General features: G+C 65.1%; 62 protein-coding genes (2 of these 62 running past the window's edge). 31 read left to right on the top strand and 31 right to left on the bottom strand.

The features are described 5' to 3' along the window. Positions 1-835, top strand: partial view of an LTA synthase family protein gene (locus PTT45_RS15460; RefSeq protein WP_273814426.1) — the 3' portion only. 1370 nt of this gene lie to the left of the window's left edge; the window shows 835 of its 2205 coding nt (coding positions 1371-2205); the start codon falls outside the window, past its left edge; it ends in the stop codon at positions 833-835. Between the two features lie 156 nt (positions 836-991). Here the strand turns inward: PTT45_RS15460 and PTT45_RS15455 are convergent, their stop codons facing one another. Then, complete coding sequence (locus PTT45_RS15455) at positions 992-2131, bottom strand: PQQ-dependent sugar dehydrogenase (protein ID WP_273814423.1); 1140 nt, start codon at positions 2129-2131, stop codon at positions 992-994. Between the two features lie 101 nt (positions 2132-2232). Between PTT45_RS15455 and PTT45_RS15450 the strand changes: the two genes are divergently transcribed. Then, positions 2233-2955, top strand: a complete 723-nt coding sequence (locus PTT45_RS15450; protein WP_273814422.1) for an rRNA pseudouridine synthase — start codon at positions 2233-2235, stop codon at positions 2953-2955. On the opposite strand, the gene PTT45_RS15445 is transcribed toward PTT45_RS15450, so the two are convergent. Next, complete coding sequence (locus tag PTT45_RS15445) at positions 2956-3681, bottom strand: substrate-binding periplasmic protein (RefSeq protein WP_273814421.1); 726 nt, start codon at positions 3679-3681, stop codon at positions 2956-2958. 146 nt (positions 3682-3827) lie between these two features. Here PTT45_RS15445 and PTT45_RS15440 point away from each other — a divergent pair, with 146 nt between their 5' ends. Further along, on the top strand, positions 3828-4805 hold the full coding sequence (locus PTT45_RS15440; protein ID WP_273814420.1) for a zinc-dependent alcohol dehydrogenase family protein: 978 nt from the start codon (positions 3828-3830) through the stop codon (positions 4803-4805). Positions 4806-4850: 45 nt separating this feature from the next. Here PTT45_RS15440 and PTT45_RS15435 read toward each other — a convergent pair whose 3' ends face one another. Beyond that, on the bottom strand, positions 4851-6188 hold the full coding sequence (locus PTT45_RS15435) for a DEAD/DEAH box helicase (RefSeq protein WP_273814419.1): 1338 nt from the start codon (positions 6186-6188) through the stop codon (positions 4851-4853). Positions 6189-6343: 155 nt separating this feature from the next. Here PTT45_RS15435 and PTT45_RS15430 point away from each other — a divergent pair, with 155 nt between their 5' ends. The 7 genes from PTT45_RS15430 to PTT45_RS15400 all read left to right on the top strand — a co-directional run bounded on the left by PTT45_RS15430 (position 6344) and on the right by PTT45_RS15400 (position 13991). Next, complete coding sequence (locus PTT45_RS15430; RefSeq protein ID WP_273814418.1) at positions 6344-7534, top strand: GGDEF domain-containing protein; 1191 nt, start codon at positions 6344-6346, stop codon at positions 7532-7534. A gap of 101 nt (positions 7535-7635) precedes the next feature. Beyond that, complete coding sequence (locus PTT45_RS15425) at positions 7636-8289, top strand: 7-cyano-7-deazaguanine/7-aminomethyl-7-deazaguanine transporter (RefSeq protein ID WP_273814416.1); 654 nt, start codon at positions 7636-7638, stop codon at positions 8287-8289. 112 nt (positions 8290-8401) lie between these two features. Next, on the top strand, positions 8402-9604 hold the full coding sequence (locus PTT45_RS15420; protein WP_273814414.1) for an efflux RND transporter periplasmic adaptor subunit: 1203 nt from the start codon (positions 8402-8404) through the stop codon (positions 9602-9604). A gap of 1 nt (position 9605) precedes the next feature. Beyond that, positions 9606-11552, top strand: a complete 1947-nt coding sequence (locus PTT45_RS15415; RefSeq protein ID WP_273814412.1) for a MacB family efflux pump subunit — start codon at positions 9606-9608, stop codon at positions 11550-11552. A gap of 4 nt (positions 11553-11556) precedes the next feature. Next, entirely contained in the window at positions 11557-12948 is a 1392-nt protein-coding gene (locus PTT45_RS15410) for an efflux transporter outer membrane subunit (protein WP_273814411.1), read from the top strand. Between the two features lie 85 nt (positions 12949-13033). Continuing rightward, on the top strand, positions 13034-13432 hold the full coding sequence (locus tag PTT45_RS15405) for an anti-virulence regulator CigR family protein (RefSeq protein WP_273814409.1): 399 nt from the start codon (positions 13034-13036) through the stop codon (positions 13430-13432). Between the two features lie 19 nt (positions 13433-13451). Then, positions 13452-13991 carry a dihydrofolate reductase family protein gene (locus PTT45_RS15400; RefSeq protein WP_273814407.1) on the top strand — a complete coding sequence of 180 codons (540 nt, stop codon included), beginning with the start codon at positions 13452-13454 and terminating at the stop codon, positions 13989-13991. Here the strand turns inward: PTT45_RS15400 and rarD are convergent. After that, complete coding sequence (gene rarD, locus PTT45_RS15395; RefSeq protein ID WP_273814406.1) at positions 13988-14884, bottom strand: EamA family transporter RarD; 897 nt, start codon at positions 14882-14884, stop codon at positions 13988-13990. The genes PTT45_RS15400 and rarD overlap by 4 nt on opposite strands. Before the next feature lie 179 nt (positions 14885-15063). Here rarD and PTT45_RS15390 point away from each other — a divergent pair, with 179 nt between their 5' ends. Together PTT45_RS15390 and PTT45_RS15385 are read left to right on the top strand one after the other, a co-directional pair. Next, complete coding sequence (locus tag PTT45_RS15390) at positions 15064-15909, top strand: helix-turn-helix domain-containing protein (protein ID WP_273814404.1); 846 nt, start codon at positions 15064-15066, stop codon at positions 15907-15909. Positions 15910-15978: 69 nt separating this feature from the next. After that, the gene (locus PTT45_RS15385) at positions 15979-16605 is read left to right on the top strand and encodes a LysE family translocator (RefSeq protein WP_273814403.1); all 627 of its coding nucleotides are present in this window, start codon (positions 15979-15981) and stop codon (positions 16603-16605) included. Positions 16606-16717: 112 nt separating this feature from the next. Here PTT45_RS15385 and PTT45_RS15380 read toward each other — a convergent pair whose 3' ends face one another. Next, a complete protein-coding gene (locus tag PTT45_RS15380; RefSeq protein ID WP_273814401.1) occupies positions 16718-17317 on the bottom strand; it encodes an FMN-dependent NADH-azoreductase in 600 nt (199 codons plus the stop codon). A gap of 130 nt (positions 17318-17447) precedes the next feature. Further along, positions 17448-17762: a 3-phosphoglycerate kinase gene (locus PTT45_RS15375; RefSeq protein ID WP_273814400.1), complete on the bottom strand. Its 315-nt coding sequence runs from the start codon at positions 17760-17762 to the stop codon at positions 17448-17450. A 49-nt stretch (positions 17763-17811) separates the two neighbouring features. On the opposite strand from PTT45_RS15375, the gene PTT45_RS15370 reads away from it, so the two are divergent. The 3 genes from PTT45_RS15370 to PTT45_RS15360 are packed head-to-tail and all read left to right on the top strand — an operon-like array spanning position 17812 to position 20124. After that, complete coding sequence (locus PTT45_RS15370) at positions 17812-18738, top strand: LysR family transcriptional regulator (RefSeq protein WP_273814398.1); 927 nt, start codon at positions 17812-17814, stop codon at positions 18736-18738. A 10-nt stretch (positions 18739-18748) separates the two neighbouring features. Continuing rightward, entirely contained in the window at positions 18749-19576 is an 828-nt protein-coding gene (locus tag PTT45_RS15365) for an alpha/beta fold hydrolase (protein ID WP_273814397.1), read from the top strand. After that, positions 19570-20124, top strand: a complete 555-nt coding sequence (locus tag PTT45_RS15360) for a peptidylprolyl isomerase (protein ID WP_273814396.1) — start codon at positions 19570-19572, stop codon at positions 20122-20124. The genes PTT45_RS15365 and PTT45_RS15360 overlap by 7 nt, the downstream gene beginning before the upstream one ends. A gap of 46 nt (positions 20125-20170) precedes the next feature. On the opposite strand, the gene PTT45_RS15355 is transcribed toward PTT45_RS15360, so the two are convergent. From PTT45_RS15355 to PTT45_RS15310, 10 genes are all read right to left on the bottom strand, one after another. Then, a complete protein-coding gene (locus PTT45_RS15355; protein WP_273814395.1) occupies positions 20171-20494 on the bottom strand; it encodes a low molecular weight protein tyrosine phosphatase family protein in 324 nt (107 codons plus the stop codon). 1 nt (position 20495) lies between these two features. Beyond that, positions 20496-21626 carry a GNAT family N-acetyltransferase gene (locus tag PTT45_RS15350; protein ID WP_273814393.1) on the bottom strand — a complete coding sequence of 377 codons (1131 nt, stop codon included), beginning with the start codon at positions 21624-21626 and terminating at the stop codon, positions 20496-20498. An 86-nt stretch (positions 21627-21712) separates the two neighbouring features. Then, positions 21713-23020 (bottom strand): OprO/OprP family phosphate-selective porin, encoded by a 1308-nt coding sequence (locus PTT45_RS15345; protein ID WP_273814392.1) that lies wholly within the window; start codon positions 23018-23020, stop codon positions 21713-21715. A 180-nt stretch (positions 23021-23200) separates the two neighbouring features. Further along, a complete protein-coding gene (locus PTT45_RS15340) occupies positions 23201-23797 on the bottom strand; it encodes an HvfX family Cu-binding RiPP maturation protein (RefSeq protein ID WP_273814391.1) in 597 nt (198 codons plus the stop codon). A gap of 36 nt (positions 23798-23833) precedes the next feature. Next, complete coding sequence (locus PTT45_RS15335) at positions 23834-24535, bottom strand: HvfC family RiPP maturation protein (protein WP_273814390.1); 702 nt, start codon at positions 24533-24535, stop codon at positions 23834-23836. Further along, the gene (locus PTT45_RS15330) at positions 24532-25359 is read right to left on the bottom strand and encodes an HvfB family MNIO-type RiPP peptide maturase (protein WP_273814388.1); all 828 of its coding nucleotides are present in this window, start codon (positions 25357-25359) and stop codon (positions 24532-24534) included. The genes PTT45_RS15335 and PTT45_RS15330 overlap by 4 nt, the downstream gene beginning before the upstream one ends. Positions 25360-25371: 12 nt before the next feature. After that, positions 25372-25680 (bottom strand): HvfA family oxazolone/thioamide-modified RiPP metallophore, encoded by a 309-nt coding sequence (locus PTT45_RS15325; RefSeq protein WP_273814387.1) that lies wholly within the window; start codon positions 25678-25680, stop codon positions 25372-25374. A 107-nt stretch (positions 25681-25787) separates the two neighbouring features. Next, complete coding sequence (locus PTT45_RS15320; protein ID WP_273814385.1) at positions 25788-26018, bottom strand: anti-sigma factor family protein; 231 nt, start codon at positions 26016-26018, stop codon at positions 25788-25790. After that, a complete protein-coding gene (locus PTT45_RS15315) occupies positions 26012-26620 on the bottom strand; it encodes an RNA polymerase sigma factor (RefSeq protein ID WP_273814383.1) in 609 nt (202 codons plus the stop codon). Before PTT45_RS15315 ends, PTT45_RS15320 begins: the two co-directional genes overlap by 7 nt. A gap of 10 nt (positions 26621-26630) precedes the next feature. Next, entirely contained in the window at positions 26631-27755 is a 1125-nt protein-coding gene (locus tag PTT45_RS15310; protein ID WP_273814382.1) for a beta-ketoacyl-ACP synthase III, read from the bottom strand. A 372-nt stretch (positions 27756-28127) separates the two neighbouring features. On the opposite strand from PTT45_RS15310, the gene PTT45_RS15305 reads away from it, so the two are divergent. After that, complete coding sequence (locus PTT45_RS15305; RefSeq protein ID WP_273814380.1) at positions 28128-28766, top strand: LysE family translocator; 639 nt, start codon at positions 28128-28130, stop codon at positions 28764-28766. A 42-nt stretch (positions 28767-28808) separates the two neighbouring features. Here the strand turns inward: PTT45_RS15305 and PTT45_RS15300 are convergent, their stop codons facing one another. Beyond that, positions 28809-29774, bottom strand: a complete 966-nt coding sequence (locus PTT45_RS15300; RefSeq protein ID WP_273814378.1) for a lipin/Ned1/Smp2 family protein — start codon at positions 29772-29774, stop codon at positions 28809-28811. A 235-nt stretch (positions 29775-30009) separates the two neighbouring features. On the opposite strand from PTT45_RS15300, the gene PTT45_RS15295 reads away from it, so the two are divergent. Further along, positions 30010-30621 carry a LysE family translocator gene (locus PTT45_RS15295; protein WP_273814377.1) on the top strand — a complete coding sequence of 204 codons (612 nt, stop codon included), beginning with the start codon at positions 30010-30012 and terminating at the stop codon, positions 30619-30621. 3 nt (positions 30622-30624) lie between these two features. On the opposite strand, the gene PTT45_RS15290 is transcribed toward PTT45_RS15295, so the two are convergent. Together PTT45_RS15290 and PTT45_RS15285 are read right to left on the bottom strand one after the other, a co-directional pair. Further along, positions 30625-30858, bottom strand: a complete 234-nt coding sequence (locus PTT45_RS15290; RefSeq protein ID WP_273814376.1) for a hypothetical protein — start codon at positions 30856-30858, stop codon at positions 30625-30627. A 45-nt stretch (positions 30859-30903) separates the two neighbouring features. After that, positions 30904-31347, bottom strand: coding sequence for a carboxymuconolactone decarboxylase family protein (locus PTT45_RS15285; protein ID WP_273814622.1), 444 nt, complete (start codon positions 31345-31347; stop codon positions 30904-30906). Positions 31348-31464: 117 nt separating this feature from the next. Between PTT45_RS15285 and PTT45_RS15280 the strand changes: the two genes are divergently transcribed. The 3 genes from PTT45_RS15280 (at position 31465) to PTT45_RS15270 (ending at position 34274) form a co-directional block, all read left to right on the top strand. After that, complete coding sequence (locus PTT45_RS15280; RefSeq protein ID WP_273814375.1) at positions 31465-32379, top strand: LysR family transcriptional regulator; 915 nt, start codon at positions 31465-31467, stop codon at positions 32377-32379. 85 nt (positions 32380-32464) lie between these two features. Then, positions 32465-33190, top strand: a complete 726-nt coding sequence (locus PTT45_RS15275) for a substrate-binding periplasmic protein (RefSeq protein ID WP_273814373.1) — start codon at positions 32465-32467, stop codon at positions 33188-33190. A 58-nt stretch (positions 33191-33248) separates the two neighbouring features. Beyond that, positions 33249-34274 (top strand): hypothetical protein, encoded by a 1026-nt coding sequence (locus PTT45_RS15270; RefSeq protein ID WP_273814372.1) that lies wholly within the window; start codon positions 33249-33251, stop codon positions 34272-34274. Here the strand turns inward: PTT45_RS15270 and PTT45_RS15265 are convergent, their stop codons facing one another. Together PTT45_RS15265 and PTT45_RS15260 are read right to left on the bottom strand one after the other, a co-directional pair. Beyond that, on the bottom strand, positions 34275-34577 hold the full coding sequence (locus PTT45_RS15265; protein WP_273814371.1) for a hypothetical protein: 303 nt from the start codon (positions 34575-34577) through the stop codon (positions 34275-34277). 65 nt (positions 34578-34642) lie between these two features. After that, positions 34643-35080, bottom strand: a complete 438-nt coding sequence (locus PTT45_RS15260) for a 3-isopropylmalate dehydratase (RefSeq protein WP_273814370.1) — start codon at positions 35078-35080, stop codon at positions 34643-34645. A gap of 138 nt (positions 35081-35218) precedes the next feature. Between PTT45_RS15260 and PTT45_RS15255 the strand changes: the two genes are divergently transcribed. After that, positions 35219-35575 carry a hypothetical protein gene (locus PTT45_RS15255; RefSeq protein WP_273814369.1) on the top strand — a complete coding sequence of 119 codons (357 nt, stop codon included), beginning with the start codon at positions 35219-35221 and terminating at the stop codon, positions 35573-35575. A gap of 63 nt (positions 35576-35638) precedes the next feature. Here the strand turns inward: PTT45_RS15255 and PTT45_RS15250 are convergent, their stop codons facing one another. From PTT45_RS15250 to PTT45_RS15235, 4 genes are all read right to left on the bottom strand, one after another. Next, complete coding sequence (locus tag PTT45_RS15250; protein WP_273814367.1) at positions 35639-36730, bottom strand: extracellular solute-binding protein; 1092 nt, start codon at positions 36728-36730, stop codon at positions 35639-35641. A 9-nt stretch (positions 36731-36739) separates the two neighbouring features. Then, positions 36740-37849 (bottom strand): agmatine deiminase, encoded by a 1110-nt coding sequence (gene aguA, locus PTT45_RS15245; protein ID WP_273814365.1) that lies wholly within the window; start codon positions 37847-37849, stop codon positions 36740-36742. A gap of 97 nt (positions 37850-37946) precedes the next feature. Beyond that, a complete protein-coding gene (locus PTT45_RS15240) occupies positions 37947-38834 on the bottom strand; it encodes a LysR substrate-binding domain-containing protein (protein ID WP_273814364.1) in 888 nt (295 codons plus the stop codon). A gap of 63 nt (positions 38835-38897) precedes the next feature. Further along, positions 38898-39848, bottom strand: coding sequence for a GlxA family transcriptional regulator (locus PTT45_RS15235; RefSeq protein ID WP_273814363.1), 951 nt, complete (start codon positions 39846-39848; stop codon positions 38898-38900). Positions 39849-39979: 131 nt separating this feature from the next. On the opposite strand from PTT45_RS15235, the gene PTT45_RS15230 reads away from it, so the two are divergent. Together PTT45_RS15230 and PTT45_RS15225 are read left to right on the top strand one after the other, a co-directional pair. Next, positions 39980-40606, top strand: a complete 627-nt coding sequence (locus PTT45_RS15230) for a cysteine hydrolase family protein (protein WP_273814361.1) — start codon at positions 39980-39982, stop codon at positions 40604-40606. Between the two features lie 195 nt (positions 40607-40801). Then, positions 40802-41074 (top strand): DUF2790 domain-containing protein, encoded by a 273-nt coding sequence (locus tag PTT45_RS15225; RefSeq protein WP_273814359.1) that lies wholly within the window; start codon positions 40802-40804, stop codon positions 41072-41074. A gap of 63 nt (positions 41075-41137) precedes the next feature. Here the strand turns inward: PTT45_RS15225 and PTT45_RS15220 are convergent, their stop codons facing one another. Then, complete coding sequence (locus tag PTT45_RS15220) at positions 41138-41575, bottom strand: HIT family protein (RefSeq protein ID WP_273814358.1); 438 nt, start codon at positions 41573-41575, stop codon at positions 41138-41140. A 171-nt stretch (positions 41576-41746) separates the two neighbouring features. Between PTT45_RS15220 and PTT45_RS15215 the strand changes: the two genes are divergently transcribed. The 4 genes from PTT45_RS15215 (at position 41747) to PTT45_RS15200 (ending at position 45941) form a co-directional block, all read left to right on the top strand. Further along, entirely contained in the window at positions 41747-42451 is a 705-nt protein-coding gene (locus tag PTT45_RS15215; RefSeq protein WP_273814356.1) for a glutathione S-transferase N-terminal domain-containing protein, read from the top strand. A 140-nt stretch (positions 42452-42591) separates the two neighbouring features. Beyond that, positions 42592-43779 (top strand): MFS transporter, encoded by a 1188-nt coding sequence (locus PTT45_RS15210; protein ID WP_273814355.1) that lies wholly within the window; start codon positions 42592-42594, stop codon positions 43777-43779. A 70-nt stretch (positions 43780-43849) separates the two neighbouring features. Next, entirely contained in the window at positions 43850-44416 is a 567-nt protein-coding gene (locus PTT45_RS15205; protein ID WP_273814354.1) for a hypothetical protein, read from the top strand. Positions 44417-44498: 82 nt separating this feature from the next. Continuing rightward, positions 44499-45941, top strand: coding sequence for a SulP family inorganic anion transporter (locus PTT45_RS15200; protein ID WP_273814353.1), 1443 nt, complete (start codon positions 44499-44501; stop codon positions 45939-45941). Between the two features lie 28 nt (positions 45942-45969). Here PTT45_RS15200 and PTT45_RS15195 read toward each other — a convergent pair whose 3' ends face one another. From PTT45_RS15195 to PTT45_RS15175, 5 genes are all read right to left on the bottom strand, one after another. After that, positions 45970-46146, bottom strand: coding sequence for a hypothetical protein (locus PTT45_RS15195; RefSeq protein ID WP_273814352.1), 177 nt, complete (start codon positions 46144-46146; stop codon positions 45970-45972). A gap of 76 nt (positions 46147-46222) precedes the next feature. Continuing rightward, complete coding sequence (locus PTT45_RS15190) at positions 46223-46885, bottom strand: TIGR04211 family SH3 domain-containing protein (protein ID WP_273814351.1); 663 nt, start codon at positions 46883-46885, stop codon at positions 46223-46225. A 230-nt stretch (positions 46886-47115) separates the two neighbouring features. Further along, positions 47116-47268 (bottom strand): hypothetical protein, encoded by a 153-nt coding sequence (locus tag PTT45_RS15185; protein WP_273814350.1) that lies wholly within the window; start codon positions 47266-47268, stop codon positions 47116-47118. Positions 47269-47486: 218 nt separating this feature from the next. After that, positions 47487-48230, bottom strand: coding sequence for an SDR family NAD(P)-dependent oxidoreductase (locus PTT45_RS15180; RefSeq protein ID WP_273814348.1), 744 nt, complete (start codon positions 48228-48230; stop codon positions 47487-47489). Between the two features lie 66 nt (positions 48231-48296). After that, the gene (locus tag PTT45_RS15175; RefSeq protein ID WP_273814347.1) at positions 48297-48644 is read right to left on the bottom strand and encodes a hypothetical protein; all 348 of its coding nucleotides are present in this window, start codon (positions 48642-48644) and stop codon (positions 48297-48299) included. A gap of 418 nt (positions 48645-49062) precedes the next feature. Here PTT45_RS15175 and PTT45_RS15170 point away from each other — a divergent pair, with 418 nt between their 5' ends. From PTT45_RS15170 to PTT45_RS15155, 4 genes are all read left to right on the top strand, one after another. Then, the gene (locus PTT45_RS15170) at positions 49063-51408 is read left to right on the top strand and encodes a diguanylate cyclase (RefSeq protein ID WP_273814345.1); all 2346 of its coding nucleotides are present in this window, start codon (positions 49063-49065) and stop codon (positions 51406-51408) included. A 189-nt stretch (positions 51409-51597) separates the two neighbouring features. Continuing rightward, the gene (locus PTT45_RS15165) at positions 51598-51813 is read left to right on the top strand and encodes a VF530 family protein (RefSeq protein ID WP_273814344.1); all 216 of its coding nucleotides are present in this window, start codon (positions 51598-51600) and stop codon (positions 51811-51813) included. Positions 51814-51899: 86 nt separating this feature from the next. Beyond that, complete coding sequence (locus PTT45_RS15160; RefSeq protein ID WP_273814343.1) at positions 51900-52787, top strand: alpha/beta fold hydrolase; 888 nt, start codon at positions 51900-51902, stop codon at positions 52785-52787. 106 nt (positions 52788-52893) lie between these two features. Further along, positions 52894-53724, top strand: partial view of an AraC family transcriptional regulator gene (locus PTT45_RS15155; protein WP_273814341.1) — the 5' portion only. The gene runs 6 nt beyond the window's last position; the window shows 831 of its 837 coding nt (coding positions 1-831); the start codon lies at positions 52894-52896; the stop codon falls past the right edge of the window.

Below are 53724 nucleotides of genomic sequence, written 5' to 3'. Positions count from 1 at the left end.
GGAGAACGTGCGTCTGGCCTCGGCCTGGGGCTTCAACCTGGTGCTGTCGCCGGATGCCGACAAGCTGCCCAAGGTGAAGTCGGGCGTGTACGGCCACGTCGACCTGACCGCCTCGGTGCTCGACTACTTCGACCTGCCGGTACCCGACAACATCGCCGGCCGCTCGCTGTTCCGTGACTACAGCACGCCGCGCGAGATCATGTCCTACACCAACGGCCTGCTGCGCCAGCACGACGGCAAGGTGTTCACCGAGTGCAACTTCCAACAGGTCTGCCGTCGTTACGAGAGCAGCGGCTTCATCGCCGACCATGCCAAGTACCTGGGCCGCGTCAGCGGGCGCCAGGCGCGCCTGGTCAGCCAGCGTGCCGCCCTCCTCGACCAGTCCATCACCGGCGGGCAGATCGGTCAGCGCTACCAGTTCGCCAACCGCGAGCGCATCGACCTCAAGCCCGAATCGCGTGACGACTGGGCGGACAACCTGATCGGCGCCCAGTACCTGGAAATGCCCAAGGGCACCCGCACCCGCGTGACCCTGAAGATCGAGGCCGTGCGCCTGGACCGCAACGGCGCTGCGCTGCGCCTGCTGACCAAGGAGTTCGACCGCAACAACGAACTGCCCATCCCGACGCTGCCGGCGCTCAAACGTGGCGAGAGCGTCGAGCTGAGCTTCGACTTCGACAACCCGGAGACGCGCAAAGCCTTCTCCTTCCACCTGCTCGGCGAAGGCCGTGGCGCCATCCGCATCAGCGACTTCAGCGTGGTCACCGAGCCATTGCCGCCGGAGCTGGTGGCCAACCAGGAAGTCGATTCGGCGATGGAGGCTGCGGCCCACTAAGAGCCTGTTGCGGATCTTTTGAGCTAGAGCCAGGCAAGGCGAAATTGGGCGAGGGCGCGGAGTTTACGTGCTGTAAATTAGCAAGCCCGAGCCAATTTCAACGCGGCATGGCCGACGATCAAGAGATCCGAGACAGGTTCTAAGCAGGCCGCCGCCCTACTTGATCAAACCCAGGCGGATCAGCTTGCCGTCCGCCGCATCGGTCAGCAGGTACAGATAACCATCGGGGCCCTGGCGCACGTCGCGGATGCGCCAGTCCTTGCCTTTCAGTAGGCGCTCCTCATGCACCACCTGATCGCCGTCCAGCCGCAGGCGAATCAGCGACTGATCAGCCAGCGCGCCGATGAACAGGCTGTTCTGCCAGGTCGGGAAGCGCTCGGCTGAGTAGAAGGCCATGCCGGAAATCGCCGGCGACTTCTCCCACACATGGTGCGGCGCCTCGGTGCCGGCTACCTGCTCGCCTTCCGCCTCGGGGATCGGCAGGAAGCTGTAATTGACCCCGTGGGTCGCCTTGGGCCAGCCGTAGTTCAAGCCCTGGCGCGGGATATTGATCTCGTCGCCACCGCGCGGGCCGTGCTCATGCAGCCAGAGATCGCCGCTCCAGGGATTGAGCGCCAAGCCCTGGGGGTTGCGATGGCCATAGGACCAGATTTCCGGACGCACGCCCTCGCGGCCGATGAAAGGGTTGTCCGGCGGTACGCCACCACCCGGCAGCAGCCGCACCAGCTTGCCCTGCAGCTTGTCCAGCTCCTGCGCGGTGGCGCGCTGGTTGTTCTCGCCCAGCGTGACGAACAGCTGCCCTTGGCGATCAAAGGCCAGCCGCGAGCCGAAATGGATGCCCTCGGACAGCTTGGGCTGCTGGCGGAAGATCACCTGGAAGTTCTCCAGGCCGCTCATGTCCTCCTTCAGGCGGCCGTAGCCCACGGCGGTACCAGCCCGCTCGCCCTCCGCATCGGCCTCGGCGTAGCTGAGGTAGACCAATCGATCCGTGGCGAAGCCCGGCGACAACACCACGTCGAGCAGCCCGCCCTGGCCCCGCGCATACACCGCCGGCACGCCGCCCAGCGGCGCACTCAGCTGCCCCTGATCATTCAGCCAGCGCAGCCGCCCCGGCCGCTCGGTGATCAGGCTGCCCTGCCCCTGTGGCAGGAACGCCACAGCCCAGGGATGCTCCAGGCCGCCAGCCACCTCGGTCAGCTGCAGTTCGCCAAGCTCGCTGCGCTCGGCGTCAGCCTCGGCAAGCGGTGCCAACGCCAGCAACGCGCTCGCGCTCAGGGATGCCAGTATCTGTCTCATGCCAGTCCTCCTTTTTCGCTGGCTACTCTTGTAGCGCAATCCCGGCATCCGCCCCAGGCCGGGTACAATGCCTTTCATTTCCTGATGTGACACTCGCCGCCATGACCGAAGCCGAACGCCTTTCCAAGCGCCTGATCCAGCTCACCTCCTGCTCGCGGCGCGAGGCCGAGCTGTATATCGAGGGGGGCTGGGTCACGGTGGACGGCCAGGTGATCGAAGAGCCGCAGCACCCGGTCTCGAACGAGCAGATCGTGCTGCTGCCCGGCGCCAAGGCCGAGACCCAGCCGCCGATCACCCTGCTGCTGCACAAGCCGGTCGGCCTGGGTTGCGGCATGGGCGCCAACTCCACCCAGCAACTGCTCAGCCACGACCACCACTGGAGCGAAGACGCCAGTGGCATCCGCCCGCTGCACCGCCATCTGCGCCGCCTGGAGCTGCTCACCCCGCTGGAAACCGACGCCAGCGGCCTGCTGGTGTTCAGCCAGAGCCACGCGGTGCAGCGTCTGTTCAAGGAAAAGGGCGCTGAACTGGAGCAGGAGTACCTGGTGGACGTGGCCGGCAGCCTCGATGAAAAGGGCCTCAAGCGCCTGTCCTTCGGCCTCAGCTACAAGGGCGTGACCATCCCGCCATGCAAGGTCAGCTGGCAGAGCGAGACGCGCCTGCGCTTCGCCATCAAGGCGGTGCAACCGGGTCAGCTGCGCTACATGTGCGAGAGCGTCGGCCTGCAGGTGCTGGGTATCCGCCGACTGCGCTTCGGCCGCACCGGCTTGGCCAAGGTGCCGGCCGGCCAGTGGCGCTACCTGGGACTCCACGAGAAGTTCTGATCAGTAGTCGGCGTAGCGCCGCTCGATCTCCAGGTACTCGCCACTGGCACGGATCGCCGCCAAACCGCGATTGAAACGCTCACGCTGTTCCTGCAAACGGAAGCCCACGCTGTAGGCGGTTGGCGGGAACAGCATGTACTGGGTAACCGCCTGGCCGGTGTCGACCTGCTCGCCGACCTCGCGATTGAAGTAGCGCATGATCCGCGGATCACCCACCACCACATCGACCCGACCGCTGTAGAGCAGGCGATTACGATTGATCTGCTGCGCCTCCTCGCGGTAGTGCGGATTGGCCTCGGCCATGGCCTGGAACTCGGGCCCTAGCAGGTGCCGCGCGCGCTGGAAGGTGCTGATGGAGTAGCGCCCCAGGTCGGCAATGCTGTTGATGCGGTAGCCCCGCGTGGACAACGCCAGGGCGACGTTCTGGCAATGGATATAGGGCTCGGAGTAGAAGGCGTCGACGCCGCTGAAGGCATTGGTGGTGGCGATGCCATCCAGCTCGCCGCGGGTGATGGCCAGGTGCAGGCGCTCCATCGGCGCATAGCGCACCGCCACCTCCTGGCCGGTGGCTCGCACCGCGGCAACCACTATCTCGTACTCCAGCCCGCGGCTCAGTCCCTCGAACACATAGGGCGGCTTGTGCGTGCCGAAACCGATGCGCAACGGCTCCGCCATCACGGCCGGCGCCATCAACAGCCACAACCACGGCCACACGCGAGCAGGCATAGGGTTCCCCTTGATCGTCTTCCTAGCATAGGGGCTGACGGGTAACCGGCGCCATCAGCCAAGCGTATGCCGGCCGATTCATCGCGCCACGGTCGCTTGCAGCTAGACTCTGCCGTTCAACTGCCCGTGGTCCAAGGAGAACCGCCATGCTCAAAGCCGAATACCAACACCGCGGCAAGGTCCCGCAGGACGTGATCGAAGCGGTCAAGCTGGAACTGCCGCCGCTGGCCGCTGGCCAGGCACTGATCAAAGTGCTGGCCGCGCCAATCAACCCCTCCGACGTACTCACCCTGACCGGCGAATACGGCATGCTGCCACCGCTGCCAGCCGTCGGCGGCAACGAGGGCGTTGGCCGCGTCGAGCAACTGGGTGAAGGCGTCAGTAACGTCAAGGTCGGCCAGACCGTGCTGCTGCCAGTCGGTTGCGGTACCTGGGTGACCCACCTGAACGCCCCTGCCGCCAAGCTGATCCCGCTGCCGGACGCCGATCCGCAGCAGCTGGCGATGATGACCATCAACCCGCCGACCGCCTCCCTGCTGCTCAGCCAGTTCGTCGATCTGCAGCCGGGCAACTGGGTGATCCAGAACGCCGCCAACTCCGGCGTCGGCGGCTACCTGATCCAGCTGGCCAAGCTGCGCGGCTTCAAGACCATCAACGTGGTGCGCCGTGAGGCGGCCGTGGCCGGTCTGAAGGCCGAAGGCGGCGACGTGGTGCTGGTCGACGGCCCCGACCTGCACAAGCGCGTGCGCGAAGCCACCGGCGGCGCCAACGTGATGCTCGGCATCGACGCAGTCGGCGGCAAGGCCACCGACCATGTCGCGGCCTGCCTGAGCGAGGGCGGCACCCTGGTGAACTACGGCCTGATGAGCGGCGAGCCGTGCCAGGTGTCGGCTTCCTCCTTCGTCTTCCGCGACGTGACCCTGCGCGGCTTCTGGCTGGCCAAGTGGTTCCAGAAGGCCACTCCGGCCGAGCAGATGAAGGTGTTCGGCGAGCTGACCCAGCTGATCGCCAGCGGCAAGCTCAAGGCGCGCATCGCCGCGACCTACAACGTCAGCCAGATCAAGGAAGCGATCGCCGCGGCCGCCAGCGGCGAGCGCGACGGCAAGATCCTGATCGTGCCCTGATCGCTACAGGCATGAAAAAGGGGCCCCTCGGGGCCCCTTTTCGTTTCACTCCGCAGAAGGCTTCTTGCGCTTCAGCGGGGCCAGGCCGTCCTGGCTGACCAGCCCAGACGCCGGCTTGGGCGCATTCGGGCGGCGCTTGGGCGCGGTCTTGCTGGCCGACTTCTTGGCACCGTCCTTCTTGTCGGTCTTTTTCTTCTTCACGCCGACGGCCTTGCCGGATGCCTTGACGTTCTTCGGCCCCTGGTAGCTGCCCTTCAACTCCGCGATGGTGCGGCGTTCGAAGCGCTGCTTGAGGTAGCGCTCGATGCTCGACATCAGGTTCCAGTCGTTGTGGCAGATCAGCGACACCGCCAGGCCATCGGCGCCGGCGCGACCGGTACGGCCGATGCGGTGCACGTACTCGTCGCCGGAACGCGGCATGTCAAAGTTGATCACCAGGTCCAGGCCCTCGATATCCAGGCCGCGGGCCGCCACGTCGGTGGCCACCAGCACCTTGGAGCCGCCCTGCTTGAGCCGGTCGATGGCCAGCTTGCGGTCCTTCTGGTCCTTGTCGCCGTGCAGCACGAAGGCCTTGTAGTCCGCAGCTACCAGACGGCCGTACAGGCGGTCGGCTTGCACCCGGGTATTGGTGAAGACGATGGCCTTGCGGTAGGTCTCGTTGGTCAGCAGCCAGTGCACCAGGCGCTCTTTGTGCCCCGGGTCGTCGGCAGTGATGATCTGCTGGATGGTGGTCTCGCTCAGCTGATCGACGCTGTTGAGCTTGAGGTGCACCGGCTCGCGCAGCACCTTGGCGATCATCTCGCGCAGCACCTTGCCGCCGCCGGTGGCGGAGAACAGCAGGGTCTGCTGGCGGTTGGCGCATTCCTTGGTGATGCGCTCGATGTCCTCGGCGAAGCCCATGTCGAGCATGCGGTCCGCCTCGTCCAGCACCAGCACCTCGACACCATTGAGCTTCAGGCTGCCGGCGTTGAGGTGCTCCATCAGGCGGCCCGGGGTGGCGATCAGCAGGTCCGGCTGGCGGCGCAGCATGGCCGCCTGTTCCTTGAAGTCCTCACCGCCGGTGACCAGCGCCGATTTGATGAAGGTGAACTGGGAGAAGCGCTCGGCTTCCTTGAGGATCTGCTGGGCCAGCTCGCGGGTCGGCAGCAGGATCAGCGAGCGCACGTCGGTGCGCTGCTTCGAGGTGGCATCGCCGAGCAGGCGATTGAACAACGGCAGGAGGAAGGCCGCAGTCTTGCCGCTGCCGGTCTGCGCCGTCACCCGCAGGTCACGCCCTTCCAGCGCCGGCGGGATGGCCACCAGCTGCACCGGCGTCGGCTCGGTGAAGTTCAGCTCGGCGACGGCCTTGAGCAGGCGTTCATGCAGGGCGAATTGGGAGAACACGGGAGACACCTCGAAACATACGAAAACAGCTGCATAGGTTACCGTTTGCGCGCGTCCTCCGCACGGTGCAGTCCGTCGAACAGCAAAAAACGCTGTGGCTGCGGGCCTCTCCAGCCCCATACTGTGGCACTTGGCCACTTAATCAGAGTTCTTGGATGTCTCTGCCAGCCTCCCTGCTGATCGCTTCCCGCCCTCGCCCCGCGCGCATCAGCGCCGAGCAACAGCCCGCCTTCCGGGCCTACGTCAAGAATCACTACCGTGGCTTTCTGCTGGCGATCAACCTGATCGCGATGATCGCCTACGACCTCTACGTGTTCGCCGACGCCTTGCTGATCCCGGACATGGCGCTCGAATCGCTGCTGCTGCGCGGTGGCCTCAGCCTAGTCGGCCTGGTCAACATCTACCTGGTGTTCCGCTACAGCCGCAGCGTGCTGCTGATGGACATGCTGATGCCGATCCACGACATCATCTCCACCATCGCCTGGTTCGAGCTGCTCAAACGCAGCGAATCGCCCGACGTGGCGAGTTTCCTGTTCGCCTCGGTGGTCTTCGTGCTGCTCGCCAACCTTGGCGTGCGCTACTCGTTCCGCGGCATCCTGGCCTGCTCGCTGGTGATCTCGGCGATCACCCTGGGCAACGTTTGGCTGCTCTATGGCGGCGACAGCAAGGCGGTGCTGATCTACGTCCTGGTGTTCCTGCCGGTGGCCCTGTTCAGCCTGTTCATCAGCTGGACCAACATCCGCAGCGTGAAGCGCGCCTTCCTCGCCGACCAGGAGGAACGCCAGCAGCGCGCCGAACTGGCCACCCTGACCCTGCAGCTGCAGGAGCTGGCACACACCGACCCGCTGACCCTGACCGGCAACCGCCGCGCCTTCGACCACGCCATGCAGCTCAGCTGGCAGCAGATGCAGCAGGGCGGCCGCCCGTTCGCCCTGCTGCTGGTGGATATCGACTACTTCAAGCCCTACAACGACCACTACGGCCACCAGGCCGGCGACACCTGCCTGCGCCAGGTCGCCGAATCCATGCTGGCGGCGATGCGCAGCGGCCAGGCCAAGCTGTACCGCTATGGCGGCGAAGAGTTCGCCATCCTTCTCGATGGCTGCCGGCGCAGCGAGCTGCAGCGCATCGCCGAGCGCCTGCGCCAGCAGGTCGAGGGCCTGGGCCTGGCGCACCAGCACCGCGTGGACCGCCTCGGCCACATCACCATCAGCATCGGCGCCGTGCTAGCCAGCCCGGCCCAGGGCGAGATCGAACAGCTGCTCAAGGGCTGCGACGAGCTGCTCTACCGGGCTAAGCAGGAAGGCCGCAACCGCGTGTGCATGGAGTCGACCGGAGACGAGTGATCGTTTTTTGCACATTTCTGACTCCAAGGTTAGAATGCGCGCCGCTCGCCATCCCGGCCGGCATGGGTTCCCTAACCCCATTCACTAAAAAGGTCTGCATCATGCCGCCACTCGCCGCATCCAATCCGCGCTTCGCCCTGCCGGCGCTGATCGCTTTCCACATCGCCATCATCATCGCCAGCAACTACCTGGTGCAGCTGCCGATCACCCTGTTCGGCTGGCACACCACCTGGGGCGCCTTCAGTTTCCCGTTCATCTTCCTGGCCACCGACCTGACCGTGCGTCTGCTCGGCAAGACGCCGGCACGCAAGGTGATCGCCCGAGTGATGATCCCGGCCCTGCTTGCCTCCTACGTGGTCTCGGTGCTGTTCCAGGAAGGCGCCTTCCGCGGCCTGTCCGCGCTCGGCGACTACAACGAATTCGTCCTGCGCATCTCGGTCGCCAGCTTCCTCGCCTACGTGCTCGGCCAGTTGCTCGACATCCAGGTGTTCGACCGCCTGCGCCAGCTGCCACAGTGGTGGATCGCGCCGACCGCCTCGACCATCATCGGCAACCTGCTGGACACCTTCGCGTTCTTCTCGGTGGCCTTCTGGCGCAGCGACAACCCGTTCATGGCCGAGCACTGGGTGGAGATCGCCACGGTGGATTACGGGGTCAAGCTGGCCGTCAGCCTGATGCTCTTCGTGCCGCTCTACGGCCTGCTGCTGAATGCCCTGCTGCGCATGCTCGGCGGTCGTCGCGACGCTCTGGTCTGAGGCTTTGGCGGCTGCCCCTGGCAGCTTTACCCATTCCTGACACTTCGCTTACCCCCCCTTAGCAGAGCGCTTTCTATAGTGGCGGACATCCAAATCCGCCCTGTAGAAATCGATGTCCAGACGTCCGCGCTACCTCATCCCCGCCCTCGCCGTCACCGCAGTCCTGCTCGGTGGCTACGCCCTCAAGACCTGGCTGCAACCCGGCCAGGGCAGCAATGGCCTGCTCACCGCCGAGGTGCGTGGCGCCGACATCGAACAGCGGGTGATCGCCACCGGCACCCTGGAGGCCTACAAGCAGGTCAGCGTCGGCGCCCAGGTGTCCGGGCAGATCACCAAGCTGCACGTGGACTTCGGTGACCAGGTCAAGCAGGGCGAGCTGATCGCCGAGATCGACTCGCTGACCCAGCAGAACGACCTGGCCAATGCCAAGGCCGCACTGGCCAATGTCAAGGCGCAGCGCGCCGTGCAGGCCGCCAGCCTGAAGAAGGCGCAGCTGGCCTTCAGCCGGCAGAAGACCATGCTGGCGCAGAACGCCAGCTCGCGTGAGGACTACGAGAGCGCCGAGGCCGACCTCAACACCGCCAAGGCCCAGGTCGCCGCACTCGACGCGCAGATCCAGCAGGCGCAGATCCAGGTCTCCACCGCCGAGGTCGACCTCGGCTACACCCAGATCACCGCGCCCATCGACGGCACCGTGGTCGGCGTGGTGGTCAAGGAAGGCCAGACAGTGAACTCCGCCCAGTCGGCGCCGACCCTGGTCAAGCTGGCCCAGCTCGACCAGATGACCGTACGCGCCGAAATCTCCGAGGCCGACGTGGTGCGGGTCAAGCCCGGCCTGCCGGTGTACTTCACCATCCTCGGCGAGCCCGGCAAGCGCTACAGCGCCACCCTGCGCATGGTCGAGCCGGCACCGGATTCGATCAACGACAGCGACAGCTCCTCCAGCTCGTCGTCCAGCACCACCTCCACCGACACCGCCATCTACTACATGGGCGTGTTCGACGTGCCCAACCCGGACGGCAAGCTGCGCATTTCCATGACCACCGAGGTCAGCATCGTCCTCGACTCCGCCAGCGATACCCCGAGCATCCCGGTCTCGGCCCTGGGCAGCGCCAACCGCGACGGCAGCTACACCGTGCAGGTGCTCGGCCGTGGCGGCAAGGTCGAGGAGCGGCAGATCCGCACCGGCCTGGAAGACTCGATCAATGCCCAGGTCGTCGACGGCCTGGCGCTGGGCGACAAGGTCGTGCTCGGCGACGCCGCCGCCGGCTCCAGCACCACCCTGCGCATGCGCGGCCCGGGCATGAGGCTGTGACATGGCACTGCTAGAACTGCGCGGCCTGCGCCGCGAATTCCCGGCCGGCGAGCAGACCGTCGCCGTACTCAAGGACGTCGACCTGGCCGTCGAACAGGGCGAGATGGTTGCCATCATCGGCGCCTCCGGCTCGGGAAAATCGACCCTGATGAACATCCTCGGCTGCCTCGACCGGCCGAGCGCCGGCACCTACCGCATCGCCGGCCGCGAGACCGGGCAGCTGAATGCGGACGAGCTGGCCGAACTGCGCCGCGAATACTTCGGCTTCATCTTCCAGCGCTACCACCTGCTCGGCGACCTCGACGCTGTGGGCAACGTGGAAGTGCCGGCGATCTACTCCGGCAAGGACGCGGCCAGCCGCCACCAGCGCGCCGAAGCCCTGCTGCAGCGCCTGGGCCTGGGCGAGCGCCTGGGCCATCGCCCCAGCCAGCTTTCCGGCGGCCAGCAGCAGCGGGTGTCGATCGCCCGCGCGCTGATGAACGGCGGCCAGGTGATCCTCGCCGACGAACCCACCGGCGCGCTGGACAGCCACAGCGGCGAGGAGATGCTCAAGCTGCTGCGCGAGCTGCACGCCGCCGGGCACACAGTGATCATCGTCACCCACGACATGAAGGTGGCGGAAACCGCCGACCGCATCATCGAGATCAGCGATGGCCAGATCATCGCCGACCGCCGCCTGCGCAACGCTGCAGACGACACGCGCGCGCTCGAGGAGCCGGCGCAGGCCCGGGAGGCCAACGCCCTGCGCGCCAGCTTCGGCCAGTTCCGCGAAGCCTTGCGCATGGCCCTGCTGGCCATGTTCTCGCACAAGCTGCGCACCTTCCTGACCATGCTCGGCATCATCATCGGCATCGCCTCGGTGGTCTCGGTGGTCGCGCTCGGCCAGGGCTCGCAGCAGAAGATCATGGAGAACATCAGCGCCATCGGCACCAACACCATCGACATCTTCCCCGGCAGCGGCTTCGGCGACCGCCGCTCGGCGCGCATCCAGACCCTGGTGCCAGCCGACGCCGATGCGCTGGCCGGGCAGACCTTCGTCGACAGTGTCACGCCGTCGGTATCCAGCTCCGGCACCCTGCGCTACCGCGACCAGGCGCTGACCGTCTCCACCAGCGGCGTCGGCGAGCAGTTCTTCCGCGCCAAGGGCTACACCTTCGCCCAGGGCCGCGCGTTCGACGCCAAGGCGGTGCGCGAGTCGGCGCAGGACGCGGTGATCGACGACAACAGCTACAAGAAGCTGTTTGCCGGCAAGCCAGCGCTCGGCGAGGTGATCCTGCTGGGCAACGTGCCGGTGCGCATCGTCGGCGTGCTCAACCCGATCCAGAGCAACTTCGGCGGCAGCGACCAGCTGCGCGTGTACCTGCCCTACACCGCGGTGATGAACCGCATGCTCGGCCAGTCGTACCTGGAGAGCATCACCGTACGGGTCGACGACAGCGTGTCCAGCGACGCCGCCGAGCAGGGCATCATCCGCCTGCTCAAGCGCCGTCACGGGGTGCAGGACTTCTTCGTGATGAACACCGACACCATCCGCCAGACCATCGAGAAGACCAGCCAGACCATGACCCTGCTGATCTCGGCCATCGCCCTGATCTCGCTGCTGGTCGGCGGCATCGGCGTGATGAACATCATGCTGGTGTCGGTCACCGAGCGTACCCGCGAGATCGGCGTACGCATGGCGGTGGGCGCGCGGCAGAGCGACATCCTGCGTCAGTTCCTCATCGAGGCAGTGCTGGTGTGCCTGATCGGCGGCACCCTCGGCGTGCTCTCGGCGCTGGCCTTCGGCGCGGTGTTCAGCCACTTCACCAGCGAGTTCAGCCTGGTGTTCTCGGCCGGTTCCATCGTCGCCGCCTTCCTCTGCTCCACCGTCATCGGCCTGGTGTTCGGCTTCCTGCCGGCCCGCAACGCCGCCCGTCTCGACCCTGTCGACGCCCTGTCCCGGGAGTAAGCAAGTGAACCGTTTTCCCGCAACACCCCTCCTCCTGGCCCTGGCGATCACCCTCGGCGGCTGCGGCTCGCTGATCGAAACGCCCTACCAGCAACCCGCCGTGCAGGTACCGGCCGACTGGCAGCAGCAGGCCGAACGCCAGGCCGGCAGCCAGGCCGACTGGTGGAAGGCCTTCGGCGATGCCCAGCTCGATAGCCTGGTGGAACAGGCGCTGGCGAAGAACAACGACCTCGGCAGCGCCCTGCTCAATATCCGCCGCGCCCGCCTGCAGGCCGGCCTGGCCCGCGAGGCGCAGTGGCCACAGCCCTCCGCCGGCTTCGACGCCGGACGCAGCCGCGACCTCGGCGGTGGTGGCAGTACCTCGCACAGCTACGCGCTGAGCGGCTCGGTGGGCTGGGAGGCCGACCTGTGGAACCGCCTCGGCAGCGCCACCGAGGCTGCCGAGCTGGAGGCCCTGGCCACCGAGCAGGACTACGCCGCCACGCGCCTGTCGCTGATCGGCACCGTCGCCACCCTGTATTGGCAGATCGCCTATCTCAACGAGCGCCTCGCCGCGGCCAACGCCAGCATCGACTATGCGCGGCAGACCCTGGCCCTGGTGCAGGTGCAGTACAACGCCGGGCAGGCCTCCTCGCTGGAGCTGGCCGAGGCACAGCAGAGCCTGGAGAGCCAGTTGGCCGCCGAAGTCGACCTGCGCCAGCAGCGCGTGGAGCAGCGCAACGCCCTGGCGGTGCTGTTCGACGGCGTCGCACCGGTAGAAATGGAAGAACCGCAGAGCCTGCTGCACAGCACCCTGCCGGCCGTAGATGCCGGCCTGCCCGCCGCGCTGTTGGGACAGCGACCGGACCTGCGCGCCGCCGAACTGCGCCTGCGCAGCAACCTGAAGAGCGTCGACGCCACACGTGCCAGCTACTACCCGGACCTCAGCCTGACCGGAACGCTGGGCTACTCCAGCACCGCATTGGGCGAGCTGCTGAAGAACCCGGTCGGCGCCCTGGGTGCCGGCCTCACCCTACCCTTCCTGCAGTACCGGCAGATGCAGCTAGACATCGACGTGTCGAAGACAGACTACGAGCTGGCCGTGACCAGCTTCCGCCAGACCCTGTACGAGGCCCTGGCAGATGTGGAAAACAACCTCGCCGGCCGCCGCCATTACGCCGAGCAGGAAGGCATGCGCAGCCGCGCCCTGGATGCGGCGCAGGAGGCCGAGCGCATCTATCGCATCCGCTACCAGTCCGGCGCCGAGACGCTGCAGTCGTGGCTGACCGCCCAGGAAACCCGGCGCAGCGCCGAGATCACCCTGTCGGAGAACCACCTCAACCAGCTACTCAACTACATCAACCTGAGCCAGGCACTGGGCGGCAGCTCGCCCACCGCAGGCACGCCCCAGGCCTGATCGATGCAGGCGGGCGGCAGGCAAGCGCAACGGGAACTACAACTAGCTGAGCGGCTCCAAACTCGTACAGTCTCAGGAGTTGACCATGCGCATCCTGCCTCTCGCCCTCGCCGGTCTGCTGATCCTGCCCGCGCACTCGCTGAGTGCCGCGCCCAAGCACGACAAGCACGACAAACATGGCGGCGACCCGGACGTCACCGTCGACCTGCGTGGACCGAGCATCGATATCGGCAGGGTGCGCGTGGTACTCGGCGAGAACCGCAACCTGATCGGCCCGGCGGACTCGCTGCCGCCGGGCATCCGCAAGAACCTGGCGCGCGGCAAGCCGCTGCCGCCGGGCATCGCCAAGCGCTTCGACAACCGCCTGCTCGGCCAGCTACCGCATTACGACGGCTACGAATGGCGCCAGGTCGGTACCGACGTGGTGCTGGTCGCCCTGGCCAGCGGCCTGATCTACGAAATCATCGATAACGTGCTCGACTGACAGCCACTGCGGGGGGCCGATGAAACCAGCATTGATCTACAACGTCGCCGCCAGCCTGGACGGCTACATTGCCCGCCCGGATGGCCTGGAAGACTGGCAGTACGGCCCCGAGCCATCAGGCGACGAGCACGGCTACACGCGCTTCTACGACGGCATCGACGGCCTGCTGATGGGCCGCGCCACCTATGACGTGATCAGGCACCAGGGCGGCGCCTGGCCCTATGCCGGCAAGCCCTGCGTGGTGCTCGCGCGCAATCCGCTGGAGCACCCGCCAACGGATGTCGAAGGCCGCCACTGCACCCCGGCCGAGGCCCTCGATGAGCTTGCCGCCCGCGGCTGCCAACGGATCTGGCTGGTCGGCGGCGGCACCCTGGCCGGCAACTGCCTGGCCGCCGGCCTGCTCGACGAGCTGGTGGTCAGCCTCATCCCCTACCTGCTGGGCGCCGGCGTACCGCTGTTCGCCACGGGCCTGGAACGGCGCCTGCTGCTATGCGGGCAACACCGTTTCAGCAACGGCGTGATGCAGCTGCATTACCGAGTCCTCGCAGAGGACGCCTAGCTCTGCCGCCGCGCCTGCTTGCGCAGCAGGCGCGCGCTGTCCCAGCCGGTGAGCAGTACCGCCAGCCAGATCGGCGCATAGGTCCACAGCTGTTGCGGGGCGAAGCTCTCGCCGAGGAACAGCACCACCACGCCGAACAGCAGTACCGGCTCCACGTAGCTGAGAATGCCGAACAGCCCCAGCGGCAGCAGGCGGCTGGCCGCCATCATGGCGCCGAACGCCAGGGCGCTGAGCAGGCCCAGGCCCGGCAACAGCCACCACAGCTGCGGCGCCTGGGTGAACACCGCCACCGGGCCGTAGGCATGGATCAGCCAGATGGCCAGCGGCGCCAGCACCAACATCTCCAGCACGAAGCCGGACAGGGCATCCAGCTTCATCCAGCGGCGCAGCATGAAGTACGGCGGGTAGCCCAACGCGGCGACCAGGGTGATCCAGGAGAAGGCGCGGGTCAGCCACAGCTCATGGGCCACGCCGACCAGCGCGCAAGCCACAGCGATGCTTTGCAGCGGGCGCAGGCGCTCGCCGTAGAACAACCGGCCGGCCAGAACCATGGCCAGCGGCAGCAGGAAGTAACCGAGCGAGACGTCGAGCATGCGCCCGGCCAACGGTGCCCAGACGAACAGGTACCACTGCACGCCCATCAGCGCCGCCGCCACCGGCAGCGCCAGCAACAACAAGGGCTCGCGGCTCAGGCGCTGGAAGGCGGCGCCGAGTACGCCCCACTGGCGCGCCAGGGCCACCAGCAACAGTACCGCCGGAATCGACCAGAGGATGCGCTGGGCGAATACCTGCAGGCCATCCAGCGGCGCCAGCTCGCGCACATAGCCGGGAATCAGGACGAACATCACCGACGCCGCCACCGACAGCGCCACACCACGACCCGACAACTGCACTTTCGCCTCCGACCCACCGATTCAAGGTGCGCTATGGCAGCACATGCCGTTCAATATTTCAAACACAGAAAGCAGAAATACTGGCCATACACTTCATCCCCGACCGCCGTCACGCTTCTGCGCACCGCCGAAAACACCTTAGACTCGCAGCCCCGTGCCAGCCCATCGGCGAGTCCAGCGTGCCTTACCCTTCCGAGCCATCGCCACCGCCAGCCGCCACAACGCTCGAGGAGTTCTGGCGTGACCCGGCCCTGCCGCAGGTGGAGAGCCGCCGCGCCTGCCACAGCCGTGCCTGCTACAAGCCACACAGCCACCCGACGTTCTCCATCGGCGCGGTAGACGAGGGGCGCAGCCTGTTCAGCGGCGCCGGCGACCAGCCCGTGGCCCTGCACCCCGGCATGCTGGTACTGGTGCCGGCGGAGCGCGTGCACTCCTGCAACCCGGCGAGCGGGACGGCCTGGAGCTACCAGATGCTGCACCTGGATGCCGCCTGGCTGCACGCGCTGCGCCATGAGTCGGCGCTGGGCTCGGTGGCGGCCGACGAACCCGTGCGGATAGTCGATGAGCCCGCGCTCTATGCGCGCTTCTGTCAGCTCAACGCCCTGCTCTTCTCCGACGCCGCCGCAGTGGACAAGGAGGCCGCGCTGATCGAGTTCATCGGTGACTGCGACGCCAGGCCGGCTCGTGGCATCGAGGTGCCCGGCCCCGACGCCGCTCAGGCTGAACGCCTGCAGCCGGCGTTCGAGCGGCTGCAGCGCTCGCCGGCCGCCGATGTCCCGCTGCACGAACTGGCGCAGCTGAGCGAGATGAGCCGCTACCAGTTGATCCGCACCTTCCGCGCCGCCACCGGCATGACGCCGCATGCCTGGCAGCTCAACCTGTGCATCAACCTGGCCAAGGAGCAGCTGCTGGCCGGCGCGAGCCTGGCGGATGTGGCCTACGGCCTGGGCTTCGCCGACCAGGCGCACTTCCAACGGGTGTTCAAGGCATACACCGGCATCACTCCCGGACGCTTCCGCGTCTAGGCCTGCAATTTTCTTCAATACCCGGCAGGGCCCCGGCTGACACGCTGCGAAAAATTCGAGCGAGTCGCCATGCAACAGTTTCTCTTCATCGCCGCCGCGCACTTCCTGGCGTTGCTGTCTCCCGGTCCCGACTTCTTCCTTATCGCGCGCACCTCGCTGGCTGCCGGCTGGCGGGTGGCCAGCGGTGCCTGCCTGGGCATCGCGCTGGCCAACGCGCTATTCATCGTCGCCGCCTTCGCCGGCACGGCGGCGCTGCAGCCCGGCAGCGAGCTGTTCGTAGCCCTGCAGCTGGCCGGCTGCGCCTACTTGCTGTACCTCGGCGTGCTGTTTCTGCGCCATGCCGGCAGCACGCCACTCGCCGTCGCCGCCACCAGCACGGCACCGCAGATCGACGCCTGGTGGCGCGCCGCAGGCATGGGTTTTCTGTCCGGCATCCTCAATCCGAAGAACGCACTGTTCTACGTCAGCCTGGCGGCGATGCTGACGCCGCCGCACACCAGCGCGTTCTGGAAGACCCTGTACGGCGTCTGGATGTTCGCCGTGGTACTGCTGTGGGATGTGCTGGTGGCGCTGCTGATCGGCAACCAGGCCGTGCTGGCACGCTTCACCCGCGCCCTGCCGTGGCTGGAGCGCCTCTCGGGCGTCGCCCTGATCCTGCTCGCGCTGGGTGTGCTGGGCCTGCTCTGGCTGCGCTGAGCAGTACCCCGAGTATTTTTCGCGGGCAATAAAAAACCGGCCCGCCGGGAGGAGCACCCATGCGAGCCGGTGGACGGGCCGAGGAGATCGGCCCCAGGGGAGAGTCGGTGAATCAGGCGACCTGAGCCAGTTGCTCGCGAGCCTTGGCCAGGCCCTGCTCGAGGAACTCGGCGCCCATGTTCAGGCCCTCGGCGTGGATGAACTGCACGTCGTGGATACCGATGAAGGCCAGCGCCTGACGCAGGTAGGGCTCCTGGTGGTCCAGGCCGCTACCGGCGTAGATGCCGCCACGAGCGGTCAGTACGTAGGCACGCTTGCCGGTGAGCAGGCCCTGCGGGCCGGTCTCGGTGTACTTGAAGGTGACGCCGGCACGCAGCACGTGGTCCAGCCAGGCTTTCAGGGTGCTGGGGATGGCGAAGTTGTACATCGGCGCAGCCAGCACCAGCACGTCGGCAGCCAGGACTTCATCGGTCAGCTGGTTGGAACGGGCAGCGGCGGCCTTCTCGGCATCGCTCTGCTGGTCGGCGGGCTTCATCCAGCCGGCGAGCAGGGTTTCGTCCAGGTGCGGCACCGGCTGCTTGGCCAGGTCACGAACGCTCACTTGGTCTTGCGGGTGGGCGGCTTGCCATTGGGCGATGAAGTCGGCGGTCAGCTGACGGGATACGGAACCTTCCTGGCGGGCGCTGCTTTCGATAACGAGGATGCGGGACATTTGGCTAACTCCATCGGGGTTGTTTGGCTTCGATGGGGTGCAGATTATGGTCAGCCAATAAGATAAAAAAGCGCAAATATCCGCTATAAACAATCAATAAAGTTGATTTATAGCAAGGCCGCCTCTAGGCTCACTTCGGCTCGCAGGTAACGTCCACGCGCAGCTTGATGATGTTGCGGGCGAAGCGCACGGTCATGTTGCTGGTATCGCCGGCCTTCAGTTCGGCCGAGCGCGTACGCGGAGCCTCTGGGCCGTTGCGGAACACCGCCTTGCACTTGGCGTCTGCTTCACCGTAGTTGTACAGCGTGGCGCCACCGATATTGCTGTCGATCTCCTGGACGGTGGCCGACACCTCGGCGCCATTCATCTGCTTCTTCAGCTCGGTCGGATAGGCGAAGGCGGTCAGCGGCAACAGCGCGAGCAGGGCCAGGCAGCAATTTTTCATCGGTATCTCCTTGTTAGGGGGTGCCCAGATTAGAGAAGAGGAAGCGGCGATGAAAGCGCCCCGTGTCACCCTGGAACAATGGCGAACCCTGCAGGCGGTGGTCGACCATGGCGGCTTCGCCCAGGCCGCCGAGGCCATGCACCGTTCGCAGTCGTCGGTGAGCTACACGGTGGCGCGCATGCAGGAGCAGCTGGGTGCGCCGCTGCTACGCATCGACGGGCGCAAGGCGGTGCTGACCGAAGCTGGCGAGGTGCTGCTGCGCCGCTCGCGGCAACTGGTCAAGCAGGCCAGCCAGCTGGAGGAACTGGCCCACCACATGGAACAGGGCTGGGAAGCCGAGGTGCGCCTGGTAGTGGACGCCGCCTACCCCACCGCCAACATCGTGCGCACCCTCTCCGCCTTCATGCCGCAGAGCCGCGGTTGCCGCGTGCGTTTGCGCGAGGAAGTGCTGTCAGGCGTCGAGGAGGTGCTCACCGAGGGCTCCGCCGACCTGGCCATCAGCGCCCTCAACATCACCGGTTACCTGCCCATCGAACTGGGCGAGATCGAGTTTCTCGCCGTGGCGCACCCGGAGCACCCGCTGCATCGCCTGCAGCGCAGCGTTACCTTCCAGGACCTGGAAGGCCAGATGCAGGTGGTGACGCGCGACAGCGGCCGCGTGCAGCCCCGCGATGCCGGCTGGCTCGGCGCCGAACAGCGCTGGACGGTGGGCAGCCTGCCTACCGCGCGCACCTTCGTCTCCAGCGGCCTGGGCTTCGCCTGGCTGCCGCGCCACCTGATCGCCCGCGAGCTGGAAGAAGGTTTGCTCAAGCCACTGCCGATGGAACAGGGCGGCACGCGCATGCCGCGCTTCTATCTGTATGCGAACAAGGACAAGGCACTCGGCCCGGCCACGCAGATCCTCATCGAACTGATCAAGAACTTCGATGGCGCGCCGCTGGGTGCGCCCTTCGCCGCCCCGCTGCCCCAGGCCTGAGGACCGCGCCATGTCCTACTTCGAACACGCCGGCTGCCAGCTGCACTACGAAGACCGTGGCCACGGCGAGGCGGTGCTGCTGGTCCACGGCCTGGGCTCGAGCATCCAGGACTGGGAGTTCCAGATTCCCCACCTGCTGCAGAAGCACCGCGTACTGGCCATCGACCTGCGCGGCCACGGCCGCTCCGGCAAGCCGCGCGAGCGCTACAGCATGGCCGGCTTCGCCGCCGACGTGGCCGCACTGATCGAGCACCTGGGCCTGAGCCAGGTGCATCTGGTCGGTATCTCCATGGGCGGCATGGTCGGCTTCCAGCTCGGCGTCGATCGCCCGCAGCTGCTGCGCAGCCTGACCATCGTCAACAGTGGCCCCGAGGTACGCGCCAAGAGCGCTGGCGACTGGTGGATGCTGGCCAAGCGCTGGAGCCTGTCGCGCCTGCTGAGCATGGACGCCATCGCCAAGGGCCTGGCCCGTGTGCTCTTCCCACGCCCGGAACAGGCAGAGCTGCGGGCCAAGGTCGAACAACGCTGGCCGCAGAACGACAAGCACGCCTACCTCAGCAGCCTGGATGCGATCATCGGCTGGAGCGTGCGCGAACGCCTGCCGGCCATCACCTGTCCTACCCTGGTGGTCACCGCCGACCGCGACTACACGCCGGTGGCGCTCAAGGAAGCCTATGTCCGCGAGCTGCCCGACGCCCGCCTGGTGGTGATCGAGCGCTCGCGCCATGCCACGCCGATGGACCAGCCCGAACGATTCAATGCCGTCCTGGACGAATTTCTCGCCCAGGTCGCACCGTCTCAACCGCAACAAGAAAACAAGGACCCGCAATCATGCTGAAGCAACTCCTCCTCTCCGCCTGTGGCCTGCTGCTGAGCACCAGCCTGCTGGCCGCGGAGAACCCGCACGTGCTGCTGACCACCAGCTACGGCGACATCGAGATCGAACTGAACGCCGAGAAGGCGCCGATCAGCACGCAGAACTTCCTCGGCTACGTCGACGCCGGCTTCTACAACGGCACCCAGTTCCACCGCGTCATCCCCAACTTCATGGTCCAGGGCGGCGGCTTCGATGCCAACATGCGCGAGAAGGACACCTTCAAGCCGATCAAGAACGAAGCCGACAACGGCCTGCGCAACGACCGCGGCACCATCGCCATGGCCCGCACCCAGGTAGTCGATTCGGCCACCAGCCAGTTCTTCATCAACCACAAGAACAATGACTTCCTCAACCACGGCGGCCGTGACTTCGGCTACGCGGTGTTCGGCAAGGTGGTGCGCGGCATGGATGTGGTCGACCGCATCGCCGGCGTGCGCACCAGCAACCGTGGCATGCACCAGAACGTACCGGTCGAGCCGGTGCTGATCCTCACCGCGAAGAAGCTGTAACTACTGCTCTATCGGTGCAGCCGCTGCGGCGGCTGCACCCTCTCCCTCAGCGCAGATAGGCGCCCGCCTTGCGCTCCAGCAGTTCGATCAGCTCCGGCTGCATGAACTGGTAGTCATCGGCAATCGCCAGGCAGATCACCCGCCGCCCCTTGAGCAACGCGCCAAAGCGCTGCTGCAGGCGACGCTGGTGGACCCGTTCCATGACGAAGATCAGCTCGGCCCACTCGACCTGCTCGGCGCACAACTGCACCTCGGCATCCGGCGCCAGCCCGGCCGAATCGCTTTCCACCCCGGGCCAGGCGGCAAAGATCTGCTCCGCCGTGGGGCTGCGCAGGCGGTTGCGACTGCAGATGAACAGGGCGCGCGGCATCTCAGCAACCCGCCTGGCGATAGGGCAGCAACTCACGCGCCTGCTCGGCATAGGCCTGTACGGCCGGGCGCTCCTCGTCTAGGAAATTCGCTACCGCGGCGCGCAGGCCGGGATGTAACAGGTAGTGCCAGGAACGGGTGATGACCGGCTCGAAGCCGCGGATCAGCTTGTGCTCGCCCTGGGCGCCGGCGTCGAAGTGCTGCAGGCCCTCGCCGATGGCGCGCTCGATGCCCTGGTAGAAGCAGGTCTCGAAGTGCAGGCGGTCGAAGTCGCCCAGACAACCCCAGTAACGCCCGTAGAAGCTGCCGCCGGCCACCAGACTGAAGGCCATCGCCACCGCTCGCCCGCCCTGGCGCGCGCTGACCACACGGATCGCCTCCGGCATGCGCTCGGCCAGCAGGCTGAAGAACTCGCGCGTCAGGTAAGGGGCGCGGCGGCGCACATGGTAGGTACTCGCGTAGCAGGCGTAGACGAAATCCCAGTCCGCCTCGCTCAGCTCGGCACCTTGCTGCCAGCGGAACTCGATGCCCTGCCCGGCCACCTGCTCGCGCTCCTTGCGCAGTTGCTTGCGCTTGCGCGAGTTGAGCGCGTCGAGGAAGTCCTGGAAGTCGCGATAGCCGTGGTTGCGCCAGTGGTACTGGCAGTCCAGACGCTGCAGCCAGCCGTCACGACCCTCGAACAACGCATCGTCCTCATCGCGCAGGAAGTTGATATGCAGCCCGGACAACCCCTCCGGCTCCAGGCTCGCCGTCAGCTCGTCGAGCAGCGTGCCCAGCTGCAGTGGGTCCCCCAGCAGACGCGGCCCTGTGACCGGGCTGAACGGCACGGCGCCAAGCAGCTTGGGGTAATAGGCGATGCCGGCACGCTGGCAGGCCTCGGCCCAGCCCATGTCGAACACGTATTCGCCGAAGGAGTGCTGCTTCAGGTAGGCCGGCAAGGCGGCCAGCACTTCGCCCGTATCGGCACGCAGCAGTCGGTGGGATGGCTGCCAGCCGGTGCGCGCACCGACGCTGCCGCTGTCCTCCAGCGCTGAGAGGAAGGCGTGACGCAGGAAGGGTTGTGCCTCGGGCAACAGGGCGTCCCAGGCGGTGGGCTGGATATCGGCGAGGCGGTGCAGGATGTGAAGAGACATGCCGCCAGTCTGGCGACTAGCACAGGCAAAAAAAAGCCCCGCGGATGCGGGGCTCAGTAAGGAGCATCAATACAACGTTTTACTGCTTAGAAGACGTACTGGGCACGCATTACGAAGCCGTCGCCGTCGTCGTCGCCATTGGAGTTGGTGGCGTTGTCGACCTTGGACTTGACGTACACGCCGCTGATCTTCACCGACTCGTTGGCGTACCAGTTCAGACCGAGGTTGTGCACTTTGCCCTCGACGTCGTCCTTGGTGGCGAAGCTGCCGTTGTCGTCTTCGGCGCTGATGTTGTCGTAGCGGTAGAAGACTTCCCAGGCGCCGATCTGCTTGTTGGCAGGCTTGATCGCGTCGAACTTGCCGAGCTTGTAGCCACGAGCCTCACCGGTAAGGGTGTAGGCGGCCTGGATGTAGTAACCGTCAGCGTCGATGTCCTCGTAGGCAGCATCGTCGGCTTCCAGACTGCGGGAAACGTACTCACCCTGCAGGGAGAACGGGCCCATGGCCCAGGCCGCTTCCAGGCCCCAGGCGGCGTCGTCGCCGAAGGCGCCGGCCGGAGTCACTTCGGCACCAGCCAGGGTCAGGCGGTTGCCGTTGTCGCCAGCATCCTGACCACCGTCGGTGCTCACGCCACGCATGCCCAGGCGGCTGCGGATACGGCCGTCGAAGGCGGTATCGGACAGGTCGCGGTAGGCGTAGTTGACGCCGAAGTGCAGGACGTTGCCGGCTTCGTACATCGGGGCGAACACACCGCGCAGGTTGAACTGCGGAGCGCTGTCGCCGTCTTCGGTGGAGTTGGTGGCGTCCTTGGCGAACACACCAGCGGAACCGTACAGGGTCGGGCCGACGTTGCCGGAAACCTGCAGACCCATGCCGCCGTTGTGGCCGTTGGCCCAGTCAACCAGGTCATAGGCAGCGGTACGCTCTTGAGCGGTTACCCACTTGGAGCTGGTGGCTTTTTCCAGACCGAACTCCGGATCGAAGCGACCGACCTTGATGGAGACCGGGGCGAAACCGTTGTAGGCCAGGGAAGCCTCGTCGAAGTAACCGTCTTCCTTGCGGTTGTCACCGCCGGCGTTCTGCGACAGGTCGTAGTTGATCTGGTAGGCCCAGTCGGTGTACAGCACGCCGCCCAGTTCTACGAAGGCACGACGGAAGTAACCGGCGTCGGCAGTGTTGCCGTTCTTGGTGTAGAAGCCATCGAAGCGGCTGTAGTCAGCCTGGATACGACCGCCCAGCTTGAAGCTGAAGGCCTTGTCGGTGGTGCCCACTTCCAGGCCACCTTTGGTCTTGATCATGATGTCGGCGCCGTCAGTGGTGACGGTACCGGCGAAAGCCTGGGCGGAAATGGCCAGGGCCAGGGCGCTGGCAGCAAAACCGGCGAAGTGCTTCATGAAGGATTCCCCTTTTGGTCTTAGAAAAACACTGGGCTTGGCCCTGCGTGTTGGGGGGGAATCTTGGCGGGGGGTTATTTCAGCCCAGTTGCCGTTATATGAAAATTCTATGACAGAGGAACTTTTTACTTCCTGCGACGATAACCAGCGAAGTGCCGCGCAGACTGGGCTTGCGCCTGTTCAACGGCGGCCAAAGCCTCTCGCCAACCAGTGATCGAGACTTACCCAGCGTCCCGCTCCGGTGAAGAACAGACTCAGCAGCATGAGCAGGTATGTCACGGCGAATTCGATGCCGTTGTTCAGCACCACCAGGCGACCACTGCTGGTCAGCCACGAGTAGTCGCCATGCTCCTGCAGGATCGCGCGGGCGCGCTCCAGCTTCTGCGCCGCGGCCAGCACGCGCTCGTTGGCAAAGGGCGCAGACGGATCGGCGATGGCCTGCCAGCCGTACGGCCAGTGCACGGCGAAAATCGCCACCAGCATGGTCACCATCAGTGGCACGCTGATCCAACGCACGGCCAGGCCACTCAGCAAGAGCAGCGCCCCTCCCGCCTCGGTCAGCGCCGCCAGCCAGGCCAGCAGCTCGGGAAACGGTAGGCCCAGCCCCCAGTCCGGATTGCCGAACCAGGCGATGGTGGCGTCTATGTCCGCCAGCTTGTGCGTGCCGGCCATCCAGAACACCGGCACCAGGTACAGGCGCAGCAACAGCGGTGCGAGAAAATCCAGGCGACGACTAGCGTCCAGAGCGGCCTGGAGGCGCTTGAGCAGGTTCAGCATGTTGTTCTCCCGGACTGGGCGGCGTGCCCAGCCCCTTCAGGCAAGAGGTGGAAACCAGATGTCCTGGCGCTGCCAGTCATCCAGCAGCGCGCGGGCATTGGCGAAGTAGCGCTTGTCGGCCGCCAGGCCACTGGCCTCGGCCAGGTCCAGCAAGGCCTCCAGATGAGGCTGTCCGGCCTGCAGGCGCAGGGCCAGGTGGTAGGCGAAGGGCGACATCTGCTGGAAACGCACGCGCTCCTGCGCGTCGCGCCAGGCCAGCAGACAGGTCGGCTCGGCCAGTGGTTCAACAGGGCGGTATTCGCAGCTCAGACGCTGCACCGGCCAGGCGTATGCCAACGGCCAGGCCAACGGTGACCAACCCTGAAGCGGCAACGCTTCGGTGGCGATATCCAGGGCCAGTTCGACGCGCTCGTAATGCGCCAGCTCGGCGAGAAACGGCGGATCGTCCGGCTCCGCACCGCCACCCAGCTCCAGCCAGTCGACAAACTCACCACCGATCTGCAGGAAATACGGCGTAGCGGCCCGATGCCCGGCGAGGAAGGCCCGTACCAGGCGCTGCCGACGCGGTTCGCCGAGGATCCGGCAAAGCACCGGAAAACCACTGCGGATAAAGCCGTCGAGGTTGTTGAAGAACAGCTCCTCGTACACCGCCATGCGCTCGGTGGGCACCCCCTGCACCAGCGGTGTTCCGGGCTGGCGGATGCGTGCGGCGAAGGCCTGCTGGTCGCGCTGACTCATCGCCCGACCTCCCCTTGCAGCGTGCGGATGCGTCCTACCTCGGCATACAGCTCGGCCACCGGCGGGAAATTGAAGTCACGCTCCAGTAACGTCGGGCGTACACCATGTACTGCATAGGCATATGCCAGCAGCGCCCAGACCGGGTCTTCCACCGGCGCGCCGTGGGTATCGATCTTGAGGTCCGCAGCCTGGTCCATGTGCCCGGCCACATGCAGGTAGGCAATGCGCTCGCTGGGCATCGCCGCGATATAGGCGTGCGGGTCGAAGCCGAAATTGTGGGCGTTGACCTGCACGTTGTTGACGTCCAACAGCAAGCGGCAGTCAGCCTCCTCCAGCACCGCGCGGACGAAGTCAATCTCGTCCAGCTCGCCGGGCAGACGCGCATAGGCCGAGACGTTCTCGATGATCAACGGCCGCCCCAGCACCTCCTCGACCTGGCGGATGCGCGCGGCCACCCGGCGCACCGCATCATTGCTGAACGGCAGCGGCATCAGGTCGTACAGCTGGCCGTCGTCGGCGCAAGCCGACAGGTGCTCGCTGTAGCCACGGATGCCGTGCTCATCGAGGAAGGCCTTGATCGCACGTAGCAGTTCGAGATCCAGCGGCGCGTAGCCGCCGAGGTTGAGGGACAGGCCGTGGCAGAGGAACGGCAGGCGCTCGGTCAGCGCGCGCAGCTGACGACCGAATCGACCGCCGACGCCGATCCAGTTCTCCGGCGCGATCTCGAGGAAATCCACGTGCTCAGCTGCACTGTCCTGCAGCTCGCCGAGCAGGCCGCGACGCAGGCCCAGGCCCGCGCCGCTGACGAAGTTGCCGTTGGCCATGTCCCGTCGCCCTTACTCGGCCTTCTCGCCGCCGCACTTGCCCTCGTGGCCGGCCTTGCCCTCCTCGCCGCAGCTGCCTTCCTTATGCGCCTTGTCGCCGCCGCACTTGCCTTCCTCGGCCTTGTCAGCCGCCTTGCCTTGCATCTCGGCGCCACACTTGCCCTCACCACAGGAACCTTCCTGGCTCTTCTCCTGGGCCGCCAGGCTGTAGCCGCTGGCCAGCTCCTGAGCGGCGAAGGGATTGCTGCCGGCCTGTGCGGCGAAGGTGCTGCCGAGCAGAGCTGCGCCCAGGGTGATGGCGATGGAATTGCGCTGTTTCATGGAGTCTCTCCAGTCGTGATTGTTGTGCGAGGAGCGCCTGGCTCCTTCGCAACACTAGACGGAGGTCGATGCGGGTCGTTACAGCACGGCGGGAAAAATTTTGCGGATCAGGATTCGCGCTGCTGGCGGGCGAGCTTCTCGGCCAGGGCATCGAGCTCTGGAATCGCCTCGTCTGGCAGTTTGCGCAGCACCGCCTGGCTCAGCTTGAGCTGGCGGATGAAGCGCCGGCAATGGCCGCACATGGCCAGGTGCGCACGCACGCTGATGCGCTCGCGCAGGCGCAGCTGGCCGTCGAGATAGTCGCTGGAATGGGCCACCAGTTCCTTGCAGCTCAGCATTGGCCGGTCTCCTCGAAATGCTCCAGGGTGGCGAACACCTTGAGCCGGGCGCGATGCAGCAGTACCCGCAGATTGGAGAGCGAGATATCGAGAAGATTACAGATCTCCTCGGGCTCCAGCCCCTGGCGCTCGCGCAGCAGCAACACACTGGACTGCAGCTCGGACAGGCTGGCGATGGTCTTCTCCAGGCACTCGCGCAGCTCCGCCTCGGCCAGCAACGCCTCCGGAGTATCCAGTTCCCACTGGCTGGGCGAAGTCTGCCAGTGGCCATCCTCGGCGAAACGCTCGGCACCGACGCTGCCATGCGGCGCCGGCAGATCGTCGAGCAACGGTTCGCGGCGCTGCTGTCGCAGGCGGCTCTTGGCGGTATTGGCGGTAATGGTCAGCAGCCAGGTCTTCAGGCTGGCGCGTTCCTGGAAGCCGCCGAGGTTGCGCACCACGGCCAGCCAGGCGTCCTGTACTACCTCGTCGGCGTTGCGGCTGCCGACGATGGCGAAGGCCACGGCGCGCATGGCGCCCTGATAGCTCGATACCAGTTCGCGGAAGGCGTGCTGCTCACCAGCCAGCAGGCGGGCGAGCAGCTCGGCGTCGGTCCCTGACATGCCGCGCCGATCAGCCCTTGCGGCGCAGGATCACGCTGCCGATGGAGTAGCCCGCGCCGAAGGAACTCAGCACGCCCAGGCTGCCAGCCGGCAGATCATCCTGGTTCTTGTGGAAGGCGATCACCGAACCGGCGGAGCTGGTGTTGGCGTAGGTGTCGAGGATCACCGGTGCCTCGTGCGCCTCGGCGTCGCGGCCGAGCAGCTTGCGGGCGATCAGCAGGTTCATGTTGAGGTTGGCCTGGTGCAGCCAGAAGCGCTTCACGTCGCCGACGTTCAGCTGGTTCTCGGCCAGGTGCCCGGCGATCAGCTCGGCCACCATCGGGCATACGTCGCGGAACACCTTGCGGCCTTCCTGGACGAACAGCTTGTCCTTGGCGCCGATGCCCTCTTCCGCCGCGCGGTTGAGGAAGCCGAAGTTGTTGCGGATGTTGTTGGAGAACTGGGTCAGCAGCTTGGTACCGACGATGTCCCACTGGTGCGGCGAGGTGGCCTGGTCGGCACGCTCGATGATCACCGCGGTGGCGCCATCGCCGAAGATGAAGTGGCTGTCGCGGTCGCGGAAGTTCAGGTGGCCGGTGCAGATCTCCGGGTTGACCATCAGCACCGCACGCGCCTGGCCGGTGGCGATCGCGTTGTTGGCGGCCTGGATGCCGAAGGTGGCCGAGGAGCAGGCCACGTTCATGTCGTAGCCCCAACCGTCGATGCCCAGGGCGGCCTGCACTTCGATGGCCACGGCCGGGTAGGCACGCTCCAGGTTGGAACAGGCGACGATCACGCCGTCGATGTCAGCCACGGTGCGGCCAGCGCGCTCCAGCGCCTGCTTGGCGGCGGCCACGGACATCTCGCAGAGAATTCCCCACTCCTCGTTGCTGCGCTGCGGCAGACGCGGGGTCATGCGCTGCGGGTCGAGGATGCCGGCCTTGTCCATCACGTAGCGGCTCTTGATGCCGGAAGCCTTCTCGATGAAGGCGCTGCTGGACTCGCTCAGCGCCTCGACCTCACCGCGCTCGATGGCGGCGGCGTTGTCGGCGTTGAACTGTTGAACATAGGCATTGAAGGAGGCCACCAGCTCGTCGTTGGAGATGCTGTTGGCGGGGGTGTACAGGCCAGTGCCACTGATTACGGCTTTGTGCACGGGACATTCCTCTTCTTCTGGCCGCCCGGAGCGGCGAGCTTGACGGTTGCACCTCGGCCCAGGCCGGCGGCGCCAATTGGGTTGCAACGGTGGCGCGAACCAAGCAGTGGCACAGCGCGCTGCAAAGAGCGGAGTGTGCCATAGCCGGGGCCTGCGGCGCTGCCATGGCGAAGCGGCACCGACTGGCGGCGCGCCCCCAGGTTTTCAGGAGATGCACGATATGGCGGGAAAGGCACAGGAGAAATGCGGCTATTTTCGGCAAAAGCGCTGTCATTGCGCGAAAATCCGCGCATTCACGACAGACCAAGCGCTTTGACCGGCCACTCAGGAAAGGCGCAGGATTGGCCTCCCGGCAATCAGGACCACCTCGCCATGCTCGGCACCCACGACCTCGCGCTGTTCATCCTCTCCGGCCTTCTGCTGAACATGGCTCCCGGCCCCGACTCGCTGCTGGTCATGGCGCGCAGCGCCAGCCAGGGCTGGCGTGCCGGCTCGGCGGCGGCACTGGGCATCGGCGCGGGCACTTGCGTGCACATAGTGGCCGCCGCGCTGGGCATGTCCGCCCTGCTCGCCACCTCGGCCACTGCCTTCATGGTGGTCAAACTGATCGGCGCCGCCTACCTGCTGTACATCGGCATTGGCATGCTGCTGGCCAGGCGCAAGGAGCCGGTCGAGGCCGGCTCCAGCGAACTGACGGCTCAGCCTTATGGGCGCATCTTCGCCCAGGGTTTCCTGACCAACGTGCTCAACCCCAAGGTGGCGCTGTTCTTCCTCGCCTTCGTGCCGCAGTTCATCAGCCCGGACGCCGAGCACAAGGCCATGGCCTTCCTCCTACTGGGCGCCATCTTCAACATCAACGGCATGCTCTGGTGCCACCTGCTGGCCCTGTTCACCGCCTTCGCCCAGCAGCGTCTACAGATCGGCCGCCGCGTCGGCCTGTGGCTGGAGCGTTGCACCGGCGGGCTGTTCACCGCACTAGGCGTAAAGCTGGCCCTCGCCGACCGGGTGTGAAGCCCACCAAAGAAAAAAGGGCCGCATGGCCCCTTTTTCGTTTCAGTTGCAGTTGGCTGGCGGAGTGGCCGCCACCACGGTGCTGTAGTGGTAGCTGTAGTCGCCGCCGACCGCCTGGGTGCCGCTGGTCCCGGCGTACTGCCCGATGATCCAGGTGTCAGCCTTGGGAATGCCGCCTGCGGCGTAGGCCGCGATATCGGTAGTGGCGTTGCCGTAGGCGCGCACGATGTTCAGGCCGACCTGCTCGCGCAGGTACTTCACGTAGTTGGTCTTGTGCGCCTGGGTATCCGGCGGGATCGGGCCATCGCCATAGGGGTTGGAGCGGTAGTGCCACTGCGGGATGCCCTGGGTGTCGAACCACTGCCGCGCGTCCTTGGTCACCCAGTACGGCCGGGCGGTGAGGAATACCAGCTGGTAGCCCTTGTCGCGATAGGCCTTCACTGTCTGCGGGGCGTAGTAGTAAGCCTGTGCTGTCTTGACCCCGATGTAGTCGGCGTAGGCCTCGAAGTCGTTGATGGTCAGGGTGCCATCGATATCGAACAGCACCGCCGGGCGATTCGGGTCGACCACGCTGAGGTAGCCGTCGACCTGGCTGAGGTCGCCCTCGACCACGAAGCGCACGCGGTACTCGCCCACCGGCCGGTTGCCGAGCGCCACGTTGATCTTGCCGTCGCTGTCGGTGGTGTAGCGGCCCAGGTAGTTCCAGCCACTCATGCCAGTGCCGTACAGGTAGGCGTGCACGTACTCGCCCTCCAGATCCTTGTGCAGCACCGCGTCGTAGTCGAACTTGGCGGTGATGGTGGCGGCCTGGCCGCTGCGTACCATCTGGTCGTGGACCATGTGCCAGGGCTTGTACAGGCCAGCCAGGACCTGGCTGCCGAAATTGCGGAAGTTCTTCTTCGCCGGCTTGCTGAAGCTCGGCGGGTTGGCGGGACTCTGGAAGTCGGGACACTGGGCACTGACCTGGGCACTGACGGCCAGCAGGGTGAGGGCTGCGAGAGCACGCATCGCTACATTTCCTTATGGTTCGTTGTTGTTATGGCGCATCCCCAGACCGGGGAGCGCTAGAAGTTAAGCAGCGATTGTTAACCCAACATGAACGCCCGAAGCGCCACGCAAGCCTGCCGCAAACGCCAGCGGCTCTGGCGCGCCGTTGCGGCGCGAGCGTGATCTGCTTGGCTTGTGACCCGCATCACCTTCGGTTAGCGTCAGCAGCATCCCTCGACTCCATTCGGCAGCTCCCATGGCCCTGCATACCTGGCTGATCTACCTCACCGCCGTCTTCGGCCTGTCGCTGACACCCGGCCCCAACGGTCTTCTGGCCCTGACCCACGGCGCGCTGTACGGTCATCGCCGCGCCCTGTGGACGGTCACCGGCGGCATGCTCGGCTTCGTGCTGCTGATGGCGCTGTCGATGTTCGGCCTGGCGGCCCTGCTCAAGGCCTCGGCCCATGCACTGCTGGTGCTCAAGTGGCTGGGCGCCGCCTACCTGATCTGGCTCGGCATCCAGCTCTGGCGTGCACCAGCCCTGCACCTCACCCCGCTGGAATCGGCCGCGCCGCGCCCCGGCATCCAGCTGTTCCGCCAGGGCCTGCTGTCGGCCTTGTCCAACCCCAAGGTGATCCTGTTCTTCGGCGCCTTCCTGCCGCAATTCATCGACCCCGCGAGCAACCTGTGGCTGCAGTTCGCCGTGATGGCCGCCACCTTCGCCATCGTCGAGGGTGTGGTGGAATACCTGCTGGCACGCACCGCGCAGCGCACCCGTCCCTGGCTGGAGCGCGCCGGGCGCGGCTTCAATCGCTGCTGTGGCGGGCTGTTCGCCGTCATGGGCCTGGCCCTGCCGCTGACGCGCTGAACTTCAGCTCGCCAGATCGCAGACAGGCTGCGCGGCGGCGAAGCTCAGCCGGCGCACCCAAGCGCAGCCCAGCAACGCGCCGCAGAGCCGCCCGGCAGCGGCCGACTCCTCCAGCCACAGCAGCCAACCGGCCGACCGTGGCTCCAGCTGCCACACACAGGACTCGCCCAGCGCCGCCAGGCGCTGGCGCAATAGCGACTCGTCCAGATTCAGCGTCTCGATCAGTACGGCACGCATGATGACCTCCTGCGGATGGCGTAGGTAACGCTGTGGCTCAGCGCCTCACTGCAGCGGCTGCAGGGCGAAGCCGACGCCGAAGCGGTTCCAGGCGTTGATGGTGGCGATGGCCAGGGTCAGCTCGGCAATTTCGCTCTCGTCGAAGTGCCTGGCCACTTCCGCGTACACCGCATCCGGGGCATGCCGCTCGGCCAGCAGGGTCAGGGTGTCGGTCCACAGCAGCGCGGCACGCTCGCGCTCGCTGAAGAACGGCGCCTCCTCCCACACGCCCAGCGCCATCAGGCGGCGCGCCGACTCACCCTGCTGCAGCGCATCGTTGCTGTGCAGATCCACGCAGAGTGCGCAGCCATTGAGCTGCGAGGCACGCACCTTGATCAGCTCGCGCAGCGAGCTTTCCAGGCCGAAGGCGGCCTGGGCCTGCTCCAGGGCGTAGATGGCCTTGAACACGTGGGGAGCGGTCTGGTGATAGTTGTTGCGCTTGCTGGTCATCATGGCGGCGTCTCCGAAAATTACCCGGCACATTGCCGGGATTGGTCGCCACTTTATTACTCGGCAACTAATGGATAAATTGGCCTTACTCGTAAACATTGTGCGGAGAAACGGACAATGGCCTTTGACCGCCTGGAAGCCATGCGCGCCTTCTGCCGCATAGTCGAATTGGGCAGCTTCACCCGCGCCGCCGAAGCCATGGGCCTGGCCAAGACCACCGTGTCCGGCCAGGTGCTGGCGCTGGAGACACAGCTGGGCGTCAAGCTGCTGCATCGCACCACCCGCCGGGTATCACCGACCACCGACGGCAGCGCCTACTACGAACGCGCCCGCGCGGTACTGGAAGACCTCGACGAACTGGAGAGCAGCGTCTCGCACAGCCGCGGCGTGGCCCATGGCCGGGTCAAGGTGGAGATGCCCTCGCCGGTCGGGCGCTTCCTGGTCATCCCTGCCCTGCCTGACTTCGTCGCCCGCCACCCGCTGGTGCGCCTCGACGTCGGCTGCAGCGAACGCGTCGTCGACCTGGTCCAGGAAGGCGTGGACTGCGCCATCCGTGGCGGCCCGGTGAACACCCCGGACCTGGTCTGCCGGCCCATCGGCCAGATGCGCTTCATCATCTGCGCCACGCCCGACTACCTGGCCCAGCACCCGCCGCTGAACCACCCCAGCCAGCTCGCCAACCTGCGCTACCTGGCCTTCGTCTTTCCCGGCAGCGGCCGGCAGAAGGTCAACGTGCTGCGCCGCGGCGAGGAAAGCTTCCTCATCGAACAGGAGCCGGCGATGCGCTTCAACAGTGGCGGCGCCTACATCGCCGCCGCCGAGGCCGGCCTGGGTTTCGCCACGGTGCCCGCCGCGGAAGCGCAACAGCCGCTGGCCGAGGGCAAGCTGGTGGAAGTCCTGCCCGACTGGCGGCTCGAGAGCATGCCCATGAGCCTGGTCTACCCCTACTCGCGGCACCTCTCGGCGCGGGTCCGTGCCTTCACCGACTGGGCCTGCGAACTGATGCTCAACGACCCGCTCTGGCGGCCCTAGCATGGGCCTTGCAGCGGCCCCCATTGCGGTTAAGCTGGGTCACGGACGGGCACCCCGCTCGCCCTCCCCCAAGCCCGAGAGCCTCATGCGCCTGCTGCCCATCGTGTTGCTGCTGTTCTGCGCCGAAGCCCTGGCCGAGGAGCGCCCCATCCGCTTCTCGGTGACCGAGAGCTGGGCCATGCCGATGATGCGCTACGACGCCCAGGGCCATGCCGCCGGCGGCATCCTTTTCGACCTGCAGACACGCCTGGCGCAGAAGATCGGCCGCCGCGCCGAGATGCCGGTGCTGCCGCGTCTGCGCGTGCAACAGATGCTGGTGCGCGGCGAGATCGACGTGCGCTGCTACGTCAACCCTGGCTGGCTGGTCGAGTCGCACTACCAGTACATCTGGAGCGTGCCGTTCATGGTCCAGCGCGACCTGATCGTCGGCCACGCCCAGGAGATTGAACGACCGGGGCAACGCAATGGCGACCTGATCGGCACCGTGCTGGGCTTCAGCTATCCACGCCTTGAACCGCTGTTCAGCAGCGGCCACCTGCGCCGCGACGATGCGCGCACCCAGCAGCTGGTATTGGAGAAACTGGAGGCGGGTCGCTACCGCTTCGCCGTCAGCAACCAGCTGACCCTCGACTGGTTCAACAGCCAGCAGCCTCCCGCCCGCCGCCTGCGCCAGCTCGAAGAAGTCGCCGCAGATGTGGTCGCCTGCCTGGTACGCGACGAACCGGACGTGCCGACCATGCCGCTGCTACGTGCCATGGTGCAGATGAGCAACGCCGGTGAGTTCGAGGAAATTCTCGCGCGTTATCGCTGACTTGTCAGACATCACTTCCACCCCTAGCGTGCAGGCTTCGCCGAAAGGATTCGTGCCCATGAAAAAACTAGTTTTTCCTTTGACCTGTCTGCTTGCAGCGCCTGTTTTAGCCTCCACCGGTGACCATGCGCCCCTCTGCCAGCAGGTCCTCGGCTGGCTCAATGACGGCAGTCTCGCCAGCCGCCTACAGCCCCTGACCGAACAACCCAGCGACGCAGAACGTGAGCTGTGGAAACGACTAAACCCTGAGCGGGCCCTGCATGACATACAGCGCAGCCTGCATGTTTCATTGCGCGGAAGAGACATGCATCTCGGTGAGGTTATGGGTGGGGGTAGCTGCGCCGACGAGCAGATAGAGGCAATAGACCGGCATAACCCGGAAAGCTACCCAGAAAGCGAAGACGATGAACTGCGCTGGTCCACCTGGGGCACGCGCGACTACCTGCTGAAGCGAGACAAAGAGCTTTTAATTATCAGCGGGCGACTGGATGCGGAGCATAGCCAGGCCAAGCTGGTTTCGCGCCTGGCGGACGATGGGACCAAGCAGCCGCTATGCCTATTCGAGCGCCAGCAACAGGTGAAGAGCGACTTTCCCAAAGGCACACATATCCAACTGTGCCTGGCAGTACGCGACGGAGTGGCTAGAGCTCTTAGTTGGGATAAGCCACAAAAGCTCATGGACCCACTTGGACATAGCCAACTACCTGGCCTCGAATCGACTCCGCGACCGGTCATGAGCATAGATCTCGACGGGGATGGTAACGATGAGCGACTGGCACGCTATGACTATGACTCGGGGGCCGGCTGCGGTAGCAGCAGCCAACACCTGCTACTTGTGGACAAGAACAATACCGTTCTGCCTCGCACCGAGTTGAACGCCAAGCTTCTGGAGCGGAGCTGGGGACCACTGAGTGATTCGGCGCACCGGGGTCTAGGCATCTTTCAGCTAGAACAACAGATCTATCTGCTGGCGCGCCTGAACTGGGGCGAAGAAACACTCAGTCTGCGCGCCTTGACCTCCCCTCAGACAGAACTCTGTCACTGGCGAGAGCGTCCGCAGTACAGCCTGCTACGCCAGTACTGACTAGCCCTGCCCGCCCAGCGTCTGCAGGCACTGCTGCGACACCTGCTGCAAACGCTTGATCAGCGGATCGGGCAGCTCGGCCTTCTCCAGCGCGGTGAGCTCGGCAGTGGTGAAGTCGCGGTCGATGCGTTTCACCGTGCACTCGCAATACAGCCCCGCGCGCTCCTGGCCCAGGGCCTCGCCCGCGCTGTTCACGCAGCCTTTCTGGAAGGTGTCGCGCACGCCTGCGGGCCATTCGCCGGCGACGGCAGGCAAGCCGGCCAGCAGCAACACGGTGAACACGAGACTTTGCATACGATCCATGGGGAGTTCCCTCGCCAGACCATGAAAGTAGAGGTCGCGCCCGAGGCCCGCCCCCGGGGCCGCCATCAGGGCTGCGGCGGATTGGCATCCGGGCGAATGTCGAAGCCGCCCTTGTTCTCGCTGACCACGTGGAAGTACTGGGTGCTGCCCGGCGTCACCTTGACCGCCAGCTCCTTGTGCAGGCGACCCATGCCGCACAGGGTGTCGTCCATCTTGTCGACGGTCAGGCCCAGCACGCGGGTGCCGGACGGTACGTTGAAGCTGACCACTTCGGCCATGGCGATGCGCGCCGCGAGCTTGCGATCCACTTCCAGGGCCACGTAGCAACCGCCGCCCATCACGCCCATGTCACGGTTGACGATCAGTCGGCCGCCGTTCTGTTGCTCGTCCTGGTAAGCCAGCAGGCGATCACTGGGCACCGGCGTGATGTTCTCGGCATCGGGGCGGAACGACGAACAACCAGCCAATACAACCAGGGGAAGAACAGCGAGCAATGAACGCATGGGAGCCCTCCTTGGGCATACCTGGGGTCGGCCCAGTATTGGTGGTTAGGCGCCGCGGCTCAAGTACCCGGCAGAATCCCTGAACCTGGCGCACGCTTCCGGCCTCTACAGGCCAACAGCACGCGCGAGGAGAACGAGATGAAAGCAATGCTTATCTGCGGCGGCCTGGCCGCCTGCCTACCGCTACTGGCATTGGCCGATGGCGAGATCAGCGAGCAGCTCAACGGCCTGCAGATCGAAACCAGCAGCAGCCCGCTGACGGCCCAGGACAACACCGACGCCGCCGGCCCGGTCACCGGCAACGCCACCCTGCTGCTCAAGCTGACCAACCGCGATACCCAGATAGTGGAATGCGTGGTCGATCCCGGCCCCACTGCCGCCGAGCCGCAGCAGCAGCGGGCCCAGCTGGCACCCGGCGAGAGCGCCACCCTGCGCGTGGAGGCCCGTGCCGGCGGCCAGCAGAGCGACGCCCGCCTGACCTGCACCCCGGCCTGAGCCTCCTGACGGCTTCACTCCCTCGCCAGCCCCGCTCAGGGGGCCGGCGTATTTCTGTTCGCGCTACAGCCCCGATTTCAGCTTGCTGAAGGCGCGTGTCAGGGCGCGGTTGAAGGCGGGGCTGTTGTCGTTCTTGGTGTACAGCTGCGCGCGCACCTCGGCCGGCGGGTAGGTGCCAGGGTCGGCGAGGATGGCCGGATCTACCGTCGCGTTCGCCGCCGGCACCGCGTTGGCGTAGTAGATGCTGTTGCTGATCGCGCCGATCACCTCGGGGGTCATCAGGTGATCCATCAGGGCCAGCGCCTCCTTGGGATGCGGGGCATCCTTGGGGATCACCATGGCGTCGAACCAGATCAGCGTGCCCTCACGCGGAATGCTGTAGTGCAGGCTGTACGGCTTGCCCGCCTGCTGCGCCTGGCCGGCGGCGATCGACACGTTGCCGTTCCATGACATCGCCAGGCAGGTGTCGCCATTGGCCAGGTCGGCGATGTTACGGTCGTTGTCGAAGTAGCGGATCGACGGCCGCACCTTGGCCAGGTGCGCCTCGGCGAGCTTGAGGTCGTCGAGGTTCTGCTTGTTGATGTCCAGGCCCAGGTAGCGGAAGGCCGCGGCAAAGACCTCGTTGGGGTCGTTGAGGAAGCTCACCCCACAGTCGGCGAATTTCGCCACCACGGCCGGGTCCATCAGCATCGCCCAGCTGTCGGTCGGCGCATCACTCAGGCGCTTGGCGATGGCCTCCTGCTGGTAACCGAAGCCGGTGGTGCCCCACACGTACAGGCCGGCGTAGCGGTTGCCCGGATCGAACGCCGCCATGTGCGTGGTGAACTCCGGCGCCAGCCCGGTGAAGTGCGGCAGCGCCGCCTTGTCCAGCGGCTGCAGGGCATCGCTGCTGATGGCGCGCTGCAGGTGCTGGCCGGCGGTCAGCACCAGGTCGTAGCCGCTGCGCCCGGTGAGCAGCTTGGTCTCCACCGTTTCCAGCGAATCGAAGTGATCGACCACCACCTTGATCCCGGTCTTCTGCTCGAAGGCCGACAGGGTGTCCGGCGCCAGGTACTCGTTCCAGATGTACAGGTTGACCTGCTTGGCCGGCTCGCCCGCCTGCGCCTGGGCGCAGACGACGAGAGCCAGGGCCGACAACGCGGCATGCAGCTTCATGCTGGCCTCCTAGCGCTTGGGCGCCGCGTATTGCGGCATGGTGATGCAGGCGACGTTGCCACCGCCGAGCAGGATTTCCCGCGAGTTCTCGATGCCGAGGATGCGGTGCTTGGGGAACAGCTCGGCCAGGGTGGCCTGGGCGATGCGGTCGCAGGGGTCGTTGAACAGCGGCAGGACGATGGCCGAGTTGCCGGCGTAGTAGTTGATGTAGGAAGCGCAGATCTGCGTGCCGGCCTGGCGCGTGTGAGTCGCGTCGTCCTGGTCCAGGCCCTCGGCTTCCTCGGCGGTCCACTCCAGCACGCGCGGTTGCGGCAGCTTGTGGATCTCCAGCTCACGACCCTGGGCGTCGCGGGTGCTGCGCAGGATGTCGTAGGCCTCCTGGTAGATCTCCCACTGCGGATCGTTGCGATCATCGGTCCACTGCATCACCACCACGCCGGGACGGACGAAACAGGCCAGGTCATCGATATGGCCGTCGGTTTCGTCGAACTTGCAGCCGCGCGGCAGCCAGATCACCTGTTCGGCGCCGAGGTAGTCCTGCAGACGGCGGGTCACCTCATCCTTGCCCAGGTGGGCGTTGCGGTTGCGGTTGAGCAGGCACTGCTCGGTGGTCAGCAGGGTGCGCTGGCCGTCGCTCTGGATGCCGCCCATCTCGGCGATGAAGGGTGCGCGGTAGCGGTCGTAGCCCTCGATCTCGAGGATCTTCTGGGCGATCTGGTCGTCCTTGTCCCAGGGGTAGTAGAGGCCGCCATCGAGGCCGCCGTAGGCGTTGAACTCGAAGTCCACGCCGCGCACTTCGCCGCTGTCGTCATGCACCAGGAAGGCCGGGCCGCTGTCGCGGAACCAGGTGTCGTTACAGGTCATCTCCACCACCCGTACGTGGGCCGGCAGCTGGCGGCGGGCGTTCGCGTACTGGCTGGCCGAGGCGCACACGGTGACCGGCTCGCTGCTGGCGATGGCGCTGACGATCTCGACCCAGACCTTCTGCGCCGGCTTGGCGCCGTTGCGCCACACGTCGGTGCGCTCCGGCCAGCCGAGCCAGCAGCGCGCCTTGGGTTCGAATTCGCCGGGCAGGCGGAAGCCGTCGGCTTTGGGCAGAGAGGTCAGGGAACGGGCCATTGCTAGGTACTCGTCGGTGGCTGTTGGATGGCTCGACAGTACCCGCGGCAGAGCGGCCGCGACCAATGACCATTATCGCGGGATAGATGAATCCAATTCAGATATCAGCCAGCTGATCAGTGAACCATTCAATGAACTGCGCCACCGCCGGCTTATCCAGGCGCAGGCGTTCGCAAACCAGCGCGTACTGCCCGAGCGAGGCCACCTGGGCGGCGAACGGACGTACCAGGCGGCCGCTGGCCAGGTCCTCGGCGCTGGTCAGGTTGTCGCCGATGGCCACGCCCTGCCCGCGCGCGGCGGCCTCCATGGTCAGCCCGGCATGGCCGAGGTAGAGATGGCGCGCCGGCTGGATATCGCCGGCGTGGGTGGTCAGCCAGGCGGTCCAGGTCTTGCCGTCCTGGTCGTCGTGCAGCAGGCAGTGGCGCGCCAGATCGCGCGGGTGCTTGAGCGGCAGCTGGTTGAACAGGCCTGGGCTGCACACCGGGAAGAACAGCAGAGTCGGCAGCGGCCGCACGAAGTAGGCGCTGGCATCCGCCGGGCCGGTGCCGTAGGTGATCGCCAGGTCGACCTCCTCGCCGGGCTGGGTCGCCTCCAGCGGCTGTTCGTAGAGGTGCAGGGTGATCTGCGGATGGCGCTCGCTGAAATCCGCCAGGCGCCCGATCAGCCACTTCTGCGCCAGCTCGGCGGTTACCGCGATGCGCAGCTGCGCCTGCGAGCCGGGGTCGCGCAGCTCGTCGCAGGCCTCGCCGATCAGCTCGAAGGCCTGCTGCAGGCTGCGCAGCAGGCGCTTGGCCTGGGGCGTGGGGCGTACCTGGCGTCCGTCGCGCTGGAACAAGGCGGTACCGAGCTGCTCTTCGAGCTGGCGAATCTGGTGGCTGACCGCGCTGTCGGTGACGCACAGCTCGGCCGCCGCGCGGCCGAAGTGGGCGTGGCGCGCGGCAGCCTCGAAGGTGCGCAGGGCGGTGAGTGAAGGCAGGCGGCGCATGGCAATCCGGTTCCGGCAAAAGCCGTCATCCTTGCCCAGCGCCGCGCTCCGCGTCCAGCCCGATCAGTGTCCCTGGAAGGTCTGCCGCCAGGCGCTGGGCGACACGCCGAAGGCGCGGCCGAAGTGATGGCGTAGCGACACCGGCGAGCCGAAGCCGGCCAGCGCGGCGATGGCTTCCACGCCCTGCTCGCTGCTCTCCAGCAGGCGCTGGGTCAGGGCCAGACGCTCGGCCAGCAGCCAGTCGCCCACCGTCATGCCGGTGAGCTGGCGGAAGTGCCGGGTGAAGGTGCGCCTGCTCATCAGCGCGCGCTCGGCCAGGCTGTCCAGGCTGTGCGGCAGGTCGAGATGGGCGCGCACCCAGTCCAGCAGGCCGGCCAGACGGTCGTCGCGGGAAGTCGCCGGCAGCGGTTGTTCGATGAACTGCGCCTGGCCGCCCTGGCGATGCGGCGGCACCACCAGGCGCCGCGCCACCCGATTGGCCAGCTCGGCGCCGTGCTGCTGGCGCAGCAGGTGCAGGCAGCAGTCGATGCCGGCGGCAGTACCGGCGGAGGTCAGCAGGCCGCCGTCGTCCAGGTACAGCACATCGGCATCCACCGTCACCTGTGGATAGCGCTCGGCAAAGTCATTGGCCCAGGCCCAGTGGGTGGTGGCGCGCAAGCCATCGAGCAGGCCCGCCTCCGCCAGCACGTAGGCGCCCAGGCACAGGCCGACCAGCCGCACGCCGCGCGCATGGGCCGCCACCAGCGCGTCCAGCAGGGCTTGCGGCGGGCGTTCGTCCGGGTCGTGCCAGCTCGGCACGATGATCGTCTGCGCCCACTGCAGCGCCTCCAGCCCGTGCTCGACCTGCAGGGCGAAGCCGGCGGTGGTCGGCAGCGCGCCCGGTGCGCTGGCGCATACGCGCAGCTCGTACAGCTCGGCGCCCGGCCCCAGGTCGCCGAACACCAGGCAAGGCACGGACAGGTGGAACGGCGTGATGTGGTCGAAGGCGACCACGGCGATGCGGTGGGCAGACATGGCGTTGTCCCGATCCGAAGGTTTGGCCCGATCTTAGCGCAAGCTGGCTTCAGGGCCACTCACGGCGACAGGCGCGACGGGCGAACAATCTGCCCATCGACAACCACAACGCAAAACAAGAGGAATCCAGCATGAGCCAGCAACCGAAACGCGCCCTGATCGTCATCGACGTGCAGAACGAATACGTCACCGGCAACCTGCGCATCGAGTACCCGCCCATCGAGCAATCGATGGCCAACATTGGCCGCGCCATGGACGCCGCCACCGCTGCCGGCATTCCAGTGATCGTCATCCAGCACCTGACCCCGGAAGGCACGCCGATCTTCGCCACCGGCAGCTATAACGCCGAACTGCACCCGCTGGTAGCGGACCGTCCGCGTGACCACTTCATCCAGAAGCAGATGGCCAGCTCCTTCGCCGGCACCGACCTGGCCGCCTACCTCAAGCAGCACGAAATCGACACCATCAGCGTGATTGGCTACATGACCCACAACTGCGACGACTCCACCGTGCGCCAGGCCCACCACGAGGGCTGGAACGTCGAGCTGCTGCACGACGCCGCCGGTTCGCCGCCCTATAGCAACGCCATGGGCTCGGCCACCGCCGAGGAAATCCACCGGGTGTTCACCGTGGTCATGCACACCGGCTTCGCCGCCGTGCTCAGCACCGATGACTGGCTGAATGCCTTGGAGACTGGCGAGGTGCCGCAGCCGGACAACATCTACCTGTCCAACCAGCGGGCGCTGCAGGCGCGCTGAACGAGCCGGCATCGACGCCACTGATGCCCACTAGCACAAGCATCGATTTCTGCCGGCCCGGCCGACGATGGTTTGATTAGCCCCGTAGAGCGAACCGCCGCAAGCGGCCTCGGCGACCCGCGCAGCACAGCCTGCGCACACCGACCGAGAGGCTTGCCGATGACCTCGACCCACTATCGACAGGAGAACATCAGCATGAAAATCGCATCCATCGTTTCCGCCCTGATCTCCAGCATCGCCCCGCTGGCCTTCGCCGACGACGCCGGCAAGATCGGCGCCGGTGTCCCGGTGCAGGACTACCACTACGGCATGCAGCTCGACGTCGCCAGCGTCCTGCAACGCACCGACAACTCGCAGAAGACCGGCGTGGTGCCTAGCGTGATGGTCTACCGCGACAGCCAGGGCGAGCTGCACAAGGTGCGCTACCTGGAATGGGGCGGCCGCAGCAGCGACAGCCACAACGGCTGAGCCGGCAGAATGAAAAGCGCCGCGCTCCGTGAGGGGCGCGGCGTCTTCATTGAAGCGCGGGAATCAGCCGTTGATGCGCTTCACCAGCCGCGCCTGCAGCGCCTTGAGCTCTTCCGCATCGCCCTGATTGGTGGCGTGGATACCGAGCTTGTCGCCCTCGTAGCGCGGCACGATGTGCACATGGATATGGAACACCGTCTGCCCGGCCGGGGCGCCGTTGAACTGCGCCACCTGCACACCGGCTGGCTCCAGCTCGTCCACCACCGCCTGGGTCAGCTTGCGTACCACGGCCATCAGCTTGGCCAGGTTGGCGTCGTCGATCTCCAGAATGTTGCGCGCCGGGGCGTTCTTCGGAATTACCAGGCAATGGCCGTAGGACTGCGGGAACAGGTCGAGGAAGGCGAGCACGTCCTCGTCCTCGTACAGCTTGTAACAGGGCGCCTCGCCACGAATGATCTTGGCGAAGATGTTCTGCTCATCGTATTGACCGTGCAGGCTCATGCTGAAGCTCCGTGACCCGATTGAGAAAGCACGCACCATACCGGCTCGGCCCCGCGCAGGGAACCTGCGACGGATCAGCCGGGTCGATGGCCATTAGCAGAAGGTTCGATTTCACCTGCCACGCGCGAGATGTTCTGATCGCCGCACAACCCAACGACATCAGGGAACCCCATGACCGACCTGTCCGCCTTCCCCATCACCCACAAGTGGCCCGCCCAGCACCCCGAGCGCCTGCAGCTGTATTCGCTGCCCACGCCCAATGGCGTCAAGGTCTCGATCATGCTGGAAGAGCTGGGCCTGGCCTATGAGCCGCACCTGGTCAGCTTCGAGACCAACGACCAGTTCACCCCCGAATTCCTCTCGCTGAGCCCGAACAACAAGATCCCCGCGATCCTCGACCCCAACGGGCCGAACGGCGAGCCGCTGGCCCTGTTCGAGTCCGGCGCCATCCTCATCTACCTGGCCGACAAGACCGGCCAGCTGCTGCCACAGGACCCGGCCCAGCGCTACCAGGCCATCCAGTGGCTGATGTTCCAGATGGGCGGCATCGGCCCGATGTTCGGCCAGCTCGGCTTCTTCCATAAATTCGCCGGCAAGGACTACGAGGACAAGCGCCCGCGTGACCGCTACGTGGCCGAATCCGCGCGCCTGCTCGGCGTGCTCGACAAGCACCTGGAAGGCCGCCAGTGGGTCATGGGCAGCGACTACAGCATCGCCGACATCGCCATCTTCCCCTGGGTGCGCAACCTGATCGGCTTCTACGAGGCCGCAGAGCTGGTGCAGTTCGAGCGCTTCGCCAACGTGCGCCGCGTGCTCGACAGCTTCCTCAGCCGCCCGGCGGTACAGCGCGGCCTGAATATTCCCAAGCGCGGCTGAACCCACATGCCCGCCGCGTCAGTGCGACGCGGCGGGCAGTCCGCGACCAGTCATCCGCTTTTCATTGAAAAGCCCGTCCTAGAGCCACGCCAGCGCGTCATCGCCCTATAATGCCGCGCGTTTTTTGCTGCGAGTTCCCCATGCAAGCCTCCCCCTCCGCAACGCCAGCGCTGTCGCGCGGTGCCCTCATTCTCATCGAACTGGCCCTGGCCCTCGGCGGCTTCGCCATCGGCACCGGCGAGTTCGCCATCATGGGCCTGATGCCCGAAGTCGCGCGTGACCTGGGCGTCAGCGAGCCGCAGGTGGGCCATGTGATCAGCACCTATGCCCTCGGCGTGGTGGTCGGTGCGCCGATCCTCGCCCTGCTCGGCGCGCGCCTGTTCCGCCGTCACCTGCTCCTGCTGCTGATGGGCTGCTTCGCCCTCGGCAACTTCGCCAGCGCCCTGGCGCCGGACTACAACTCGCTGATGCTGTTCCGCTTCATCGCCGGCCTGCCGCACGGCGCCTACTTCGGCGTCGCCATGCTGGTGGCCGCCTCCATGGTGCCGCTGCACAAGCGCGCCAAGGCGGTGAGCCGCGTGCTGGCCGGCCTGACCATCGCCATCCTGATCGGCAACCCGCTGGCCACCTGGCTCGGCCAGCACCTGAGCTGGCGCTACGCCTTCGCCCTGGTCGGCGTGATCGCCATGATCACCATCGTCATGGTCGCGCTGTTTCTGCCGCTGGATCGCAACGAGGTACGCAGCAGCCCCACCGGCGAGCTGAAGGCCTTCAACCGCGCGCCGATCTGGCTGGCCATGGCCATCGGTTCCATCGGCTTCGCCGGCATGTTCTGTGTGTTCAGCTACATGGCACCGACCCTGCTGGAAGTCACCGGCGCGCAGCCCGGCTGGATTCCCGTGGCCCTGGCGGTGTTCGGCGCCGGCGGCATCCTCGGCAACATGACCGGCGGCTGGCTGTTCGACCGCCTGCGCTTCCAGGCCGTGGCCTGGATCCTGGCCTGGAGCGCCCTGGTGCTGCTGCTCTTCCCGCTCGCCTCGCACCAGCTGTGGAGCATGCTGCTGGCCAGCTTCGCCCTGGGCACCATGATCGCCCTCGGCCCGGCCCTGCAGACCCACCTGATGGACATCGCCACCGGCGCGCAGACCCTCGCCGCCGCCTCCAACCACGCCGCGTTCAACCTGGCCAACGCGCTCGGCCCCTGGCTCGGCGGCATGGCCATCGGCGCCGGCCTGGGCTGGACCGTCACCGGCTACATCGGCGCCGTCACCGCCCTGCTCGGCCTGGCCCTGTTCGCCGTGGCCTGGCGCGTCCATCAGCGCACCTGAACAGGTGCGCGCGGGCGCGGCTCCGGGTATCTTCTGCGCCCAGTCGAATCAGCCAGAACCCGTAGTCCCTATGAGCAGCACCCTCGTTCGCGTCGCCCTCTTCTGTCTCGCCGCGCTCGGCGCCAGCAGCGCCCTGGCCAAGGTCGAGACCGAAGCCGCCGAGCAGAAGAACATCGGCCGCATCCTGATCGCCAAGATCTCCGAGGAGATTTCCCCCGGCGACTACGACGCCCTGCTCAAGGGCCTGCGCGCCCACCCCGGCAAGTTCGCCCGCAAGATCGTCCTGCTCGACAGCATCGGCGGCAGCACCGCCGAGGCCATGCGCATGGGCCGCCTGCTGCGCGAGACCGGCTTCGACAGCCTGGTGCCGTCCACCGGCGTGTGCCAGGGCAGCTGCGTCTACCTGCTGGCCGCCGGCCTGAAGAAGACGGTCAAGGGCCACGTCGCCATCCACCGCCCGCCCTTCCCCGCCGGCGACTCCGCCCAGTCCAGCCGCGCCGGCATGCCGTACAACGTGGCCGGCTACCTGAGCAAGATGGGCGTGGCGCCAAGCCTGGCCAGCGACATGCAGGCCATCGAGCCGCAACGCATGAAGGTGCTCACGGCGCAGGAACTGGCGCGCTACCGCCTGAACTGACCGCCGCCCGCACCGTGCGGCTGGCCCTCACGGCCGCCGCCCCGTACCATCCGCCCTCGTTCCCGCCGCCCTCGCATAGCCCATGAAAATCGCCCGTCTGCGCGCCGACATCCTCGCCGGCCTCACCTCGTCCTTCGCCCTGGTGCCCGAGTGCATCGCCTTCGCCCTGGTGGCGCAGCTCAATCCGCTGATGGGGCTGTATGGCGCGTTCATCATCTGCACCATCACCGCCCTGTTCGGCGGGCGGCCGGGGATGATCTCCGGCGCGGCCGGCTCGATGGCGGTGGTGATCGTCGCGCTGGTGGTGCAGCACGGCGTGCAGTACCTGCTGGCCACGGTGCTGCTCGGCGGCCTGCTGATGATCCTGTTCGGCGTGCTGCGCATGGGCAAGCTGGTGCGCATGGTGCCGCACCCGGTGATGCTCGGCTTCGTCAACGGCCTGGCTATCGTCATCGCCCTTTCGCAGCTGGAGCACTTCCACCAGGGCGAAGGCTGGCTCAAGGGCACGCCGCTGTACTGGATGCTCGGCCTGGTGGCCCTGACCATGGCGGTGGTCTACCTGCTACCCAAGCTGACCCGCGCGGTGCCGCCGGCGCTGGTGGCGATCCTCGGCGTCGGCCTGCTGGTCTACTTCCTCGACCTGCCCACGCGCACCCTCGGCGACATGGCGCAGATCGCCGGCGGCCTGCCGCAGTTCGCCCTGCCGGACATCCCCTGGAACCTGGAAACCCTGCGCATCATCGCGCCGTATGCGGCGCTGATGGCCCTGGTCGGCCTGTTGGAAACCCTGCTCACGCTCAACCTCACCGACGAGATCACCCAGAGCCGCGGCCACACCAACCGCGAGTGCGTGGCCCTCGGCGCGGCCAACGTGGTGTCCGGCGCGTTCGGCGGCATGGGCGGCTGCGCGATGATCGGCCAGACCGTGATCAACCTCAGCTCCGGCGGCCGTGGTCGCCTGTCCGGCGTGGTCAGCGGGGTGATGATCCTGCTGTTCGTGCTGTTCCTCTCGCCGCTGATCGAGCTGATTCCGCTGGCCGCGCTGGTCGGGGTGATGTTCGTGGTGTCGCAGCAGACCTTCGCCTGGGGCTCGCTGCGCGTGCTCGGCAAGGTGCCGGCCAACGATGTGCTGGTGATCGGCGCGGTGACGGTGATCACCGTGTTCACCGACCTGGCCACCGCCGTGCTCTGCGGCATCATCGTCGCCGCGCTGAACTTCGCCTGGCACCACGCCCGCGAGCTGTACGCCGACAGCGACGAGCAGGCCGACGGCAGCAAGCTGTACCGCGCCCATGGCACGCTGTTCTTCGCCAGCACCACGCCCTTCCTCAACCTGTTCGACGTGGCCAGCGACCCGCAGCAGGTGACCCTGGACTGCCGCCACCTGAGCTTCGTCGACTACTCCGCCATCGCCGCACTGAAGACCCTGCGCGAGCGCTACGAGCGCGCCGGCAAGCACCTGCGCGTGGTGCACCTCTCCGAACGCTGCAAGCAGCTATTGAAACGCGCCGGCGCCCACGACTGAGGCGCCGGATGGAAGCCGAAGCCAGCGTCTAGGACTTGGCTTCCGGCTTCTTGGCCTGGGGCTTGGACCAGTGGGCCTTCTTGGCGTCGGCGGAGAGGCCGGAAGTGCCAATGGCGACCTGGGTGATCTCACCACCCTTGGTCAGGAACGCTTCGACTTGCTCATCCAGTTTCAGCTGCAATGGGCTGTTGATCGGCTCGTACATGGCGGCGCTCCTTGCTCATATGAGCGCCCCACTATACAGATTCCGTCACGCCTGGCCGGTTAGTTCTCGATCAGCCTCACACCCAGCCGTCGTTACGCTTTTTCCGCACGCGCAGCATGGTCGGCAGGATCAGCCCGGCCAGCAGGCCGGCGCCGGCAATGCTGCTGCCGTAAACCATGTAGCGCATCAGCACCTGCTTGTTCTCGTCACCCAGCTGCGCCTGGGCCTCGCGCAGGTCGGCCTGGGCCTGGCTGAGCTGGCTGTCCAGGTCGCTGCGGGTGGCCTGCAGCTCGTCGATCAGCGTCTTGCGCGAATCCAGCGTCTCCTGCATGCCCTGCACGCGGGTCTTCCAGGTATCGTCGATGCCCTTCAGCTCAGCGCTCAGGTCGGCCACCTTCTGCTCCAGCTGCGGCAGACGCTCGGCCTGGCCGGGCACGCTCTGCAGGTCGCGGGTGGGAATCCACACGCTGTCGCCGTTGTCGCTGCGCACCTGGCTGTAGTCGCCCTGGCTGCGCAGCAGCTCGACCTTCTGCCCGGAGCCGAGCGAGCCGACGATGCGGTAGCCATCGGTGGGGCCACTGCGCACATAGGTGTTCAGGCTGTCGCTGACCCAGCGCGAACTCTGCGCGCCCTCCTCGGCCTGCGCGCCCGCCGCCCACAACGAGCCCAGCAAACAGGCAGTGAGGACACGGGGCTGGAACGGAAAGGAAGTCACGGAACGCAGGCGGGACAAGAGCATGGGCAATCTTCACCAGACAGAGGAACGAAGCCCGCAACGCGGGCGCGAACATGCCGGCACCCGCGCAGTGCACGAAAAGGCCGACGGGTGACTGACCGCGCGACACCCGTCGAGTTCACCGACCGCCGGCCAAGCCGGACGAGCTGCCCCCGCCGCGACAACGCTAAAAAAGCGCCATCAGCACCGCTGGCAGAAAGCCATTGGCAACGCTCGGCGCGGCCCGCTAGCCCTCATTCGGGCAGGTCTTGCGGGTCGCCCTCGTTGGAGCGGCTGCGCGGCTGCTCGCCAGTGATCGCCTCGTCAGGCTGCTCTTCCTTCGGTGGCGGCTCGTTGGAATGCTTGGGTGGAACTCGCGGCGGGTTGGCCGGTTGGCTCGGTTTCATGCATCACCTCCACGGGACGATCCCGGTATGAATTGGAGGGCGGAGCACGGCCGAGCGTTCCGGCTATAGAACTGCCAAGAACCCGCTCAGGCTCTTCTGAATTAGAGCCAGACAAGGCAAAAGCGGCCGAAAAAGCGCAGTTTACGAAGTGTAAATGAGCATTTTGAGGCCGCTTTTAACGCAGTATGGCCGCGAGTCAGGAGAGCATGAGCGGGTTCTCAGCGGAGTGTGTAGCCCTTGTCGACAACCCAGTCCTGGCCATAGACGCCACGCGCACCATGGGACAGCTGGAACAGCACCACCTCGGCCACCGCCTCGGAGCTGAGGAACTCGCCATCCACCAACCGCGCATTGACCTCGCTGGCGACCCCGGCCAGCGCCTCGTCCGGCAGGCCCAGGCTATTCCAGATCGGCGTGGCGGTCGGCCCCGGCGACACCAGGTTCAGGCGCACGCCCTCGCCCGCATGCTCCAGCGCCAGGCTGCGCACCAACGCCAACAGCGCCGCCTTGCTGGCGATATAGGCGCCCAGGCCAACGAAGCCCAAATGGCGCAGGAAGGTGCTGATGAACACCACCGACGCCGGCCCGGCCAGCTGCGCCTTCAGCGCGTAGAAGGTATTCACCGCACCGGCACCGTTGACCCGCCACTGCTCGTCGAAGGCCTGCAGATCGCTACCCGGCGCCAGCTTGGCGATACCCGCGTTGGGTACCAGGTAATGCACCTCGCCCAGCTCGGCGGCGCGCTCGGCCAGGGTCTTGAGCGAGGCATCGCTGGTCACATCGCCCTCCTGCCAGAACAGCTGCTCGGGATAACGCGCCAGCAGCGGCTCCAGGCCACCCAGCCGGCGCGACATCGCCAGCACCCGCGCGCCGCGCTGCAACAGCAGCTCGCTCACAGCCAGACCAATACCGGAACTGGCGCCAGTCACCACCGCCAGACGTTGTTCGAATTCGTTGTTCATCACTACCTCGGAAACAGAAAGAGAGAGTCGCGCCCCGGGGCGACGCCCGGAGCGAAGGCAAAGGCATCAGCGATAGAGGATTCGCCCCTGGCGCAGCTCGACCTGCTGGCCGGGCTCGAAGCGCTGCTTGGGCGAGCGAATCCAGCGTTCCTCGCCTTCGTCGTCGCGCACGATGTAGGCAGTGCCGGTGTTGCCGCTGGCGCTCTGCACCTGCGCGCCACTCCAGCCACCAACCGCTGCGCCGACCACGGCGCCAATCGGCCCACCGGCAGCGGCACCGACCATCAACCCGGTCAGCCCACCGAAACCGGTGCCGACCGAGTTCTCTTTCTTCTCTGCCACCACCTGGGCGGCCTGAATGGATTGCACGGCCAACAGACCGGTAGTGAAAGCAAGCAAGGCAAGGCGATTCATCTGAGTTTCTCCGTTATGTAGGCGTTGCGCCGGGAGTTACTCAGGATTTGTGCCAGGTATTTTTATGTTTAATTTCAATGGCTTGATAAATATAGAAGTCACTATGACAGCAGCAAATCGCTGTCGATAGGACATATCTAAAAGTCGGAATGACAGCGAATCGGCACTTGATCTCCCTATAGAACGAAAGGACAAGTTGCGTGACGGGCTTCTCATTGGATAAGTTCGGCAAACGCTAATGGCGATGCGCCAGCCACCCAGCTCGCACGCCCAACAGGATGTAGGCCTGACAAGGCCAATTAGCCGAGCCGACTCGGCGCGATAAGGAATTCGCTATGCGCTTTGGGTTCTGGAAAGTTCCATATACATCAATACATCTTGCTAAACGCCCAGCAATGTACTGCTGCGCCATATTCTTTTGGATATTAACAACCCAAACAAAAATATAACCCAGAAGAAATCAGACACAGCAATAAATACATCCACCAAGAATAAAACACCAAAACAGGCAATCATCATGAAGATAGAGAGAATAAAATTCTTAATAAAAGAAATTCAAGATGATCTATTAATAAGAAAGCTCAGCCACAGCCAAGAAATATTTCATTACCACAAGGGCTGGCACAACAGCCATACACGAGAAAAATTACAGGACAGCAACATAGAAACAAAGAACCTTGAAAAAACAAGGCAAAGCAAAGAGCACTGGAGACCTCAAAAATCGTGTCGAGCCTACTTTTATCTAGAGACAACAAAATCAGTCATAGCTGTCAATTTCAAGAGCTCACCAACCCAAGCAACTCGAGAAAACGTACAACTCTCCATAGAGAACTGCCTCAAGCACGCCCAAAACTCTTTTGACGCAGCCTATGACCAACTAACAGAACTATTAAATAGAAACAGCCTTAATCAAAAAATCAAAGAAATATGCCTTACAACTCCTCAAACCATCAGCACAGACTCCCTTTCCACAAAAAGACAAATATCCGTATTAAGCCTGGACATAGATCACTTCAAACAGATAAATGACACCCATGGACACCTATATGGAGACATAGTGCTAAAGTGCTTTGCTAGAAATATAGAAAAAACAGCAATAAGACTTACGCAAGAACTGAAGCCTCGCACAATTTTTAGTGTCTTTAGGCTAGGCGGAGAGGAGTTCACCATCCTCCAAGAAGGAGAACTATCAGAAGACGAAGTCATAAAATGCGCTGAGATCTTTAGAAAGGAGATCTGCGCAACCACTATTCCAGATGAAGCTGAATGGAACACGCATAGAATCGCGGACATTCAACTACCTCCTGACAGAGATAGAGTAATAACCGCCAGCATTGGTATCTCATACCATACAAACTCAGCATCTGACTTGGTTAACAGACAGATCATAGATCAACTAATTGAGCGCTCTGACTACGCCTTATACAAGGCAAAAGCCAACGGCAGAAATTGCTACTGCGCATTCTCTGAAATACTTTCTAAACACGGCAGAGTTCTTGAAAGCCACAAAGAAACAGGAACAATAATTATTGATATCGGCAAAAGATGTGGAGTATTGCAAGGCCAGGAGTTCTACCTATATCACCCTGACTTCACAGGAGATAAAGATTTCATATTCAAAGATGGCCGAACAATAAAACGACTGGGCACCTACCCAAGGCTTTCGCAGTCAAGAATAGAAGTATTTTCAGTACAGAACGAAGTATCCTTTTGCAGAATCTCCAGCGAACCAAACAATATAGAAATAGCAGATAAAAGCCACTTAGAAGCCATCCCCCTCGGTCATATATCACATTTACTTCACGACCATCACCAAAGAAACAAGGATGGATTAACGCAAGAAGTCCAAAATAAAGTAGAAGCCAACATAAAGAAAATAGCATCCTCCGGAGATTCGCCACTAGCATGCATAATTGCAATCGCCAATGAAACCGAGACCATAGAAAAGGCTGGAATTAGCAATATCAACAGAACACTTGCAAAACTATACAAATCTTTAAAGGAAACAATTTCACACCCCATTGAGATATCAATTCTCCAGCAAACCAAAATAGCCATATCCTGCACAGACACGGATGGAGAAATTGAACAAGAAATAATAGAAACAATAGAAAGCCATAACAACGAAAACAACAATTATATAAAACTAACATGCGGAATCATTAACACCGCAAAAGAATTAGACAACTGTCAAATCGACAAATATAAAGCGCTCGACTACGCGTTACTCGCATCACTTGCATGCTCAGAGTCCGAGCCTATCAATATCTTCTCGACCAAAACAGCAACAGAACTTCTAAGAATAACTAGCGAAAGCGGAAAAAATGAAGTCGCACTAGGCTACTACGAGCAACTAAAAGACCTAGGAATAAATTCAGCAGGCTTGCACAATCAAGGCGGCATAGTACTATTCTCATTAGAAAACTTCTCAGATGCCATTACTGCCTTTAAGCTCTCCCACCACGTAGATCCTGACGACCACATAATCAGCTCAAATCTCGCCATCTGCCACTACTTCAACAATGATCTTCAGAGTTCTTTTGAAACATACAACAACACAGAGCAAGTCACTAACCTCCATCTAGGCATGTACGCAAAAGTACTCTCATGGAAATTATCAGAACATCCAACTCCAGAACTCTCAAACAAATTAAAGGACACACTCTCTAGACTACAAACCATCTCCACGCCAATTGCATTCTTCAACAAAGAAAATGACATTCCATCAATAAACGCATGCTTAGTAGGAAACCCTTATTATTGAAAAATCAAAGTAAACGAAAAATTAAACAAACCATGAAACAGAGCAAACCCTTTACCCCGCACTGTTTCATGGCACTACCATCGAGTTGATTCGCAGCCATGTGTTTCGATAGAAAAAACATGCTTAATATCCAAATAAAATCATATATTTTATTAAAATATTAACTTTCGACAGCCCTGAGCAAAAACCATGAGCAACGACCCCCTCCACGGCCTAACCCTGAAAGCCATCCTCCAGGCCCTGGTCGATAAACACGGCTGGGACCGCCTCGGCCAGCTCATCGCCATCCGCTGCTTCACCCACGAACCCAGCGTCGAATCCAGCCTCAAGTTCCTGCGCAAGACGCCCTGGGCGCGGGAGAAGGTCGAAGCGCTCTATATCAAGGACATCGCCGGCAAACGCTGACGTTCGGCGACCATCCGGCGGACGAGCCCACCAGCCGCCGGGCGTCGCTGTCATAGACGGGACCAACCACCCTCCGCGGAGGTCCCATGCCCTCATCCACCTGCGTTCGTCACCAACGCCTGGATCTCGACGGCGTCGACATCTTCTACCGCGAGGCCGGCCCGCCCGATGCGCCGGTGCTCCTGCTGCCCCACGGCTACCCCTGCTCCTCCTACGAGTTCCGCAACCTGATGCCACTGCTGGCAGACCGCTGGCGGCTGCTGGCACCGGACTTTCCCGGCTGCGGCTACTCGGCCACGCCCTATGACTTCAGCTACGGCTTCGACGGCTACGCGCACTTCCTCGCGCGCTTCACCAACCAGCTGGGCGTGGAGCACTTCGCCCTGTACCTGCATGACTTCGGCTCGCAGATCGGCCTGCGCCTGGCGATCAGCCGGCCGCAGCGCATCACCGCGCTGATCCTGCAGAACGGCGATATCTACGAAGACCAGTTGGGGCCGAAGTACGCGGCGCTCAAGCATTTCTTCGCCCACCCCAGCGACGAGGCGCGGGCCACGCTGGCCGAGGCGGTGAGCCTGGAGGGCTTTCGCGGCGAGTTCCTCAACGATGTCGAGCCGCCGCTGGCGGCGCTGATCCCGCCGGACCTGTGGCAGCTGCACTGGTCGCTAACCACGCCGCTGCGCAAGCGCATCGCCCTGCAAGTGATCGCAGGGCTCAAGGACAACCTGGCCTGGTTCCCCCACTACCAGGCCTACCTGCGCCAGCACCAGCCACCGACGCTGATCCTCTGGGGCCCGCGCGATGGCTACATGCCCGAGGGCTCGGCACGCGCCTACCTGCGCGACCTGCCGGGAGCGGAGCTGCACCTGTTCGACGATGGCGGCCACTGGCTGCTGGAGACGCACCTGCTGGAAGCGGCCGAGCTGATCCGCGACTTCCTCGAGCGCACGCAGGGCCAGGCGCAGCCGGGTTGATAGCGGCGGACGAACGGCCCGGCAGCCTGCACGAATCTTCTAAACGCTGCCGCGCAAACCGGTTAAGGTCGGGACTCGCCGCCTTGACTGCCACCGGAACGCGCCCGTGACCACACGCAACTGGATCGACCTCGCTCAGGATGCCGACACCGGCATCGAGTCGATCCGCGCCCACTTCGAAGGCCACGCCTACGACCCGCACTGGCACGACAGCTACCTGGTGGGCGTCACCGAGCTGGGCGTGCAGCAGTTCAACTGCCGCCGCGAGAAGCACCTGAGCACGCCGGGCAAGGTGATCCTGCTGGAGCCGGGCGAGATCCACGACGGCCATGCGCCGACCGAGGAAGGCTTCACCTATTCGATGCTGTACATCGACCCGCAGTGGCTGGAGCGCGAGCTGCACGCGCTGTTCGAGCATGCGCCGGCGGACAGCACGCCGAGCTTCGCCAGCATCCTCAATACCGACAGCCGCCTGGCCGGCGCCATCTTCCGCGCCTTCCAGACGCTGCACGAGGGCGACCTGCGCATCGTCCGGCAGACCGCCATCGACGACCTGCTCGGCACCATGACCAGCCGCCTACAGTGGCGCAAACGGGAGAACCCCGACCCGCGCCTGCCGCTGGTGGCGCAGGTGGCGCGCGACTACCTGCACGCCAACTTCGACCAGGACATCGGCCTGGACGAGTTGGCGGCGGCCTGCGGCGTGGATCGCTTCCGCCTCAGCCGCGCCTTCAAGAGCGCCTTCGGCGTGGCGCCGCACGCCTACCTGATCCAGCTGCGCCTGGCCAAGGCGCGCCAGCGGCTGGCCCGTGGCGATACTCCGGCCGATGTGGCCAGCGCCCTGGGTTTTGCCGACCAGAGTCACCTGGGCCGCTGGTTCCGCCGCGCCTACCAGCTCACCCCCGCCGACTACCGTCGCCGCTGCTCAAAGCTTCCA

It is taken from the genome of Pseudomonas sp. Gutcm_11s, assembly GCF_028649395.1.
Taxonomy (GTDB): Bacteria; Pseudomonadota; Gammaproteobacteria; order Pseudomonadales; family Pseudomonadaceae; genus Aquipseudomonas.
Note: the sequence above shows the minus strand (reverse complement) of the source record. Positions and strands in the feature narration are given on the sequence as shown.

Bases quoted from the DNA above. Each gene is read 5' to 3' on its own strand.
- PTT45_RS15345 (WP_273814392.1), bottom strand. From the start codon at position 23,020: ATGAAGCACTTCGCCGGTTTTGCTGCCAGCGCCCTGGCCCTGGCCATT.
- PTT45_RS15295 (WP_273814377.1), top strand. From the start codon at position 30,010: ATGGCCCTGCATACCTGGCTGATCTACCTCACCGCCGTCTTCGGCCTG.
- PTT45_RS15285 (WP_273814622.1), bottom strand. From the start codon at position 31,347: ATGACCAGCAAGCGCAACAACTATCACCAGACCGCTCCCCACGTGTTC.
- PTT45_RS15265 (WP_273814371.1), bottom strand. From the start codon at position 34,577: ATGGATCGTATGCAAAGTCTCGTGTTCACCGTGTTGCTGCTGGCCGGC.
- PTT45_RS15415 (WP_273814412.1), top strand. From the start codon at position 9,606: ATGGCACTGCTAGAACTGCGCGGCCTGCGCCGCGAATTCCCGGCCGGC.
- aguA (WP_273814365.1), bottom strand. From the start codon at position 37,849: ATGGCCCGTTCCCTGACCTCTCTGCCCAAAGCCGACGGCTTCCGCCTG.
- PTT45_RS15450 (WP_273814422.1), top strand. From the start codon at position 2,233: ATGACCGAAGCCGAACGCCTTTCCAAGCGCCTGATCCAGCTCACCTCC.
- PTT45_RS15250 (WP_273814367.1), bottom strand. From the start codon at position 36,730: ATGAAGCTGCATGCCGCGTTGTCGGCCCTGGCTCTCGTCGTCTGCGCC.
- PTT45_RS15240 (WP_273814364.1), bottom strand. From the start codon at position 38,834: ATGCGCCGCCTGCCTTCACTCACCGCCCTGCGCACCTTCGAGGCTGCC.
- PTT45_RS15280 (WP_273814375.1), top strand. From the start codon at position 31,465: ATGGCCTTTGACCGCCTGGAAGCCATGCGCGCCTTCTGCCGCATAGTC.
- PTT45_RS15330 (WP_273814388.1), bottom strand. From the start codon at position 25,359: ATGGCCAACGGCAACTTCGTCAGCGGCGCGGGCCTGGGCCTGCGTCGC.
- PTT45_RS15320 (WP_273814385.1), bottom strand. From the start codon at position 26,018: ATGCTGAGCTGCAAGGAACTGGTGGCCCATTCCAGCGACTATCTCGAC.
- PTT45_RS15380 (WP_273814401.1), bottom strand. From the start codon at position 17,317: ATGTCCCGCATCCTCGTTATCGAAAGCAGCGCCCGCCAGGAAGGTTCC.
- PTT45_RS15275 (WP_273814373.1), top strand. From the start codon at position 32,465: ATGCGCCTGCTGCCCATCGTGTTGCTGCTGTTCTGCGCCGAAGCCCTG.
- PTT45_RS15440 (WP_273814420.1), top strand. From the start codon at position 3,828: ATGCTCAAAGCCGAATACCAACACCGCGGCAAGGTCCCGCAGGACGTG.
- PTT45_RS15175 (WP_273814347.1), bottom strand. From the start codon at position 48,644: ATGAATCGCCTTGCCTTGCTTGCTTTCACTACCGGTCTGTTGGCCGTG.
- PTT45_RS15270 (WP_273814372.1), top strand. From the start codon at position 33,249: ATGAAAAAACTAGTTTTTCCTTTGACCTGTCTGCTTGCAGCGCCTGTT.
- PTT45_RS15335 (WP_273814390.1), bottom strand. From the start codon at position 24,535: ATGAGTCAGCGCGACCAGCAGGCCTTCGCCGCACGCATCCGCCAGCCC.
- PTT45_RS15375 (WP_273814400.1), bottom strand. From the start codon at position 17,762: ATGAAAAATTGCTGCCTGGCCCTGCTCGCGCTGTTGCCGCTGACCGCC.
- PTT45_RS15205 (WP_273814354.1), top strand. From the start codon at position 43,850: ATGAGCAGCACCCTCGTTCGCGTCGCCCTCTTCTGTCTCGCCGCGCTC.
- PTT45_RS15355 (WP_273814395.1), bottom strand. From the start codon at position 20,494: ATGCCGCGCGCCCTGTTCATCTGCAGTCGCAACCGCCTGCGCAGCCCC.
- PTT45_RS15360 (WP_273814396.1), top strand. From the start codon at position 19,570: ATGCTGAAGCAACTCCTCCTCTCCGCCTGTGGCCTGCTGCTGAGCACC.
- PTT45_RS15215 (WP_273814356.1), top strand. From the start codon at position 41,747: ATGACCGACCTGTCCGCCTTCCCCATCACCCACAAGTGGCCCGCCCAG.
- PTT45_RS15165 (WP_273814344.1), top strand. From the start codon at position 51,598: ATGAGCAACGACCCCCTCCACGGCCTAACCCTGAAAGCCATCCTCCAG.
- PTT45_RS15400 (WP_273814407.1), top strand. From the start codon at position 13,452: ATGAAACCAGCATTGATCTACAACGTCGCCGCCAGCCTGGACGGCTAC.
- PTT45_RS15195 (WP_273814352.1), bottom strand. From the start codon at position 46,146: ATGTACGAGCCGATCAACAGCCCATTGCAGCTGAAACTGGATGAGCAA.
- PTT45_RS15430 (WP_273814418.1), top strand. From the start codon at position 6,344: ATGTCTCTGCCAGCCTCCCTGCTGATCGCTTCCCGCCCTCGCCCCGCG.
- PTT45_RS15255 (WP_273814369.1), top strand. From the start codon at position 35,219: ATGAAAGCAATGCTTATCTGCGGCGGCCTGGCCGCCTGCCTACCGCTA.
- PTT45_RS15325 (WP_273814387.1), bottom strand. From the start codon at position 25,680: ATGAAACAGCGCAATTCCATCGCCATCACCCTGGGCGCAGCTCTGCTC.
- PTT45_RS15305 (WP_273814380.1), top strand. From the start codon at position 28,128: ATGCTCGGCACCCACGACCTCGCGCTGTTCATCCTCTCCGGCCTTCTG.
- PTT45_RS15260 (WP_273814370.1), bottom strand. From the start codon at position 35,080: ATGCGTTCATTGCTCGCTGTTCTTCCCCTGGTTGTATTGGCTGGTTGT.
- PTT45_RS15385 (WP_273814403.1), top strand. From the start codon at position 15,979: ATGCAACAGTTTCTCTTCATCGCCGCCGCGCACTTCCTGGCGTTGCTG.
- PTT45_RS15235 (WP_273814363.1), bottom strand. From the start codon at position 39,848: ATGTCTGCCCACCGCATCGCCGTGGTCGCCTTCGACCACATCACGCCG.
- PTT45_RS15225 (WP_273814359.1), top strand. From the start codon at position 40,802: ATGAAAATCGCATCCATCGTTTCCGCCCTGATCTCCAGCATCGCCCCG.
- PTT45_RS15420 (WP_273814414.1), top strand. From the start codon at position 8,402: ATGTCCAGACGTCCGCGCTACCTCATCCCCGCCCTCGCCGTCACCGCA.
- PTT45_RS15315 (WP_273814383.1), bottom strand. From the start codon at position 26,620: ATGTCAGGGACCGACGCCGAGCTGCTCGCCCGCCTGCTGGCTGGTGAG.
- PTT45_RS15230 (WP_273814361.1), top strand. From the start codon at position 39,980: ATGAGCCAGCAACCGAAACGCGCCCTGATCGTCATCGACGTGCAGAAC.
- PTT45_RS15180 (WP_273814348.1), bottom strand. From the start codon at position 48,230: ATGAACAACGAATTCGAACAACGTCTGGCGGTGGTGACTGGCGCCAGT.
- PTT45_RS15350 (WP_273814393.1), bottom strand. From the start codon at position 21,626: ATGTCTCTTCACATCCTGCACCGCCTCGCCGATATCCAGCCCACCGCC.
- PTT45_RS15200 (WP_273814353.1), top strand. From the start codon at position 44,499: ATGAAAATCGCCCGTCTGCGCGCCGACATCCTCGCCGGCCTCACCTCG.
- PTT45_RS15220 (WP_273814358.1), bottom strand. From the start codon at position 41,575: ATGAGCCTGCACGGTCAATACGATGAGCAGAACATCTTCGCCAAGATC.
- PTT45_RS15210 (WP_273814355.1), top strand. From the start codon at position 42,592: ATGCAAGCCTCCCCCTCCGCAACGCCAGCGCTGTCGCGCGGTGCCCTC.
- PTT45_RS15290 (WP_273814376.1), bottom strand. From the start codon at position 30,858: ATGCGTGCCGTACTGATCGAGACGCTGAATCTGGACGAGTCGCTATTG.
- PTT45_RS15190 (WP_273814351.1), bottom strand. From the start codon at position 46,885: ATGCTCTTGTCCCGCCTGCGTTCCGTGACTTCCTTTCCGTTCCAGCCC.
- PTT45_RS15445 (WP_273814421.1), bottom strand. From the start codon at position 3,681: ATGCCTGCTCGCGTGTGGCCGTGGTTGTGGCTGTTGATGGCGCCGGCC.
- PTT45_RS15340 (WP_273814391.1), bottom strand. From the start codon at position 23,797: ATGCTGAACCTGCTCAAGCGCCTCCAGGCCGCTCTGGACGCTAGTCGT.
- PTT45_RS15425 (WP_273814416.1), top strand. From the start codon at position 7,636: ATGCCGCCACTCGCCGCATCCAATCCGCGCTTCGCCCTGCCGGCGCTG.
- PTT45_RS15300 (WP_273814378.1), bottom strand. From the start codon at position 29,774: ATGCGTGCTCTCGCAGCCCTCACCCTGCTGGCCGTCAGTGCCCAGGTC.
- PTT45_RS15185 (WP_273814350.1), bottom strand. From the start codon at position 47,268: ATGAAACCGAGCCAACCGGCCAACCCGCCGCGAGTTCCACCCAAGCAT.
- PTT45_RS15365 (WP_273814397.1), top strand. From the start codon at position 18,749: ATGTCCTACTTCGAACACGCCGGCTGCCAGCTGCACTACGAAGACCGT.
- PTT45_RS15160 (WP_273814343.1), top strand. From the start codon at position 51,900: ATGCCCTCATCCACCTGCGTTCGTCACCAACGCCTGGATCTCGACGGC.
- PTT45_RS15455 (WP_273814423.1), bottom strand. From the start codon at position 2,131: ATGAGACAGATACTGGCATCCCTGAGCGCGAGCGCGTTGCTGGCGTTG.
- PTT45_RS15405 (WP_273814409.1), top strand. From the start codon at position 13,034: ATGCGCATCCTGCCTCTCGCCCTCGCCGGTCTGCTGATCCTGCCCGCG.
- PTT45_RS15370 (WP_273814398.1), top strand. From the start codon at position 17,812: ATGAAAGCGCCCCGTGTCACCCTGGAACAATGGCGAACCCTGCAGGCG.